Here is a 54,065-nt window from a genome sequence, read left to right as displayed (position 1 = left end):
GGCGCCCGAGGAGGCGGGGGCCAACTCGGCCGCCCTCCAGATCTCGGACGGGCTGTCCAACGTGGTGCTGCTGGCCGTGGGGGGAGCGGCGTTCGCCGCGCTCGGCGGGGGAGCGGTGGGGGCCGCCCACGGAGCGGTTTCCTCCGGCGGAGGGTCGCATCCGGCGGCCTTCGTCGCGGTGTTCCTGCCGATGGCGGCGGTGGCCCTGGCGGGGGCCTGGGTGGCTACGCGCGTGAGGTCGTCCACGTCCCGGGCGCAGGCCCGCTGAAACCGGGCGGGCGCCCGGCCGTACGCACTCCGTGTGGGACCTGTACGCACTCCGTGCGGGACCCGTACGCGCTCCGTGAGGCCGACATATGACCGACTGTGAAACGGGTCGCATCACGGGCCGCCCCGGCGCCGTTCCCCCGCTGACCCGACCACCCCACCGGTAGGGTGGCCCGGTTGTCGTACGTACCCCCGAGCGTCGAAGTACGTACCCCCAGCGTCCGAAGCCCGCGTCAGAAGTCAGCGTCAGAAGCCCGCGCCAGCGCCCCGCAGCCTGCGTCAGTACGTCGCAGCCGCACCCCGCGCCCGTACCTGCGTCAAAACCGGAGACCGTGACTACCACCGCCGCCGCCACCACCTCTTCCGCCTCCTCCCACCACCTCTCACCCGCCTTCCCCGGCCGCGCCCCCTGGGGCACCGCGGGGAAGCTGCGTGCCTGGCAGCAAGGGGCCATGGAGAGGTACCTCCAGGAGCAGCCGCGAGACTTTCTCGCCGTCGCCACCCCGGGCGCCGGCAAGACGACGTTCGCGCTCACCCTCGCGTCCTGGCTGCTGCACCACCATGTCGTGCAGCAGGTGACCGTGGTCGCGCCGACCGAGCACCTGAAGAAGCAGTGGGCGGAAGCGGCGGCGCGCATAGGGATCAAGCTGGACCCGGAGTACAGCGCGGGTCCGCTCAACAAGGAGTACCAGGGCGTCGCCGTCACGTACGCGGGTGTGGGCGTGCGGCCGATGCTGCACCGCAACCGCTCCGAGCAGCGCAAGACCCTCGTCATCCTCGACGAGATCCACCACGCCGGTGACAGCAAGTCGTGGGGCGAGGCGTGCCTGGAGGCCTTCGAGCCGGCCACCCGCCGCCTCGCCCTCACCGGTACGCCCTTCCGGTCCGACACCAACCCGATCCCCTTCGTCCAGTACGAGGAGGGCAGGGACGGCATCCGGCGCTCCTCGGCCGACTACACGTACGGCTACGGCAGCGCGCTCGGCGACGGCGTCGTGCGGCCCGTCATCTTCCTCTCCTACAGCGGCAACATGCGCTGGCGCACCAAGGCGGGTGACGAGATCGCGGCGCGCCTCGGCGAGCCGATGACCAAGGACGCCATCAGCCAGGCCTGGCGTACGGCTCTCGATCCGCGCGGCGAGTGGATGCCGAGCGTGCTGCGCGCCGCCGACCAGCGGCTCACCGAGGTCCGCAAGGGCATCCCGGACGCCGGCGGTCTCGTCATCGCCGCCGACCAGGACTCCGCCCGCGCCTACGCGAAGCTGATCCGGGAGATCACCGGCACGAAGCCCACCACCGTCCTCTCCGACGACACCGGCGCGTCGAGCCGGATCGACGACTTCTCGGCGAGCAACGACCGCTGGATGGTCGCCGTCCGCATGGTGTCCGAGGGCGTCGACGTGCCCCGGCTCGCCGTGGGGGTCTACGCGACGACCATCTCGACCCCGCTCTTCTTCGCGCAGGCCGTCGGCCGTTTCGTGCGTTCGCGGCGGCGCGGCGAGACCGCCTCCGTCTTCCTGCCCACCGTCCCCGACCTGCTCGGCTTCGCCAACGAGATGGAGGTCGAGCGCGACCACGTGCTCGACAAGCCGAAGAAGGACGGGGAGGAGGACCCCTACGCCGAGTCCGAGAAGGAGATGGACGAGGCGAACAAGCAGGAGGACGAGGACACGGGGGAGCAGGAGCAGTTCTCCTTCGAGGCGCTCGAGTCCGAGGCCACGTTCGACCGGGTCCTCTACGACGGTGCCGAGTTCGGCATGCAGGCCCACCCGGGGAGCGAGGAGGAGCAGGACTACCTCGGCATTCCCGGGCTCCTCGAACCCGACCAGGTGCAGATGCTGCTCCAGAAGCGGCAGGCGCGGCAGATCGCGCACAGCAAGAAGAAGCCCGACAGTGAGGCCGACCTGCTGGAGATGCCGGCCGAGCGGCGGCCCGTCGTCTCCCACAAGGAGCTCCTCGAACTCCGCAAGTCGCTGAACACCATGGTCGGCGCCTACGTACACCAGAGCGGCAAGCCGCACGGCGTCATCCACACCGAGCTGCGGCGGGTGTGCGGGGGGCCGCCGAGCGCCGAGGCCACGGCAGGGCAGCTGCGGCAGCGCATCGCGAAGGTCCAGGAGTGGGCCACCCGGATGAAGTGACGGGGCTTCACGGGAATTGACGGGAAGTGACGGGCGCGCGGCGTGCTTGTGCGCGCCGTGTGCGGCCCGTGGGTGACCCGTGCGTGGCCCGTGTGGGTCTCATCCCGGCCGTATTCGGCGCGCCGGGAATCGTGTGCGCTACGTGCAGAGGTGGTGCACGCTCCGTTGATCCTGGCCCCCGTAACGGGGCAATCGGTACAGGTCGGGATAGTTACTGCCCGGATTCTGGACGGAGTCTTCCGCTGAGCGGGACGACCTCGCTACATTCCCGGCAACGCACACGCCCCGTGGCAGAGCCGCCGCGGAGCGAAGCCGGTGCGCCATGCGCCTCCGCCCGGGACCATCCGAAGCCCGGGTCGATTGCCGACCGGCGGCCTCTGACGCGCGTCGCCCACGGGACCGGCGTCGCAACCGCCGCGGAGGGGGCCGCCGCCTTCACCACTAAGGAGTGGGCGTCGTGACCGCGGAGACCTCCCAGACGCTCGACCGAGGACTGCGAGTCCTCAAGCTGCTCGCCGACACCGACCACGGGCTGACGGTCACCGAGCTGTCCAACAAGCTCGGCGTGAACCGCACCGTCGTGTACCGCCTGCTCGCCACGCTCGAACAGCACGCCCTGGTCCGCCGCGACCTCGGCGGCCGGGCGCGGGTGGGGCTCGGCGTGCTGCGCCTGGGCCGCCAGGTGCATCCGCTGGTGCGGGAGGCCGCGCTGCCGGCGCTGCGATCTCTTGCCGAGGACATCGGGGCCACCGCGCACCTGACGTTGGTCGACGGCTCGGAAGCGCTCGCCGTGGCCGTCGTCGAGCCGACCTGGACGGACTATCACGTGGCGTACCGGGCCGGGTTCCGGCATCCGCTCGACCGGGGGGCCGCGGGCCGCGCGATACTCGCGGCGCGGCAGGGGCTGGTGCCCGAGCCTGGTTACACGCTGACCCACGGGGAGCTCGAGGCCGGTGCGTGTGGCGCTGCGGCGCCCTTGGTCGGGGTGACCGGGCTCGAAGGGAGTGTGGGGGTGGTGATGCTTTCGGACTCCGTGCCTGAGCGGGTGGGGCCGCGGGTTCTTGATGCGGCTCGGGAAGTGGCCGATGCGTTGCGCTAGCGCGCTGCCGGCTGGTTGTTTGTGCGGGGTATCAGTGCCGGGCGTTTTGCGCAGTTCCCCGCGCCCCTGAATGCCGCGGTCCGTTGTCGGGTGCGGGTTCGTTGTGGCTGGGTGCGCAGTTCCCCGCGCCCCCGAAGGGCGCCCCTGCCCCCGCCACAGTTGGGTCGTGTGGCCCTCGCGTTAGATTGGGCTCGTGCTTCTCTCTCGGATTTCTCGGCCCAAGGCCCTTGCCGTTTGTGCTTTGCCTGTGGTGGCTCTGCTTGCCGTAGCGGGGTTTACGCCGTTGCCGTTCGCCATCGCGCAGCCGGGGCCGACCACCGATGTGCTCGGGGACTCGAAGGGGAAGCCCGTCATCGAGATCTCCGGGGCGCCCACCCGGGACACCACGGGGAAGCTGCGCATGGTGACGATCGTCGCTACGGGGCCCGATGCGGAGGTGGGTCTGGGTGACGTCGTCGACAGCTGGTTCCGTACGGACCGTGCGGTCATGCCCCGCGACTCCGTATATCCCTCGGGCGATTCCACCAAGGAGATCGAGCAGCACAACCTCGGTGAGATGAAGAAGTCGCAGGACTCCGCGACCGAGGCCGCGCTCGGCTTTCTGGGCAAGTCCCCGAACGAGGTGAAGGTGGACCTTCAGCTCGCTGACGTCGGCGGGCCGAGCGCGGGGCTCTTCTTCTCCCTGGGCATCGTCGACAAGCTGGACGGCAACGGCAGCGGGGGCGATCTCACGGGCGGCCGTTCCATCGCCGGTACGGGCACCATCACCTCCGGCGGGAAGGTCGGCGCGGTCGGCGGGGTGTCGCTCAAGACGCAGGCGGCCTGGCGCGACGGCGCGAAGGTGTTCCTGGTGCCGAGGGCGGAGTGCGGCGACGCCAAGGCCGAGGTGCCCAAGGGCATGCGGCTGATCCCCGTGACGACTCTGCAGGGCGCGGTGTCCGCGCTGACGGCCCTGGACAAGGGCGAGGCGAGCAAGATCCCCAGCTGTTAGCCCCAGGCCCCCCTCACCCCGTCGACACCCGTCGTCACTCCGTCACGAAGCCCTCCTTCACCAGCCAGTCCTTCGCCACGTCGTGCGGGTCCTGGCCGTCGACGTCCACCTTCGCGTTCAGCTCCTGCGCGACCGTGTTGTTGAGCTTCTTCGTGATCGGCTCGATGACCTTCGCCATCGCCGGATACTTCTTCAGGGACTTGGTGTTCATCTCCGGGGCCGCGTTGTAGTTCGGGAAGAAGTGCTTGTCGTCCGCCATCACCCTGAGCTTCATCGCCCTGATGCGGCCGTCGGTCGTGAAGACCTCGCCGAACGTGCACGTGCCCTTCGCGGCCTGCGTGTAGATGATCCCGGTGTCCATCTGCGTGACGTTCCCGGTGGGGATCTTCATGCCGTACGCCTTCTCCATGCCCGGCAGCCCGTCCGCGCGGTTGGCGAACTCGCTCTCCACGCACAGCGTGACGGCCTTGGGGTTCTTCCTGGAGAGCGCGGCCACATCCGAGAGCGTCTTCGTGCCGTACTTCTTGAAGTTGGCCTCGTTCATGGCCAGCGCGTACGTGTTGTTGAGCGCGGACGGCGGCAGCCAGGTGATGCCGTTCTTGAGATCGGCGTCGTGGACTGCCTGCCACTGGGCCTGCGGGTCGGGGATGGGGTGGGAGTGGCCGAGGTACGTGATCCAGGCCGTGCCCGTGTACTCGTACATCCCGTCCGCGTCACCGCTCTTGATGGCCTCACGGGCGCCGATGGAGCCCTGGATGCCGGTGCGGTCGAGGACGTCGGCGCCGGCCGCCTTGAAGGCGATGCCCATCATCGCGCCGAGGATCAGCTGTTCGGTGAACTCCTTGGACGTGACGGTGATGCTGGCGCCCTCGAGCGGCTTGCCCTTCCCGACCGAGCCCGGCTTCACGTCGTCGACCATCGGGCTGCCGCTGGTGAGTCCGCAGCCGGCGAGCAGGGACGCGACCAGGCCCGCTGCCGCCGCCGCACGGTACGTACGCCTCATGACCGCACCTCCAGCCCGCGCGGACGCAGGAGGAGTTCGGCGAGCGAGGCCAGCCAGTCCACCAGGAGGGCCAGCGCGACCGTCAGGATCGAGCCGAGCACCAGGACCGGCATGCGCTGGTTGGTGATGCCGGTGGTGATCAGTACGCCGAGGCCGCCACCGCCGCCGAACGTGGCGAGGGTCGCCGTGCCGACGTTCAGGACGAGCGCGGTGCGCACGCCCGCGAGGATCAGTGGCACGGCCAGCGGCAGTTCGACCTTGGTGAGGACGCCGAGCGGTGACATGCCGATGCCGCGCGCCGATTCGAGGAGCGTGGGGTCGTTGGCCTTCAGCCCGGCGATGGTGTTGGAGAGCACGGGCAGGATCGCGTAGATGATGATGCCGATCAGGGCCGACCGCCGGCCGATGCCCAGCCAGATCACCAGCAGGGCGAGCAGGCCGATCGCGGGAGTCGCCTGGCCCATGTTGGCGAAGGCGAGGGCGACCGGGGTCGCTTTGCGGAAGGCCTTGCGGGTCAGCAGGATGCCGAGCGGGATCGCGATGATCAGCACGAAGAACGTGGAGACCACCGTGAGGTAGATGTGCTGCTTGACGAGCTTCCACACCTGACCGCCCGAGATCGCGTTCTCGGAGATCGTGTCCAGTTCGGCCTGCTGGAACCAGAGCCAGGTGGCCAGCAGCACGGCCACGACCACGGCAGGCAGGAACGTGAGCTTCTGCCAGGAGATCCGGCGCTTCTCGCGGACCTGCGGCGGCGGTGGCGCCTCCTGCTCGGCCTCGCCCTCGTCACGGAAGGCGACGCCCTTGACCTCGTGCTCGCCCTCGGGACGCTCGTCCAGGGGCGGCTTGGGGGTGTTCACGCCTTCGGTCCCCCCTCGCCTTCCTGCTCCTGGTGGGTCTGCGCGGCGCGCAGGTCCTCCAGCTCGTGCTGGTGCTCCACGGCCTCGAGCCGGTCGGCGTCCAGGAGTTCGTGTACGGAGTTCATCAGCGTCTCCATGTCGACGACGCCCTCGTACTCGCCGCGCCGCCCGGTGACCGCGACACGTCCCGCGTTGTCGGTCAGGACCGCTTCGAGCGCGTCGCGCAGGGTCGCGTCCCGGGTCACCGTGTCGTGCACGAGGGTGCCCGCGCGGGCCAGTGACCCCTTGGCGCGCATCAGGTCGCCGCGCCGCAGCCACTTGTAGGGGCGGCGCCGCTTGTCGAGCAGGAGCAGTTCGTTGGTGCCCGCGTCGCGCAGCTTGTCGAAGATGGTCTGGAGGGGGTCGTCGACCTGCACGGTCGGGTAGTCGGTGACCTCCACGTCCCGTACGCGGGTGAGGTTGAGGCGCTTGAGAGCGGCGCCCGCGCCGACGAAGCCGGACACGAAGTCGTCGACGGGGTTGGTGAGGATCGCCTCAGGGGTGTCGAACTGGGCGATGTGCGAGCGCTCGCGCAGGACCACGATGCGGTCGCCGATCTTGATCGCCTCGTCGAAGTCGTGGGTGACGAAGACGATCGTCTTGTGCAGCTCGCGCTGGAGCCGGATCAGCTCGTCCTGGAGGTGGTCGCGGGTGATCGGGTCGACGGCGCCGAACGGCTCGTCCATCAGGAGTACCGGCGGGTCGGCCGCCAACGCCCTTGCCACGCCCACGCGTTGCTGCTGGCCGCCGGAGAGCTGGCGCGGATAGCGGCCGCGGAACTCTGCCGGGTCGAGGCCGACCAGGTCCAGCATCTCCTCGACGCGTGCCTTGATCTTCGACTTGGACCAGCCGATCATCTTCGGCACGAGGGCGATGTTCTGGGCGACCGTCATGTGCGGGAAGAGCCCGGAGGACTGGATCGCGTAGCCGATCTTGCGGCGCAGCTTCACCGGGTCCATGTCCGTGACGTCCTCGCCGCCGATCCTGATGCGACCGCTGGTCGGTTCGATGAGCCGGTTGATCATCTTGAGGAGGGTGGTCTTGCCGCCGCCCGAGGGTCCTACGAAGATGACGGTCTCGCCCGCCTTGATCTCCAGGCTGACGTTGTCGACGGCCGGGGCGGTGGACCCCGGGTAGCGCTTGGTGAGGTTCTCCAGCTCGATCGTCGCCCCGGTCGTGGAGCCGGGCTGCCCCGTGCCGGGGTCGGCGGTGGCGGTCCCCGTGGCGGCGGCCGTGTGGCTCTCGGGCACGGAATCAGACACGGATCCCCCTCGGGATGGTCAGGCGGCCGATGAGGACGTACGCGGCGTCGAAGAGGAGCGCGAGGATGATGATGCCGACCGTGCCCGCGAGCACCTGGTTCAGCGCGTTCTTGCTGCCGAGCGACGCGATGCCGCGGAAGATCTCGTTACCGAGACCGGGGCCCGACGCGTAGGCGGCGATCGCGGCGATGCCCATCAGCATCTGGGTGGAGACCCGGATCCCGGTGAGGATCGGCGGCCAGGCCAGCGGCAGCTCCACCTTGGCGAGCCGGGCGATGCGGGACATGCCGATACCCTGCGCCGCGTCGATGAGGGAGGGGTCCACGCCCCGCAGGCCCACGATCGAGTTCCGCACGATGGGCAGCAGCCCGTACAGGGTCAGCGAGATGACGGTCGGCGGGACACCGAGGCCGACGATCGGGATCAGCAGACCGATCATGGCGAGCGAGGGGATCGTCAGGATGGTCGAGGTCGCCAAGGTGGCGAAGTTGCCCGCCCACTCGCTGCGGTAGGTGAGGACGCCGATGAGGACGCCGACGAGGGTCGCGACGACCATGCACTGGAAGACGAGGCTGGCCTGCTGGTAGGCATCCGCCAGCAGCTGCTGATGGCGGGTGACGATGTACTCCCAGAAGTTCACGGGCCTCACCTCCTCGCGCCGGGCTGTCGTCCGGACGGCTTCAGCCGGTGGTCCGGGGTTGTCCCCGGAAAGACGCAGCGCCGGCACTCACCTCGTCCGGGCCGGCTCCGTGAGCGTCGGGAACGTGCGCGTCAGGTATCAGGAACGTGCGCGTCAGGTGTCTGAAGAGGCCTGCTCCACGAGCGGGATGATCCGCAGCGGAACGGGGTTCTCCATGACGATCGCGGTGGAAGCCCGGACGATGCCATCAAAACCCACGACCCGGTCGATCACCCGCTGGAGATCGGCGTTCGAGCGGGCCACGAGGCGGCACAGCATGTCGCCGCTGCCGGTCGTCGTGTGGAGTTCGAGGACTTCAGGGACGGTCGTCAAGTGCGCCCTGACGTCGGGGCCTTGGCCCTGCCGGATCTGCAGCGTGGCGAACGCCGTGACCGGATAGCCGAGGGCCGCCGGGTCGACCTGAGGCCCGAAGCCGCGGATGACTCCGTTCGACTGAAGCCGGTCGAGGCGCGCCTGCACGGTGCCGCGCGCGACCCCCAGGCGCCGGGACGCCTCAAGGACCCCGATGCGGGGCTCGCGCGCGAGCAGCAGGATCAGCCGCCCGTCCAGATGATCGATCGCCATGCGGGCCTCCGAGATGGTCATCCTGTACAGATCGCCCGTCCATCTTGGCGATCCGCTGAGCAGATTGACCACTGGAATCACAAACTATTGCGCACCTTGTGGTTCGGAGGGAGCCTCAGGCCATGGCAGCTACTTCTGCGAACATCCACCCCACCCCCGACACCGCGCGCGAGGCCGACCCCTTCCCGGTGAAGGGAATGGACGCGGTCGTCTTCGCCGTGGGCAACGCCAAACAGGCCGCCCACTACTACTCGACCGCCTTCGGCATGAAGCTCGTGGCCTACTCGGGCCCGGAGAACGGCAGCCGCGAGACGGCCTCCTACGTGCTCACGAACGGCTCCGCCCGCTTCGTGCTCACCTCCGTCATCAAGGCCTCCACCGACTGGGGCCACTTCCTCGCCGACCATGTGGCCGAGCACGGCGACGGCGTCGTCGACCTCGCCATCGAGGTCCCGGACGCACGGGCGGCGTACGCGTACGCCGTCGAGCACGGCGCCCGCGGCATCACCGAGCCGTACGAGTCCAAGGACGAGCACGGCGTCGTCGTGCGCGCCGCGATCGCCACGTACGGCAAGACCCGCCACACGCTCGTGGAGCGCACCGGGTACGACGGCCCGTACCTGCCCGGCTTCGCGGCCGCCGACCCGATCGTCGCGCCCCCCGCCAAGCGCACCTTCCAGGCCATCGACCACTGTGTCGGCAACGTCGAGCTCGGCCGGATGAACGAGTGGGTGGCGTTCTACAACAAGGTCATGGGCTTCACGAACATGAAGGAGTTCGTGGGCGACGACATCGCGACCGAGTATTCGGCGCTGATGTCGAAGGTCGTCGCCGACGGCACGCTCAAGGTCAAGTTCCCGATCAACGAGCCCGCCATCGCGAAGAAGAAGTCCCAGATCGACGAGTACCTGGAGTTCTACGGCGGCGCGGGCGTCCAGCACATCGCACTCGCCACGAACGACATCGTCGCGTCCGTACGCACCATGCGCGCCGCGGGCGTCCAGTTCCTCGACACCCCCGACTCGTACTACGACACCCTCGGCGAGTGGGCCGGCGAGACGCGCGTGCCCGTCGAGACCCTGCGCGAGCTGAAGATCCTCGTCGACCGCGACGAGGACGGCTACCTGCTGCAGATCTTCACCAAGCCGGTCCAGGACAAGCCGACCGTCTTCTTCGAGATGATCGAGCGGCACGGCTCGATGGGCTTCGGGAAGGGCAACTTCAAGGCGCTCTTCGAGGCGATCGAGCGCGAGCAGGACAAGCGCGGAAACCTCTAGGGGCACTCCGTAGGCACACGTCCTAGGCTGGTCACATGGCCAGGATCAATGACGTGGGCGGCATGACAGGGTTCGGCGCCATCGACACCTCCGACGACGCCGAGCCCTTTCACGCGGACTGGGAGGCGCGCGTCTTCGCCCTCCAGCGCGCGCTCCTCGTCAAGGGGGTCTTCAACCTCGACGAGTTCAGGGACGCCATCGAGACGATGCCGCCGGGCGAGTACCTCGCGGCCTCGTACTACGAGCGGTGGTTCCACGCGATCCGCACGCTCCTCGAACGCAAGGGCGTCATCGAGGAAGGGGCGCTGCGCGATGACTGACCGGTTCGCGGCCGGCGCCCACGTCCGCACCTACCCGCACGACCCGCCGCACCACACGCGCCTGCCGCGGTACGCCCGGGGCAAGCTCGGCGTCGTGGTCGAGCCGGAGGGCCGGGCGCCGCTCGCCGACGTGCGCGCGCAGGGGCGGGACGACGCCCCCGTCGAGATGATCTACGCGGTCCGGTTCGCGGCGCGCGAGTTGTGGGGCGAGGGTGACCACCACGTCGTACTCGACCTGTCGGAGAGCTATCTGAGGGAGGCCGAGTAATGTCCGGTACGCACGAGGACGCGGTGATCTCCCGTCAAGTACGGCACCTGGAAAGCCTGTTGGAGGCACAGGGCATTGTCGGGGGCGACACCGTCGACGAGGTCATCGACGGGTTCCTGGCGGGCGCCTCGCCCGTGAACGGCGCGAAGGTCGTGGCCCGCGCGTGGACCGACCCGGCCTACCGCGAGCGCCTCCTCGCCGACGGCACCGCGGCGGTGGGTGAACTGGGCTTTGCCGCCGGGGGAGTTCAGAAGCAGCGGCTGCGCGTCGTCGAGAACACCGCCGACACCCACAACGTCGTCGTCTGCACGCTGTGCTCCTGCTACCCCCTGCGCCTGCTCGGACCCTCGCCCGGCTGGTACAAGAGCGAGGCGTACCGCTCCCGCGTCGTACGGGACCCGCGCGGCGTCCTGGCCGAGTTCGGCGTGACGCTCCCGGAGTCCGTGGACATCACGGTCTGGGACTCCAGCGCGGAGACGCGGTACATGGTCCTGCCCAGGCGCCCCGCGGGAACGGACCGCCTGAGCGAGGCGGAACTGGCGTCCTTGATCACACGGAACGGGCTCATCGGGACGGGTGCGATTTAGCCGGGTGTGCTTCAGCGGGGTGTGCCTGAGGGGGCCGGGGTTACGCGCCCGGGGACTTGGGTGCCTGAGGAGCCGGCCGGGACGACGGCTTGGCCGGGGCCGGGGCTGCCGGAGGCTTGGCCGGCGGGGCCGCGGACCTGGGTGGCGCGATGGGGGCGGCCGGGCGCGTCGCGGGGCTTTTGCTCGCCGGGCGCCGGGATGCGGGGCGCTCGGGGGCTGGGCTCCGGGGCGCCGCGTGGGGGCGCGGAGCCGGTGCCGTGTTCGCCTCCGGCCGCACCTTCTCGGGTCCGCCGGCCCGCGGCTCGCCCAGCGCGGCCAGCGCCTTCTTCGCGACCGGGGCCAGGACCGGCGAGAACACCGGGTTGATGCGCAGGGCCTCGCCGATGTGCCGGCGGGCGGCCCCGTCCAGCTTCAACCCCCGTTCCACCTCCCCCCGGTGGTAGGTGAACAGCGCACTGACGCCGCCACCCCCGTGCTCCGGGTCCGTCGCCCGCTTCGCGTACACCATCGCCTCCTTGTCGGCGCCCGACCGGTGCAGCGCCCAGCCGAGCGCGTCCGCGGTCTGCACGCTCGGCGCCCGCTTCCACTCGGCCCGCAGCCGGGTCACGGCCGCCCGCGGGTCCCCGTGGTCCGCCTCGAACCGGCCGAGGACGAGCGCGTCGTCGACCCCGTTCGCCCCGTCCGCTTCCACCCGCTTCCGCAGCTGGCCGTACTGTGCCTTCGCCGCGTCGTCGAACCTGATCGACTCGTACAGCTCGCCCAGTTCCAAGACGTATTCGGGCCGCGGCTGCTTGGTGAGCACGCTCCGGTATGCCTGGACCGCCTCCGTCGTACGGCCCAGCGACGTCAGGGCACGGCCCTTCCCGGCGAGCGACGCGTAGTGGTCGGGGTCGGCCGCGAGGGCCTGGGTGAAGTAGTTCAGGGCCTGTGCGGCCTCACCCCGCTCCCACGCCAGCTCACCCAGCTGGTGCAGACACGCGGCCTGCTCGGACGGCGTCGAGGGGAGCGCCGCCGCGTCGGACAGCGACGCGCTCGCGTCCTCACGCCAGCCGCGGTCCAGGTAGACCTGCCCCTCCTGCGCCAGCACGGCCGCCCCCGACCGCAGCCCGGTCAGCGTCTCCAGGGCCCGGCCCACGCCCTTGTAGTCACCGAGCCGGCCGTACGTGTCGATGAGGAGCGGATACGTCGTCCACCGCTTCGGCGCCAGCTTCACGGCCGCCTCGCCCCACTTCTTGGCGGCGCGGTAGTCGTGCCGCGCGTTGGCGAGCGCGGCGAGCCCGTTCAGGGCGTCCACGTTCCCGGCCGGCCGCGTCTTCAGCGAGGTCAGCAGGGCGCCCTCCGCCTTCGGGTAGTCCGCCGAGTCGGCCGTCCGCAGCCCCCGCTCCACGTAGGCGGCCCCGAGCACCGCCCACGACAGGTCGTCACGCGGATGGTCCCGAAGATACGACTCGCTTTCCCCGATGAGCACCTTCAGATCGGGCAGCGACGCGGCGGCGCCCACGGCCGCGGCGTTCGTCGGGTGCCCTTCGGGCCCCGGGGCGGGCGGCGCGGGGCGCTCCGGCGAGGAGGGCAGCACCAGCAGGGCGCCGCTGAGCACCACGGACCCCGCGACGGCGTTGATCAGCACGCGCTTCACCAGTGGGGACAGCCGGCGCCCCGGCTCGGGGTCAGTGGCCGAAGCCTGCCATTCCGCTTCGATCTCCTCGCTCTTCATGGCGTAACTGTGCGCCCATATGAAGAGCACATCACGGCAACATCCCGGCAGGTGAAGGCCGCCGCAGACGGGTTCACACCGATGGCCCCGAGTGTCACGCTGTGATCATGAGCCGCACACTCGTCGAACGACTTCAGGAAGGCCTGCCGGCCGGGACGGTCCTCACCGACCCGGACGTCACGGCCTCGTACGCCAACGACATGGCCAGCTTCTGCGACGCGGGCGCGCCCGCCGTCGTGGTGCTGCCCCGCACCGTCGAGCAGGTCCAGCACGTGATGCGCACGGCCACGGAGCTACGCGTTCCGGTCGTCCCGCAGGGCGCCCGGACGGGCCTGTCCGGCGCGGCTAACGCGTCCGAGGGCTGCGTCGTGCTGTCCCTGGTCAAGATGGACCGCATCCTGGAGATCAACACCGTCGACAGGATCGCGGTCGTCGAGCCGGGCGTCATCAACGCCACGCTCTCCCGCGCCGTCAACGAAAAGGGCCTCTACTACCCGCCGGACCCGTCCAGTTGGGAAATGTGCACCATCGGCGGGAACATCGGCACGGCATCGGGCGGCCTGTGCTGCGTGAAGTACGGGGTGACGGCGGAGTACGTCCTCGGGCTCGACGTCGTCCTCGCCGACGGCCGGCTCCTGTCCACGGGACGCCGCACGGCCAAGGGCGTCGCGGGCTACGACCTCACACGGCTCTTCGTCGGCTCCGAGGGGAGCCTCGGCATCGTCGTACGGGCCACCCTCGCGCTCAGGCCCGAGCCGCCGCAGCAGCTGGTCCTGGCCGCCGAATTCGCCTCCACGGACGCCGCCTGCGACGCGGTCTGCAAGATCATGGAGGGCGGTCACGTCCCGTCGCTGCTCGAACTCATGGACCGTACGACGGTGAAGGCCGTCAACGCGATGGCGAACATGGGGCTCCCCGAGACCACGGAGACGCTGCTCCTCGCGGCCTTCGACACCCTGGACCCGGCCGCCGACCTCGCCGCCGTCGGCGCCCTGTGCGAGGCGGCGGGCGCGACCCAGGTCGTCCCCGCCGAGGACGCGGCCGAGTCCGAACTCCTGCTCCAGGCCCGGCGCCTCTCGCTCACCGCGCTCGAAGCCGTCAAGGGCACGACGATGATCGACGACGTGTGCGTGCCGCGCTCCCGGCTCGCCGAGATGCTGGACGGCGTCGACCGCATCGCCGAGAAGTACGGCCTCACGATCGGCGTCTGCTGCCACGCGGGCGACGGCAACACGCACCCCACCGTCTGCTTCGACGCCCAGGACGCGGACGAGGGCCGGCGGGCCCGCGAGTCCTTCGACGAGATCATGGCGCTCGGCCTCGAACTCGGCGGGACCATCACCGGCGAACACGGCGTCGGCGTCCTCAAGAAGGAGTGGCTGGCGCGCGAACTCGGCCCGGTCGGCGTCGAGATGCAGCGCGCCGTCAAGGCGGCCTTCGACCCGCTCGGCCTGCTCAACCCGGGCAAGCTCTTCTGACGCCCGCCGTCGCCCGTACTTCTGTGTCTGTTCCTCGCATCCACCCCCGTGGGACGCCGGTTCACTCACCGTCCTTGGACTCGTCCGAGGGCCACGGGTCGCGCAGCCACAGTTCGTCGGCGCGGCCGGGGGTGGGGGCGAGCAGCTCGGCGAGGCCGTCGTCGATGCCGAGCCGCTCGGACTCAGAGCCCGGAGGAACCACCCGCAGCGTCCGCTCCAGCCATGCGGACACTGCGGCGGCGGGCGCCTCCAGGAGCGCGTCGCCGTCCGGCGAACTCAGCGCCATGAGGACGACGCTGCGGCCGTCGGCCTTCGTCGGCCACACGCGCACGTCGCCGTGCCCGCACGGCCGGAACACCCCCTCCACCAGCAGCTCGCGTGCGAACGTCCAGTTGACCGGGTGCTCGGAGCTGATGTGAAAGGCGATGTGGACGGCGTACGGGTCCTCGGTCCGGTAGGTGAGCCGGGCAGGGACGGGGATGCTGCGCTCGGGCGACAGGACGAGCCCCAGCTCGAGTTCGCGTTCCACCACGGTGTGCATGTCGTGTGTTTCCTCTCCTCGTACGGGTCGTGCGCGAGCCCGTGAGAGCGGGCCCGTGCAAGGAGAGAGGGCGAAGGGCACGGAGCATTACGCGAGTTCCGGAAAGTTTTTCCGGCGTCCCCGGAAAGTGGTCCGTACGGACGGACCCGCCCGGTGGCGGGCGGTGGTCTGATAGATGTGGACCCCCAACAAAATCCCCGAGCAGATACGGGACGACGGACATGAGCGCCCCAACTCCGGCCCCCGGCGACGACAGGCCCCGCGACGGGTACTACCCCGACCCGTCCATTCCCGGATATGTCCGGTACTGGAACGGTGCCGCGTGGGTGCCCGGCACGAGCCGCCCGGCCCCGTCCGACGGCGAACCCCTCGCCGCCCCCGCCGGGGTGACCCCGGCCCCCGCCCCCGAGCCCGCCCCCTTGCCCGCGCCCGCACCCGTGGAGGAGACCGGCCCGGTCTTTCTCGACGAGGAGCCGGAGCGGTACTCGGACGAGCCCGCGGCACCCGAACCCGCCACGGCCTGGCAGGCGGACGCGTCCCGCCAGACCGGCTTCGGCGGCGAGCAGGACCGCCGCGTGTCCTGGGGCGCCGACCCGCGCGTGCCCGCTCCGCAGCAGGAGGAGCGCCCGGACGGCGCGGTCACGGGCCGCCCCGCACAGCCGGAGCCCGCGATGCCGCCCAGGGACGGGACCGTAACGTTCCGCCGCCCGACCCCGCCCCCGGACCGCCCCGAGGGCACGATGACGATGCGAGCGTTGTCCGCTCCGCAGGTACCGGGGCAGCAGGGACCGGTGCAGCAAGGGCCCGTGACGCAGGGCCCGGCGCAGGGTCAGGGTCAGCATGCGCAGGGAGGTCAGCAGGCTCAGGCCCAGCACCCGCAGGCGGCCCGGCAGCCCGCGCCCCAACAGGCCGACCCCCAGCCCCGGACCGGCTCCCAGCCTCAGCCCCAGCCCCAAGAGGGCTTCGCCCCCCAGGGGCCGGCCCACCAGCCCGCGCCCCACCAGGCGCACGCCCCGCAAGCCGCCCCCCTTCAGCCCCACGCACCCCAGCCCCACGCACCCCAGCCCCCCACTCCCGCACAGCAGCCCGCACCCGGCCGACCGGGCGCGGTCCCGCCGCAGGCCGCTGCCGCCACCCCTATGACCACCGGCCCCGGCGGCGGTTCGCCGTCCTGGGCGCAGCAGGTGCACCAGCTCGCCCAACCCGGTCAGGTCGGACAGCCCGGCCAGTCCGCTCAGCCCGCCGCAGGCGAACCCGCGCAGCCCGAAGGCCCCGTCACGCCGTGGAAGCCCGTGGCCAGCGACCCGTTCCTGGCGGCAGCCCAGGCGCAGGCGTCGGCGCGGCCCGCCGGGCTCGGCAAGCGTCTCGTCGCCCGGCTCATCGACTCGGTGGTGCTCGGCGCGGTCACCGCTGTGGTGGCCGTCCCGCTCGGCACCAAGGCCGTCGACCACATCGACGGGAAGATCGACGCGGCGAAGGCGTCGGGCCGGCAGGCCACGGTCTGGCTGCTGGACGGCACGACCGGCGCCTACCTCGGCATCGTCCTCGCCGTACTCCTCGTCGCCGGTGTCCTCTACGAGGCCCTGCCGACCGCCAAGTGGGGCCGCACCCTGGGCAAGAAGGTGTGCGGGCTCCAGGTGCGGGACATCGAGGAGCACGAGGCGCCGATGTTCGGCGCGGCGCTGCGGCGCTGGCTGGTGTACAGCGTGACCGGCCTGCTGGCCATCGGGGTCATCGGCGTGCTGTGGTGCCTGTTCGACCGGCCGTGGCGCCAGTGCTGGCACGACAAGGCGGCCCGTACGTTCGTCGCGGGCTGACCCCGGCCGTCCGGCTCGGCCGTCACATCGGCGAGCCGCCGTACTCCGGACGGCGGCTCGCCGGATGCGGGATCGGGGGGTTCGCGGTCGACTCGGGCCATGAGCACCGAACCGCCGCCCCCCGGCTCAGGCCAGCCCCCGGAAGACGACCCGTTCAGGAAGCCGCCGCCGTCCCAGGGCGGCGGTGGCTCACCGCACGACGGCCCGCAGCAGGACCCGTACGGGACTCCGCGGAACCCCCAGGACCCGCAGAACCCGCAGGACCCGCAGAACCCCCCGGGTTCGGGGAACCCGTACGACTCCGCGCCGCCCCCGCCCGGCGGCCCGCCGCCGCCCCCGTACGGCGGTGGCGGCGGAGGTGACCCCTACGGGGGTGACCCTTACGGCGGTGGCCCCTACGGAGATGACCCGCTGGCCGGGATGCCGCCCCTGGCGGACAGCGGCAAGCGCGTGCTCGCGCGGATCATCGACATCATCCTGGTCAGCATCGTCGTGGGCCTGCTGTCCTGGGCGTTCGGGGTCGCCGAGTACCAGACGAACCCCGACAAGATCCAGTACGGCAGGCAGTTCGGCCAGTCCGTCCTCGCCGCCGTCCTCTACATCGGGTACGACACCTTCATGACCGCGAAGACCGGCCAGACCCTGGGCAAGCGGCTGCTCAAGCTGCGCGTGGCGAACCTGAACGACGGGGCCACGCCCAGTGTCCAGACCAACCTGGTGCGCGCCGCGGTCCTGTGGCTGCCGGCGGTGTTCTGCTGCGCCTGCATCTGGACCGCGATCTGCGGCGGCTGGAGCTTCTTCGACAAGCCCTACAAGCAGGGCCTGCACGACAAGGCCGCGAAGACGGTGGTGGTCAGCACCGGCTGAGCGGGCGCGGGGCGGTGTGTGCGGCGGGTCCGTGGGTCACGGGCCCGCCGTTCCGCGTGTGCCGGACGGCGCGACCTCGTACACGGACTCGGGGGTCGCCTGCGGGGCTGCCGGCGAGGCGACGATCGCGCGCTGCACCGGCACCCGCTGCTCCTCCCCGGGAGCGCCGGCGGCAGAGTCGGCGGCGTCGGGGGCGGGCGCCGGCGACGCGGTGGCCGGCCGCAGCCTCGGCAGGGGAACCGTCAGCGCCACGAGGAGACCGAGGCCGAGTGCGGCCAGGGCGATGACCGCGACGCCGAGGCCCGAACTCGTCTGCGACAACAGCAGCATGGCGAGTGTCGAGAAGATCACGGTCGCGGAACCGTAGGCGAGCTGTGCGGCAGTCGGACGCGGCATGGCGTTATCCGTCCTCGGGACAGCGGATGCTTGCTTCACTGGCGTATAGCAGGAGCCTTTGGCAGCTGCATATGTAAAGGGTGCGGAGCCGGGTCGACTTGGCCGTAGCGCGCCGTCAAATGACTCTAATCCGACGCATGCCCGAGAGGAACGGGCGGTAAGCGTGACCTAACCCACGGTGCCGGTGCACGGGGGGCGCACGGAGTCACCGAGTCCACGAAGTGGACGGTTCGGCGCGCCCGTTGGGGGGAAGTCCGTGTCCGGATACCGGTGTCGCGCCTCTGCATAGTGCACTTCGGTTGTCCCAGTCAAGGTCTGTTATTTCTCCTTCACCTCCGGTCAAATAGCGTCACTTGTGATACGTGGCTGAATCGCCACGGAGGAGGGGAACCATCAAGTGACCACCAAGAGACGGGCGTTGAGATCCGCCGCCGTGCTCGTGACGCTGGCCGCGACCGCGGCTGCCGGATCGGTCCTCGCGACGGGCGCCCAGGCCGACACCCCGGCCGTAGGAAGCTCCACGTCGCACGGCAAGACGTACGGGGGCAAGGGGCACGTCATCAGCGGCCCCTTCAGCCAGCAGATGGAGCAGCAGCGCAAGACCGCGCTGGAGCAGGTGCTCTCCGGGAAGTCGAAGGTCGTCAAGCGTGACGGCTCGCAGGTCGTGCAGCTCGGCAAGGGCAAGTACGTCGAGCTGGGCCGGGAGCGGACCGACAAGATCTTCACGATCCTGACGGAGTTCGGCGACAAGGTCGACAACACGACGCTGGTCGACCGCGCCGACGACGACACCCCTGACCTGAAGCCCAAGTACGGCGGCACGCCGGGCCCGCTGCACAACCGGATAGCGGAGCCGGACCGTGCCAAGAACAACAGCACGGCCTGGCAGAAGGACTACAGCAGCAAGCACTTCCAGGACCTGTACTTCGGTACGGGCAAGGGAGTCGACTCGCTGAAGACCTACTACGAGAAGACGTCGTCGGGCCGCTACTCGGTCGACGGCGAGGTCTCGGACTGGGTCAAGGTTCCCTACAACGAAGCCCGTTACGGCTCCAACTACTGCGGCGCCGACAACTGCCCGAACGTCGAGGACCTGGTCCGCGACGGCGTGACCGCCTGGGTCGAGCAGCAGAAGGCGGCCGGCAAGTCCGACGCCGACATCAAGACGGACCTCGCCCAGTACGACCAGTGGGACCGTACGGACCACGACAACGACGGCAACTTCAACGAGCCCGACGGCTACATCGACCACTTCCAGATCGTCCACGCGGGCGAGGACGGGTCGGCCGGCGGCGGCGCGCAGGGCGGCGACTCCCTGTGGGCGCACCGCGGTTACGCCTATGGCCGTGACGACGGCGACACGGGCCCGACGGGCTTCAAGGCGGGCGGCACCCCGGTCGGCGACACCGGCATCTGGGTCGGCGACTACACGATGCAGCCGGAGAACGGCGGCCTCGGCGTCTTCGCCCACGAGTACGGCCACGACCTGGGCCTGCCCGACCTGTACGACACCACGTACAGCGGCGAGAACTCGGTCGGCTTCTGGTCCCTGATGTCGGCCGGCTCCTGGCTCGGCACCGGCAAGGACTCCATCGGCGACATGCCGGGCGACATGACCGCCTGGGACAAGCTGCAGCTGGGCTGGCTCAACTACGACAAGGCCAAGGCGGCGACCAAGTCGACGCACACGCTGGGTGTTTCGGAGTACAACACCAAGCGCAAGCAGGCCCTCGTCGTCGAGTTGCCCGAGAAGAAGAACGTCACCACCGAGATCGTGAAGCCCACCGAGGGCGCGAAGCAGTGGTGGTCGGACTACGGCGACGACCTCTCCAACACCCTTACGCGCCCGGTCGATCTGACCGGCAAGTCGAAGGCGGCCCTCGAACTCGACGGCTGGTACGACATCGAGAAGGACTACGACTACCTGTACACGCAGGTGTCCACGGACGACGGCGCCAGCTGGAAGACGATCGACGGCACCGCCGACGGCGTCACCATCCCGCGCGACGGCGGCGACAAGCCGGCCCTGACCGGCGTCTCCGGCAAGTTCCAGCACCTGGTGTTCCCGCTGGACGCCTACGCGGGCCAGAAGATCAGCGTCCGCTTCCGCTACAAGACGGACGGCGGCGCCGGCGGCATGGGCTTCACCGCCGACAACCTCACGGTCAAGGCGGACGGCCAGGCGCTGTTCACCGACAACGCCGAGGGCGACGACAACGGCTGGACGGCGCGCGGCTTCTCGCGCGTCGGCGCCTCTGTGACGGGCGACTTCCCGCAGTTCTACCTCGCGGAGAACCGCCAGTACGTCTCCTACGACAAGACCCTCAAGGTCGGTCCGTACAACTTCGGTTGGCGCGACGGCGGTGCGAAGAACGACTGGGTCGAGCACCTCGCGTACCGCCCCGGCCTGATGATCTGGCAGTGGGACACCTCGCAGCGCAACAACAACGTCGGCCAGCACCCCGGCAAGGGCCTGATCCTTCCGGTCGACTCCCACGCCAAGCCGCTCAAGTGGGCCGACGGCAAATACATCACCAACAAGCTCCAGCCGTACGACGCCCCGTTCAGCTGGTTCCCGAACAAGGGCTTCTCGCTGCACAAGCTCGGCGTCGAGACCAAGATCCCGGCACAGCTGGGCGTCCCGGTCTTCGACGACCACAAGGGCACGTACTGGTACAAGGAGAACCCGACCGGCAGTGTCCAGACAACTGACACCAACACCCGGATCTCGATCGTCGGGCAGCCGCTCGACGGCTCGTCGATCACGGTGAAGGTGGGCCCCTCGGCGAAGTAGCCCACATCGCCGCAGGTCAGAGCATGATCGGCCGTCGCCCTCTAGCGGGCGGCGGCCGATCGTGTTTAGGTGCGTCCTGTGGGTTCCTTATTGACACTACGTCTCACGGGGGTGTGACAGTCATGTCCGCAGGAGGGTTCTGCAAGCTGCCGAACGGCAGCGTGGTGGTGGCGCTGACCGTGCCCAGCCCGTCGCCGGACGACGGCGCGGTACGGGTCCTGGTGCACGCGGCGAACCGCGCCCGCGCCCTGACCCGGCTGCGCAACCTGGGCCTGCGGGCGATCTACCTGAGGGGCAACGCGGAGCCCCCGACACCCGACGAGATCACGGCGGTCCTGCACCATCCGGACGGCCTGCTCTGGCGCGGCGCGCCACGCTGCGCGGCGGGCGAACTGTGGCACCCGATCAGAGCCCTCCTGAGACCGAGACAGGCCGGCCCGGCCGGCTACTCCAGCTCGGCCTCCAGCCCCTCCGGCGTTTGAGGAGCGGGGGTGGGCCGGGGGAGAGAAAACCTCAGACGACAGGCTTACCGCTGAGCTCGACCCCGGCGCCCCGCATCTCGTCCAGCGCCGCCGCGGTGGTCCCCGCAGCCACGCCGGCCGTCAGATCGAGCAGCACCTGAGCCCGGAACCCCTCCCGCACCGCGTCCAGCGCGGTAGCGCGAACGCAGTGGTCCGTGGCGATTCCGACGATATCCACATCGGTGATCCCCCGCGCACGGAGCCAGTCCGCCAAGGACACCCCGTTCTCGTCGAGCCCTTCGAACCCGCTGTACGCGGCCGCGTACTCCCCCTTGTCGAAGACCGCGTCGATCGCGCCGGACGCGACGACGGGCGCGAAGTTCGGATGGAACCCGATCCCCTCCGTGCCCGCCACGCAGTGCTCGGGCCAGGAGTGGACGTAGTCCGGGGACTCGGAGAAGTGGTCACCGGGCGCGATGTGGTGATCGCGGGTGGCCACGACGTGCCGGTACCCCGCGGGCGCCTGCCCGATCAGCTCGGTGACGGCCGCGGCCACGTCGGCCCCGCCCGCCACCGCGAGGCTGCCGCCCTCACAGAAGTCGTTCTGCACATCTACGACGATCAAGGCGCGGCGCATAGCAGGTGTCCTTCGGCTGGGAGACTTCGAGCGTAGAGACTTGAAGTGCGTTGCGGGAGGGGGCGTTTGAGTGTCAGGCGGGCGCGTCCACCAGATACTCCGTAGGGATCACGGCTTCTCCGCGTGACAGCTGGGTCGCGGACAGCGGCAGCCCGCCGAGCGCCTCGATGTGCCGCTCGCGCACCGCGTCCAGCGGCTCGCGGGCGACGACCGTGCCGCCCTTGACCAGCTCGACCAGGAGCTGCCGGTCGACGAGGTCGGCCGGGACGGGGCCCGTGCCGATCACCTCGGCCTCGGCGACCCCCTGCTCGTCGCGGCGCCGCGCGGCCCACTTGCGGCCGCCCACGGACGACTTCGCGCCCATGGACTTCTTCGCCACGGCCTGTAGCGGCGCCTTCGGATCGGCGGACTCGGCGCGCGCGACGAGCTTGTAGACCATCGAGCACGTCGGGTGCCCCGAGCCGGTGACCAGCTGCGTTCCCACCCCGTACGCGTCGACGGGCGCGGCCGCGAGCGAGGCGATGGCGTACTCGTCGAGGTCGGAGGTGACGACGATCTTCGTCTCGGTGGCGCCGAGTTCGTCGAGCTGTCCGCGCACCCGGTGCGCGACGAGCAGCAGGTCCCCGGAGTCGATGCGCACGGCGCCGAGTCCGGGCCCGGCGATCTCCACGGCGAGGCGCACGGCCTCCGTCACGTCGTACGTGTCCACGAGCAGCGTCGTGCCCTCGCCGAGGGAGTCGACCTGGGCGCGGAACGCGTCGCGCTCGGTGTCGTGCAGCAGCGTGAAGGCGTGTGCGGAGGTGCCGACCGTCGGGATCCCGTACCGGAACCCGGCCGCGAGGTCCGACGTGGTCGCGAAGCCGCCCACGTACGCGGCGCGGGACGAGGCGACGGCGGCCAGCTCGTGCGTGCGGCGCGCGCCCATCTCGATCAGCGGCCGGCCGGCCGCGGCGGAGGCCATGCGGGAGGCGGCGGCGGCGATCGCCGAGTCGTGGTTGAGGATCGAGAGGATCACCGTCTCCAGCAGGACGCACTCGGCGAAGGAGCCCTCGACCCGCAGGATGGGGGACCCGGGGAAGTACACCTCGCCCTCGGGGTAGCCCCAGATGTCGCCGCTGAAGCGGCAGTCGGCCAGCCATTCGAGGGTCGGCTCGTCGACGATGCCGCGCTCGCGCAGGAAGCGCAGTTCGCCGGCGTCGAACCGGAAGTTCTCGACGGCGTCGAGCACCCGGCCGGTGCCCGCCACGACGCCGTAGCGGCGGCCCTCGGGCAGCCTGCGTGTGAAGACCTCGAAGACCGAGCGCCGGTCGGCCGTGCCCGCCTTGAGTGCGGCCTGGAGCATTGTGAGCTCGTAGTGATCGGTGAAGAGCGCTGTCGACGGAACATCCACCGGCAGGCCAAGGTCCGCTGTGTTCATATGCGGGATGCTACCCCCAATTAGCGTCAGTGTGACGATTTCCGTGGCCCATTTGTGCGGTCGCCGCCCCCTAGTGGCAGCATGGGCTGTGTGACGGCTCCTGCACCCCTTGAGATCGAACGCACCGAGTCGGCGGAGGAGACCTTCGCCGTACCCGAGCCGGACGTCCCCTGGATCACGCTCGTACACAACGACCCGGTCAACCTCATGAGTTACGTGACGTATGTCTTCCAGTCGTATTTCGGGTACTCGAAGGACAAGGCCACCAAGCTGATGCTCGACGTGCACCAGAAGGGCCGCGCGGTCGTCTCCAGCGGATCCCGCGAGGAGATGGAGCGCGACGTACAGGCCATGCACGGCTACGGTCTGTGGGCCACCCTTCAGCAGGACCGCAAGTAGCGCACGCAAGCAGCGACGGAGTAGCGACGCACCTGATGCCAGGACATTTCGAACCGATTCCCGGCGGCGGCGCTGCCGTCGCGCTCGACGAGGTCGAGATCTCGATCATCCGCTCCCTGGCGGTCCAGCTCCTGGAGCTGATCGGCCCCGGACCCGGCGGGGACGCGTCCGACGACCCGCTCGCCGAACTCTTCGCGGAGGGTCCGAGCGAGCCGCCGTCCGACCCGGTCCTGCAGCGCCTCTTCCCCGACGCCTATGGCGGGCCGGGCAACGAGGAGGCGACGGTGGACAAGGCGGACGAACAGCGCGCGCACTCCGCCGAGTTCAGGCGCTTCACCGAGAACGACCTGCGGGCCGGCAAGCGCGAGGACGCGCTCGCGGTGATCCGCTCGCTCGACGCGCTGACGTCCGGCGGCGAAGGGGGAGCGGTCCTCAAGCTCCCGCCCGAGGAGTCCGTGCGCTGGATGCGCGCGCTCAACGATCTGCGCCTCGCGATCGGCACTCGCCTCGACATCACCGACGAGGAGGACACGGACCTCCTCTACCGGCTCCCGGACGAGGACCCGCGCAAGCCGATGGTGATGGCGTACCTGTGGCTGGGCGGGCTCCAGGAGACGCTGGTCGAAACCCTTATGCCCTGACTTGTCGGGACATGTCGACCGGACGTCGAGCGTCCGTATGTAAGCGCGTTCGCTCAACGGACGCTCAATTCCGGATAACGATCCCGTCACCCGAGCGGCCTCGTATGCCGCGCGAGGTGCTTTTTGTCCGGTTTTTCTAGTGGTGTGTGCCACACATGCCCATCTCGATCACTGTTGCCGCCGTGATAAATCTTCACGACCGCCCGACGGACGCCACCCCTGTCCGCCGGGTGCGCCCCGACCGGCTGACCGCCGGTAGGCACAGCTCCATCCATCCAGGGGCCCAGACCCCGAGGATCGTCACAGTCGATCCGAGCCGCAGCGGCACGGATCGGCATGGAGAAAGGCGCAACACCATGACCTCAGTGCAGGTCGGCAAACAACACGACGGCAATGAGGCCGTGCAGGCCCCCGGTGAGTCCGGTGAGGGCGAGGGTTACCAGCGCGGACTCGGGGCCCGGCAGATCCAGATGATCGCCATCGGCGGCGCCATCGGAACCGGTCTCTTCCTCGGCGCGGGCAAGGGCATCTCGAAGGCGGGCCCCAGCCTGATCCTCGCGTACGCCATCGCGGGCCTCGTCATCTTCTTCATCATGCGGGCGCTCGGCGAGCTCCTCATGTACCGCCCCGTCTCGGGCTCCTTCTCGGAGTACGCGCGCGAGTTCATCGGCCCCTTCGCGGGCTTCGTGACCGGCTGGACGTACTGGCTCTTCTGGGTCGTCACCGGCATCACCGAGGTCACCGCGGCCGCTCAGTACATGAAGTACTGGACCCACGACAGCGTCCCGCAATGGCTCACCGCGCTCGTCTTCACGCTCATCCTCTACGCCGTGAACCTGATCTCCGTGAAGCTCTTCGGCGAGCTGGAGTTCTGGTTCTCGATGGTGAAGGTCACCGCGATCGTCGGCATGATCCTCATCTGCGCCGGCATCCTCACGATCGGCTTCTCCGACGCGGGCGACACCGCCTCCGTCACGCACCTGTGGTCCGACGGCGGCTTCTTCCCGCACGGCATCGGCTCCACCCTCATGACCCTCCAGATGGTCATGTTCGCCTTCCTCGCCGTCGAGCTCGTCGGCGTCACCGCGGGCGAGTCCAAGGACCCGAAGACCGTCCTGCCCAAGGCCATCAACACCGTGCCGTGGCGCATCGCCGTCTTCTACGTCGGCGCGCTGATCATGATCCTCTCGGTCGTGCCGTGGACGAGCTTCCAGCCGGGCGTCTCCCCGTTCGTCGCCGCCTTCGAGAAGATGGGCCTCGGCGTCGGCGCCGCGATCGTCAACTTCGTCGTCCTGACCGCGGCCCTGTCGTCCTGCAACTCCGGCATGTACTCCACCGGCCGCATGCTGCGTGACCTCGCGCTCAACGGCCAGGGCCCGAAGTTGTTCACCAAGCTCACCAAGTCCGGCACGCCCCTCGTCGGCACGACGGTCTCCGCCGCGATGATGCTGGTCGGCGTCTGGATCAACTACCAGTGGCCCGGTGAGGCGTTCAACTACGTCGTCTCCTTCGCCACCATCTCCGGCATGTGGGCCTGGATCGTCATCCTGATCTGCCAGATCCGCTACCGCATCAAGGCCGACCGAGGCGAGCTGCCCCAGTCCTCCTTCAAGGCCCCCGGCGGCATCACCCCCAGCATCCTGGCGCTCGCCTTCATCGCCATGGTGATCGTGTTCATGGGCATCGACAAGGACGCCCGCGTCTCGCTCTACTGCGCGCCGCTGTGGGCCGTCATCCTCGGCATCTCGTACGTCGTCCTGCGCAGCCGCAACCCGCAGAGCGCGGCGTTCGCGAAGCGCAAGCCGACCGACCGGTCGATGCAGTCCAAGTAGTCCAAGTGGTCCACGCGGGCCCAGCAGTCCCAGCAGTTCCGGGGCAACCCCCCACGTCTCAGCATCCGGGCCCTCCCGTACCGCACTCCGGTACGGGAGGGCCCGTCTGTCTATCCTGAGCCCCATGCTGACCCTGACCCAGGCCCTCTACGACCAGATCGTCGCCCACGCGCGCGCCGACCACCCCGACGAGGCGTGCGGCGTCGTCGCGGGACCGGTGGGCACCGGCAGGCCCGAGCGCTTCATCCCGATGCTCAACGCCGCCCGCTCGCCCACGTTCTACGAGTTCGACTCGGGTGACCTGCTGAAGCTGTACCGCGAGATGGACGACCGGGACGAGGAGCCCGTGATCATCTACCACTCGCACACCGCGACCGAGGCCCACCCCTCCCGCACCGACATCACGTACGCGAACGAGCCGGGCGCCCACTACGTCCTCGTCTCCACCGCAGACACCGACGACGCGGGCCCCTTCCAGTTCCGCTCGTTCCGGATCGTCGAGGGCGTCGTGACCGAGGAAGAGGTCGAGGTCACGCCGTAGCCGGGCCTCCACCAGCCCGCCACTCCAAGGGGCGTCCCATACTTCGGACGGATATCGACCACATGGTGAGATCACACTCCGGGGTCCCGGGCGGGAATCGATACGATGACCGCATGGTTCTTCACGACGTGAGTGACAAGACGCCGGGCATGCTGCTCGTGGCGCGGCTTCACGTCGACCTGTGCCGCCTCGCCAGCGCCATCTGTCCGCGCTGAACCGATTCGCCGTACGGCCGTGAGCCGCGGCGCCGCATCCGCGTACGACCACGTACCCCCCCCAGGCAACGCCCCGCGCCGCCGCGCGCCGCGCCCACCACTGACTTCTTCCGACAGGAGCCTTCAGCCATGGCCATCGAGGTCCGCATCCCGACCATCCTCCGCACCTACACCGACGGCGAGAAGGCCGTACAGGGCAACGGGGACACGCTCGCCGAGCTCTTCGCCGACCTCGAGTCCCGTCACACGGGCATCCAGGCCCGCATCGTGGACGGCGACAAGCTGCGCCGCTTCGTGAACGTCTACCTGAACGACGAGGACGTCCGCTTCCTGGACGGCATCACCACCAAGCTCGCCGACGGCGACAACGTCACGATCCTGCCGGCCGTGGCCGGCGGCATGGCCTGATCGGGATGCGGTACGACTCCCCGCTCGCCGCGGTCGGCAACACCCCCCTGGTGCGGCTGCCGCGGCTCTCGCCCTCCGAGGACGTACGGATCTGGGCGAAGCTCGAGGACCGCAACCCGACCGGCTCGGTCAAGGACCGCCCCGCGCTCCACATGATCGAGCAGGCCGAGAAGGACGGCCGGCTCACCCCCGGCTGCACCATCCTCGAGCCGACCTCGGGCAACACCGGCATCTCGCTGGCCATGGCGGCCCGCCTCAAGGGCTACCGCATGGTGTGCGTCATGCCGGAGAACACCTCGCAGGAGCGCAGGGACCTGCTCGCCATGTGGGGCGCCGAGATCATCCCGTCGCCCGCGGCGGGCGGCTCCAACACGGCCGTCCGCATGGCCAAGGAACTGAGCGCGCAGCACCCGGCCTGGGTGATGCTCTACCAGTACGGGAACCCGGACAACGCCGGCGCCCACTACGCGACGACCGGTCCCGAGATCCTCGCCGACCTGCCCTCCGTCACGCACTTCGTGGCGGGCCTCGGCACGACGGGCACCCTCATGGGCGTCGGGCGCTACCTGCGCGAACAGAAGCCGGACGTCAAGATCGTCGCCGCGGAGCCGCGCTACGACGACCTGGTCTACGGCCTGCGCAACCTCGACGAGGGCTTCGTCCCCGAGCTGTACGACGCCTCCGTCCTGACCACCCGCTTCTCGGTCGGCTCCGCGGACGCGGTGACCCGCACCCGTGAACTCCTCCAGCAGGAGGGCATCTTCGCGGGCGTCTCCACCGGAGCGGCCCTGCACGCGGCGATCGGCGTCGGCCGCAAGGCGGTCGCGGCGGGGGAGTCCGCCGACATCGTCTTCGTGGTCGCCGACGGCGGCTGGAAGTACCTGTCGACGGGCGTCTACACGGCGGCCACGACGGAAGAAGCGATCGAGACGCTGCACGGCCAGCTCTGGGCGTAGCCACGAATCGTAGAAGCGGGGGCCGGGCCGGCAGCAACGCGGCCCGGCCCCCGCTCTCACGTCGGCCCGCGTTCCCGTCAGCCGGACGCCGTCGGCCCGCGTTCCCGTCAGCCGGACGCCGTCGGCCCGCGTTCCCGTCAGCTCGCGTTCCCGTCAGCCGGACGCCGTCGGCCCGCGTTCCCGTCAGCCAGACGCAGTCAGCCCGCGTTCACGTCAGCCGGCCGCCGCGCCGTCACCCCGCCAGGTACCGGACCTGATCCCACACCACCGGATCCAGCACCCCGGCCCTGCGCCGGAAGTCCCCCACGGGAACCTCACGCAGCTCGTCCGTCTCCAGGAAGCTCGGCCTGCCCTGCGCGTCCCCGACCGTCCCGGGCGGCAGCGCGATCACCCCGGCCCGCTCGTCGTGGTACTTGCTGGTGATCTTCGCTACGCGCACCCGCCGCCGGCGCACCGTAAGAACGAGGCACGGCCTGTCTTTGCCGCCCGGCCCGTCCTCGTACGGCACCTGCGCCCACCAGATCTCGCCCGGCTGCGGCCGCGCACCGCGAGCGCGCGGTCCCCGCGGCGGGCGGGTCCGGCCGCCGGGCCGACGACGGTGCCCGCGCCCCCATCCGTCGACGAGCGTCGCGACGAGCGCGAGCAGCAGCACGGCAGCGAGCGCGAGCCACCATGACGTGTCCATACGGACGACGGTACCGGTGGCACCCGCGCGACGCCGCAACTGACGCACGCCCCCCGAACCGGTGACAGCACAGGTGAGTTCTCCCACAACGGCCCACGACGGAGGAGCGACCGGCCCTTTTGCGCTTTACGCTCGACGGACCGCTCGACCACCCCTCTTCCTTCTGCTCCCATCCCGCTCTCTGACTGCCAGCGCGGAGGTTCCGGCTCTTATGAAGCTCACCGTCGTCGGCTGCTCGGGGTCGTTCCCGTCCGCGGATTCGGCCTGTTCGAGCTACCTCGTCGAGGCCGACGGCTTCCGGCTGCTACTCGACATGGGCAACGGCGCCCTGGGCGAGCTGCAGCGCCACTGCGGTCTCTACGACCTCGACGCGATTTTCCTCAGCCATCTGCACGCCGACCACTGCATCGACATGTGCGGCTACTTCGTGGCGCGCTACTACCGCCACGACGGCGGCCGCGCCGCCCCGATCCCGGTCTACGGCCCCGAAGGCACGGAACAGCGCCTGACCACGGCCTACGCGGACACGCCCTCCGCCTCCTCGATGAGCGAGGTCTTCGACTTCCACACCGTGAAGCCGGGCCGGCACGAGATCGGCCCGTTCACGGTGCGCACGGAGAAGGTGTGCCACCCCGTCGAGGCGTACGGCATCCGCGTCGAGCACGGCGGCAGGTCGCTCACGTACTCCGGGGACACCGGCGCGTGCGCCGCGCTCGACGAACTCGCCGCGGACAGCGACCTGTTCCTGTGCGAGGCGGCGTTCACGCACGGCAAGGAGAACATCCCCGACCTCCACCTCAACGGCCGCGAGGCGGGCGAGTCCGCGACCCGGGCCGGGGCCCGCCGCCTGGTCCTGACCCACATCCCGCCGTGGACGGACCCCCAGGCCAACCTCGCGGACGCCCGCGCCGCGTACGACGGCCCGGCCGAACTGGCCGCGCCCGGACGGGTGTACGAGATCTGAGCCCCGCACGACGAAGGCCCCCGGAACCGAATCGGTTCCGGGGGCCTTCGTCGTGCGGGGCCGGGGCCTACTTGCTCTCGGCCTTGAGGAGCTCGGCCAGTTCCTCGTCGGACTCACGGCCCGGCGTAGGAATGTTGAACTTGGTGATCGCGAACCGGAAGATCACGTAGTAGACCACCGCGAAGCAGAGGCCGACCAGCGCGAGACCCCACGGGTTGGTCGCGATGCCGAGGTTGAGGAAGTAGTCGACCGCGCCGGCGGAGAAGCCGAAGCCGTCCTTCATACCGAGCCCCCAGGTCAGCGCCATCGAGACACCGGTGAGGACCGCGTGGATCGCGTACAGGGCCGGGGCGATGAACATGAACGTGAACTCGATCGGCTCCGTCACACCGGTGACGAACGCGGTGGCCGCGAGCGAGAACATCATGCCGCCGACGACCTTGCGGCGCTCGGGACGGGCGCAGTGGACGATCGCGAGGCAGGCCGCCGGAAGGGCGAACATCATGATCGGGAAGAAGCCGGTCATGAACTGGCCGGCGCTCGGGTCGCCCTGGAGGAAGCGGGCGATGTCGCCGCTCTTGCCCTCGTACGTACCGGCCTGGAACCACGGGAACGAGTTGAGCAGGTGGTGCATGCCGATCGGGATCAGCGCACGGTTGGCGACACCGAAGATGCCGGCGCCGACCGCGCCCGAGCCCACCAGCCACTCACCGAAGTTGTGCAGACCGGCGCCGAGCACGGGCCAGATGAGACCGAAGACGATGCCGATGACCAGGCCCGCGAAGGCGGAGAGGATCGGGACGAGGCGGCGGCCGCCGAAGAAGCCCGCCCAGTCGGGCAGCTTGGTCCGGTAGAACTTCTGGTAGAGCAGGGCCACGACGACGCCCATGACCACACCGCCGAGCACACCGGCGTTGACCGGCGCCTCGTTCATGACGATCTTGCCGTCGACGACGGCGGCGACCTTCGGCAGGTTGCCGTCGGTGAAGGTGGCGAGCACCTTCTGGAAGACCAGGTAGCCGGTGACGGCCGCGAGCGCGGTGGAGCCGTCGGACTTCTTGGCGAAGCCGATGGCGATGCCGACGCAGAACAGCAGCGGCATGTTGTCGAGCAGCGCGCCGCCGCCCGCCGACATGTAGGACGCCAGCTTGGTGATGAAGGTCGGGAACGATTCCTTGCCGAGCATGTCGGGCTGGCCGAACCGGACCAGGAGCGCGGCGGCGGGCAGCACCGCGACCGGCAGCATGAGGCTGCGGCCGATGCGCTGCATGACAGCCATCGCGCCCGCGCCCTTCTTCTTGGCGGCCGCGGGGGCGGCACTGGCCGTGGTCACAACTTCCTCCAGTAGGCAAGGCGCCGCCCGGGGGACAGGTGGGGACGGCGGCGTCTCGGGAACGCGGCCCTGCGGCCGCGTGGTCTACACCACTCAGTGGTGTAGACCTGTTGTAGCACGGTGAAGGTCGTATAAGGAACCTGCGATTTCCCGGGATCCTTGTGCGCTCGGTCATATGCGACAGCGCGAAACAAAACCCCCGGACCGAGGAGGTCCAGGGGTCTTGGGAGGTGTCGAGGGGGCGAAGGGGTGGCGAGGGGGTGCTGGGGGCGTGCTGAAGCTTGGGGGAGCGGGAGGGTCAGGCCTTCGTGACGTCCTCGACCTCGTCCGCCGGCTCCCGTCCCGGCGTCTTCAGGTCGAACTTGGTGATCGCGAACCGGAAGATCGCGTAGTACACCACCGCGAAGACCAGCCCGATCGGGATGATCAGCCATGGCTTGGTCGCCAGGCTCCAGTTGATGACGTAGTCGATCAGGCCTGCCGAGAAACTGAAGCCGTCGTGCACTCCGAGCGCCCACGTCACCGCCATCGATACGCCGGTGAGGACCGCGTGGATCGCGTACAGCACCGGTGCCACGAAGAGGAACGAGTACTCGATCGGCTCGGTGATGCCGGTGATGGTCGAGGTCAGGGCGACCGAGAGCATCAGGCCGCCGACCACCTTGCGGCGCTCCGGGCGCGCGCAGTGCGTGATCGCCAGGCACGCGGCCGGCAGCGCGAACATCATGATCGGGAAGAAGCCCGAGGTGAACTGGCCCGCGTTCGGGTCGCCCGCCAGGAACATGTTGATGTCACCGTGGACCTGCGTCCCGTCCGGCTTCGTGTACGTGCCGAACTGGAACCAGATGGGCACGTTCAGGAACTGGTGCAGGCCGATCACCAGCAGCGCGCGGTTGGCGATGCCGAAGATCCCGGAGCCGATCCAGTCAAGACCGACGAGCCAGTCGCTGAAGCTCTCCAGGGCGTCACCGATCGGCGGCCAGATCCACAGGCAGATCGCGGCGACGGCGATGGCGACGAAGGCCATGATGATCGGGACGAGTCGCCGGCCGTTGAAGAAGCCGAGCCAGTCGACCAGCTTCGTACGGTGGAAGCGCCGCCAGAAGAACGCCGCGAGCAGGCCCATCACGATGCCGCCGAAGACGCCCGGGTTCTGGTAGCCGAACGGCACCACCGCGCCGTCCGGCCCCGCGCAGCCCGTGACGACCGCCTTCGCGCCGGGGCCGCAGTCCACGGGGAACTGGTGCAGCACGTTGTAGTAGACGAGGAAGCCGACGACCGCCGCCAGCGCCGTCGAACCGTCCGCCTTCTTGGCCATGCCGATCGCCACACCGACACAGAAGAGAAGGGGGAGGCCGAGCGCGCCGTCCAGCAGGGCGGAACCGGCACCGACCATCACCTTGGAGACATCGGTCCACCCCAGGCCGTCGTCACCGAAGACGTCCGGCTGGCCGAGCCGGTTGAGGATACCGGCCGCGGGCAGCACGGCGATGGGGAGCTGGAGGCTGCGACCCATCTTCTGCAGACCCTGGAAGAGGTTGTTCCACGGACTGGGTCTGTAGACGGCCGCGCTGTCGGCGCTCATGGGCGTCCTCCCGGAACAAGCCACTGTGGCGGTACGGTTGGCGGTCGTGGGAAACTGGTGTAGACCAGTTGCGGGACGGGTCGGCGGGCGCCGGCCCGGGAGGGCATGACGCCGTGATCGCCATCATTCGTCACGGGCCGAATGACCGCTCGTGAAGATGGGCCAACCGTGGGTTACCGTGACAAAGCGGGCCCATGGCGGGCCGAGAGAAAAGCCAGGGAGAACCACATGGCCACCAAGGCTGAGAAGATCGTCGCCGGGCTCGGCGGGCTCGACAACATCGAAGAGGTCGAGGGCTGCATCACCCGCCTGCGCACCGAGGTCGTCAACCCCGACCTCGTCAACGAGGCCGCCCTGAAGGCCGCCGGCGCCCACGGCGTCGTCAAGATGGGCACCGCCATCCAGGTCGTCATCGGCACCGACGCCGACCCCATCGCCGGCGAGATCGAAGACATGATGTGAGCCCCCGGCAACCCGCCTAGGTGTCACGACGAAGGCCCCGCACCGGACACCCGGACCGGGGCCTTCGCCGTTTTCGCTAGGCTCCCTCCCATGTCTCGCATCGACGGCCGCACCCCCGAACAGCTCCGCCCCATCACCATCGAACGCGGGTGGAGCAAGCACGCAGAAGGCTCCGTCCTCGTCTCCTTCGGCGACACCAAAGTCTTCTGCACCGCCTCCGTCACCGAAGGCGTCCCCCGCTGGCGCAAGGGCAGCGGCGAAGGCTGGGTCACCGCCGAGTATTCGATGCTCCCGCGCGCCACCAACACCCGCGGCGACCGCGAATCCGTACGCGGCAAGATCGGCGGCCGCACCCACGAGATCTCCCGCCTCATCGGGCGCTCGCTGCGCGCCGTCATCGACTACAAGGCCCTCGGCGAGAACACCATCGTCCTCGACTGCGACGTCCTCCAGGCCGACGGCGGCACCCGCACCGCCGCCATCACCGGCGCCTACGTCGCCCTCGCCGACGCCATCACCTGGGCCCAGGGCAAGAAGCTCATCAAGGCCGGCCGTCAGCCCCTCACCGGCACCGTCGCCGCCGTCTCCGTCGGCATCGTCGGCGGCATCCCCCTCCTCGACCTCTGCTACGAGGAAGACGTCCGCGCCGACACCGACATGAACGTCGTCTGCACCGGCGACGGCCGCTTCGTCGAGGTCCAAGGCACCGCCGAGGCCGAGCCGTTCGACCGCGACGAACTCAACTCCCTTCTCGACCTTGCCGTTTCCGGCTGCACCGACCTCGCCACCGCCCAGCGCGCGGCACTCGAGGCCACCCTCCAAAGGTAAAGAGCACGCCAAGTAGGGTGGCAACCCGAAAGACGTCAACTGCGTCTCCACGGATGGGCGTACGGCATCTCGCCGTACGCCCATCCGCACACAAGGGGAGGACCGTTCCATGGCCGCGCGCCCACGCCACCGTCGCCGTACCGCCGTCATAGCCGTCACCGCGGCACTCATCGCCGTACCGGCGGCCGCCGGCTGCGGCGCGCTCGACAAGGCGCTCGACTGCGTCCAGACCGCCGACTCCATCGCCGGCAGCGTCTCCGACCTCAAGCAGGCCGTCGAGAGCGCGACGAACGACCCCACGCAGGCCGACAAGGCGCTCGACTCCATCGACAAGAACCTCGACAAGATCGGCGACAAGACCGACAACGCCGACGTCTCCAAGGCCGTCGACGACCTCAACACCGCGGTGGGCAACGTCCGTACGGCCATCAAGAACGGCGACGAAACCCCCGACATCACCCCCGTCACGGACGCCGCCGGCGAACTGACCAAGGTCTGCACGCCGTAACACCGGCGCGATACTGGTCCCCATGACCCGCCTCATCCTCGCCACCCGCAACGCCGGCAAGATCACCGAACTCCGGGCGATCCTCGCCGACGCAGGCCTGCCCCACGACCTCGTCGGCGCGGACGCCTACCCCGACATCCCTGACGTCAGGGAGACCGGCGTCACCTTCGCCGAGAACGCACTCCTCAAGGCCCACGCCCTCGCCAAGGCCACCGGCCTCCCCGCCGTCGCCGACGACTCGGGCCTCTGCGTCGACGTACTCGGCGGAGCTCCCGGCATCTTCTCCGCCCGCTGGGCCGGCCGCCACGGCGACGACAAGGCCAACCTCGACCTCCTCCTCGCCCAGCTCGGCGACATCGACGACGACATCCACCGGGGCGCCCACTTCGCGTGCGCCGCGGCGCTCGCCCTGCCGGACGGCACCGAGCGAGTGGTCGAGGGCCAGCTGCGGGGGGTGCTGCGGCACGCCCCAGCGGGTTCGGGCGGCTTCGGCTACGACCCGATCCTGCAGCCGGACGGCGAGACGCGGACGTGCGCGGAGCTGACCGCGGCCGAGAAGAACGCGATCTCGCATCGGGGGGAGGCGTTTCGGGCGCTGGTGCCGGTGGTGCGGGAGCTGTTGGGCTGAACGCAAGCAGGCCCCGCACCTACGAATCAAAGGTGCGGGGCCTGCTTTTCCTGTGCGCCCGGTCGGATTCGAACCGACAAACACGACCACCTAAAGATCGCCGCTCAGCCCTTGGCGTACGGGCGCTCATGTCGCGGCCTACTTTACTGGGCCGAGCCGCCGGTCGGTACGGAGCTCTCTATTGCGAAGCTCGCCGTCGGCCGCCTCTGCACCAGGTGCTGGTGATTGCATGGCAGTTGGGGCAGAGCAACCGCAGGTTCTCTCGCCGGTCGTCGCTCCAGTCGCCGCTGATGTGGTCGATCTCCAGCGTCATGGGCTTGCCGAGCCACTCAGCCCCGACCCCGCACTCGGTGCACTCCTCGGGTACGCCGATTTCGCGGAGCGCCCGACGGAGCAGCAAGGTTCGGGCTCGGCGCTTGCCCTCATGGCGGACCAACACATCCTCCGCTCGCTTGAAGGGGGTCGGTCCTGGCTTCCCGCGCTGATGACCTTGGCCCAGGAAGTGTGAGGTATCGATGCCGTACTCGCCGGTCAGCTGAGGGAACAGCGCGCAGGCGCGTGTTGTCCGGGCGTTGCAGCAGTCGAAGAGTTCCAGCGACCGAAGTGGACTGAGCGACGGCCAGTCGTAACTCGTTTTCGCTGGGTAGGCCTCCATGCCGGCGGCCTGCTTGAGGGAAGTGCGAGACGTCGATGCCGAAGAGCTCGAAGCGCTTGTACAAGTGGCGCTTGAGATTGGCGTACGGCTGAGTGCCGAAGAAGGTGATGACCTCGTCGATGCTTGAGCACTGCTCGGCCGCTTGAGCCAGCCGCTCGCGGGTGTACTGCACGCCAGTGCTCATGACGCGTCGCTTCTGACGCGTCCCTTGCCGCGTCCCCGGTAGGTGTCCGTCGTCGAATGGCAGTTGGGGCAGAGGAATCGAAGGTTCTCAAGCCGGTTGTTGCGCCAGTTGCCGTCGACGTGATCGACCTCCGGAGGGAGCGGATGGCCTCGCCACGCGGGCGGCGTACCGCAGAGCGCGCATTCCTCGGGTACTCCCGACTCCGTCATCGCCTTTCTGAGCCGATCGCTCGGGATGCGCCGTGCCTGACTGGCCGACTGCTCGACGAGTAGACCCTCCGGCGTTCGAGGGCGCCACGGCTTCCCGCGCCGGGTCGGTACCCGGAAGTGCGAGGTGTCAATGTCGTACGCCTTGATCCGGCGGCTGATGTGCGTGTGGTGACCGCCGACCACCTCAAGTCCGAGATGACGCAGTACCTCGCACATGTTCGTTGAGGACGAGACCGCTGCCTGGAGGATCTCTCGCGTCCACCGAACCCCCTCGCGCTCGAAGTGCGAGATGTCCACGCCGAGCTTCTTCATCCGCTTGAGGACATACCTTCGCGCCGAACTCCTCGGGTCCGCCCCCAGCCTCTCCAGCGCCTCCGACAGTGTCCGTGCCCCCTGGGCCGCCACTTCCAGGCGTTCCTTCGTGTACACACTGGTCCCCACCGGACCCCTCCGCTCTGGTCACGCGTTCGTGACCTCGCACGGACTAACGATCCGAAAATCGGACTGTCACGCACGGAATGCGGAACAATCCGGTCCGGTGCGCGGGGAAGGGGCAGCGGAGCAGGCCGTCCGGAGGGGCAGATCAGGGGATCAGAACTTCGGTGTCCGGGCCTGGGACTCCACCAGTTCCGCCGCCTCCTCCGGTGTCTCCACCGACGGCGGGGAGCCCGCCAGGGGTTGCTGGGCCGTTTCCTTCATGCAGGCCACCGCGATGATGCCGACCAGGGCCGCCGCCATGGCGTAGTACGCGGGCATCATGTCCGTGCCCGTGACGCTGATCAGGGCCGTGATGACCAGCGGGGTCGTGCCGCCGAAGAGGGAAGCCGAGAGGTTGTAGCCCACGGAGAGCGAGCCGTAGCGGACCTGGGTGGGGAAGAGGGCCGGGAGCGCCGCCGACATCGTGCCGAGCATGCAGACCAGGGACAGGCCCAGGAGCAGCATGCCGAGCGAGACCGCCCACAGGGCGCCGTTCTTGACCAGCAGGAACGAGGGGATGGACAGGAAGAAGAAGCCCAGCATCCCTGCCATGAGGAGCGGCTTGCGGCCGAAGCGGTCGGAGAGTTTGCCGACCTGGCTGATGATCAGCATGAGGACGATCATCGTGGCGATGAGGATGAGCAGTCCGTGGGACTCCTTGTAGCCCATCTCGTCGGACAGGTACGTCGGCATGTACGACAGGAGCATGTAGTCGGTGATGTTGTAGGCGCCGACCAGGCAGATGCACAGGATGAGGGTGGGCCAGTAGTCGCGGAAGATCTTCGCGAGGTCGCCCTTCGCGGTGGTCTCGACGTTCGACGCGGCGTCCGAGGCCCGGTGCGAGGACTCGTCCTCCAGTTTCTGGAAGGCGGGTGTCTCGTCGAGGCGCAGTCGCAGGTAGAGGCCGACGAGGCCGATCGGGCCGGCGACCAGGAACGGGACGCGCCAGCCCCAGGACTCCATGCCTGCGCTGCCGAGGAGGGTGGTCAGGATGGTGACCAGGCCCGCCGCGCCGACGTAGCCGGCGAGGGTGCCGAACTCCAGGAAGCTGCCGAAGTAGCCGCGGCGCTTGTCGGGTGCGTACTCGGCGATGAAGGTGGAGGCGCCGCCGTACTCGCCACCCGTGGAGAAGCCCTGGACGAGGCGGAAGAAGATCAGCAGGACGGGTGCCCAGAAGCCGATGACGGCGTACGACGGGATCAGTCCGATGGCGAAGGTGCCGATGGCCATCAGGATCATCGTCGTCGCGAGGACCTTCTTGCGGCCGATCTTGTCACCCATGGGGCCGAAGACCATGCCGCCGATGGGGCGTACCAGGAAGGAGACGGCGAAGGTCGCGAAGGAGGAGATCAGCTGGACCGTGGCGTTCCCGGAGGGGAAGAAGACGTGGCCGATGGTGACGGCGAGGTAGCTGTAGATGCCGAAGTCGAACCATTCCATGGCATTGCCGAGCGAGGCGGCCTTCACGGCCCGCTGTACCGCCGCCTCGTCGGTGACGGTGATGTCCGTGCGGCGCAGAGGCGGATTCTTCCGGCGTTTCACGGCGCGGAAGAGGGCCCGGTGGCGCTTGACCGCCTCGGGGTCGGCGGCGGACCCGGTCTGCTCTGGGTCGATGACGCCCGACATGGAGTGATCCCTTCTGTGGACACGGAGTTCCAGGGAATCACTTGCTCCGGGGTGGCGATCGCAAACGGAAGTCCCCTGTGAAAGGGACTTCCGTCACGTTCGCGCGTACCCGGAAGGGGCTGCGGTGATCCGCGGCCGACGGGTCAGATGCCGAGACAGGTCAGATGCCGAGATCCTTGATGATTTTCGCGACGTGGCCGGTGGCCTTCACGTTGTAGAGGGCGCGTTCGACCTTGCCGTCCTCGTCCACGACGATCGTGGAGCGGATCACGCCCGTCACCGTTTTGCCGTAGAGCTTCTTCTCGCCGTACGCGCCGTACGCCTCCAGGGTCTCCTTCGAGGGGTCGCCGACCAGCGTGACCTTGAGGTTCTCCTTCTCGCGGAACTTCGCGAGCTTCTCCGGCTTGTCGGGCGAAATGCCGATCACGTCGTAGCCCGCGCCCGCGAGGACGTCGAGGTTGTCCGTGAAGTCGCAGGCCTGCTTCGTGCAGCCGGGGGTGAGGGCGGCCGGGTAGAAGTAGACGATCGTCTTGCGGCCCTTGTGGTCGGCGAGGGAGACCTCGTTGCCGTCCGCGTCGGGCAGCGTGAAGGCGGGGGCGGTGTCGCCGGTCGTCAGTCGCTCGCTCATGGTGGGACTCCTCGTACGGGATACGGGTACGGGACCCGAGCGTAATGGGGGTGCCGTGGGGTGCGAGGGCCGCCGAGCTGACAGACTGTCCACGATCAGTGCCATAACAGCGACCACGGAGGCAGCGCGGTGTCGGACACGTCGAGAACGTCGGATGCGCGGACCCCGGCGCAGATCGAGGCGGACATAAAGCGCCGTCGCGAGGCGCTGGCGGAGACGCTCGACGAGATCGGGGTGCGGGTGCACCCGAAGACGATCGTCGGTGACGCGAAGGCCAAGTTCGTCGCCGGTGTCGACCACTCGCTCGGGCGGGCCTACGTGGGTGCGAACCGGGTGGTGTCGGAGGTGAAGGCCCAGTTCGTCTCCGAGGAGGGTGCGCCGCGTATGGAGCGCATCGTTCCGGTGGCCGTTGCCGTGGTCGGTCTCGTGGGGCTGCTCGCCGTGACCGCGCGACGCCGCAAGCACTGACCCTTCCTGCCGATGGGCGTGGCCGCGGCAGGTAGGTTTCGGGGCGTGAGCGCCAACAGCGAGAAGCACAGCAGCGAGAAGAACAGCACCCAGCACGACAAGCTGCCCATCCGCATGCTGCACGACCGTGTGCTCGTGCGGCAGGACACTGCCGAGGGCGAGCGGCGCAGCGGTGGCGGCATCCTGATTCCGGCGACCGCGGCGGTCGGGCGGCGCCTGGCCTGGGCCGTGGTGGTGGCCGTCGGGCAGAACGTGCGGACGGTGGAGCCGGGCGACCGGGTGCTGTACGACCCGGAGGATCTGGCCGAGGTCGAGGTGCGGGGTGTCGCGTACGTGCTGATGCGTGAGCGCGATCTGCACGCGGTGGCCGCCGACCGGTTCGAGGGTTCCCAGGATTCGACGGGCCTGTACCTGTAGAGGGGTACGGCTCGCAGTGGCTTCGCAAAAGGGCTGGTGACCGTTGTCACCAGCCCTTTTGCACGTTCTTTGCTACCTTTGAGGGACCCCGACGAGACGCGCCGTACCGGGTATCGCAAAGACGACGCACCCCTGTTGATCCAAGTGACGGAGGTGCCTGTCATGGCCTGGGTTCTTATCGTGATCGCCGGATTTCTCGAGGTCGGCTGGTCGATCGGCATGAAGTTCACGGACGGGTTCACCCGGCTGTGGCCGAGTGTGTTCACCGGCGCGGGCATCGTCGCCAGCATGGTGCTGCTCTCCTACGCCGCCAAGAGTCTGCCGATCGGTACGGCCTACGGCGTGTGGGTGGGCATCGGTGCGGCCGGTGCGGCCGTCGTCGGCATGCTGGCGCTCGGGGAGCCGGCGACGGCGGCGCGGATCTTCTTCATCGTGCTGCTGCTCGTGGCGATCGTGGGTCTCAAGGCAACGTCGGGTCACTAGGCCTGGTAGTCGTCAGCCGGTCACTCCCCGGGATAGGAGTCGGCGTCGGAGTCGCGGGCGGGGTCCGAGTCGCCGAACAGTTCGTTCACCGGCCCTGACGGTGGGTTCGGTTCTTCCTGTGACGGAGTCGCGAGCGTGGGCTCCGCCGGTGTGGACGGTGCGGTCGGGGGGCCGGACGACTCCGGTTCGGACGGCGGTTCGCCGGAGGGCTCGCCGGAGGACGGTTCGGTGGACGGTTCGTCGGGTGCGGCCGAGGGGATCTCGGGCTGTTCGGCGCCCGCCTCCAGTTCCAGGTCGAAGTCCTTGGCCGGGCTGCCCATGAGCGCCGCCTTGGTGAACTGGGCCCAGATCTGCGCGGGGAAGCCGCCGCCGTTGATCCGCGGCAGGCCGAGCGCCCCGTACAGCGGGGTGTGGGCGCCGGTGTCGGGGTTCTGGCCCATGACGGCGACGACGGTGGCGAGATCGGGTGTGTAGCCCGCGAACCAGGCCGCCGTGTCCTCCTCGGCGGTGCCGGTCTTGCCGGCGGCGGGCCGGTCCGCGGCGAGGGCGGCGGTGCCGGTGCCGCCCTCGACGACGCTCTGCAGGACGGACGTCGTCGTGTCGGCGGACTCGCGCGTGACGGCGCGCCTGGTGGTCTGCTCGGGCAGGTCGACGCTCTCGCCGTCCTTGGTGACCTCGGCGACGAGCGTGTACGTGGCGCGCCTGCCGTGGTTGGCGAGGGTGGCGTAGGCCTCGGTCATGTCGAGGACGCTGGCCGTGGCCGGGCCGAGCGCGATCGAGGGGGACTCGGTCAGGTCGGGGGTGTCCTTGGGGAGACCGAGGGCGATCGCGGTCTGCTTGACCTTGTCGGAGCCGACGTCGACGGCCATCTGCGCGTAGACCGCGTTGACGGACTTGTCGGTGGCGGCGCGGACGGTGATGGGGCCGTAGTCGACCTTGTCCTCGTTCTCGGGGGCGTAGTAGCCGCCGCTCCAGCCCTGTACGGGGCGGGCGTTGGTGCCGTCGTAGAGGGTGTTCGGGGTGATCGTGCGGCCGTCCTGGGTGGTGGAGGCGTTCTCCACGGCCGAGGTGAGGACGAACGGCTTGAACGTGGAGCCGACCTGGTAGTCGCGGCGCGTGGCGTTGTTGACGTACTGCTTGGTGTAGTCGATGCCGCCGTACATCGCGAGGACCTTGCCGGTCGCGGGGTCGATGGCGGCGCCGCCGGCGCGGACGTTGCGGTCGGCCGGGCGGTTCTCCTTGTCGACCTGGGACATCAGCCGGTCGTCGACGGCCTTGACGAAGGCGTCCTGTTTCTTCTTCTGGAGCGTGGTGGTGATGCGGTAGCCGCCGACGGCCAGGGTGTCCTCGTCGATGACGCCGTTGTCCGTGAGGTAGTCCTTGACGGCCTGGACGAGGTAGCCGCGCTGGCCGGACATCCCGGCGGGGCCCTTGGCGTCGTCGGGCATGGGGAACGTCATCTTCCGGCGGTCGGCCGGGCTGAGCCACTGCTCCTTGACCATGCCGTCGAGGACGTAGTTCCAGCGGGCGACGGCCTGCGACTTGTTCTCCGGGTGGGCGATGACGTCGTACGAGCTGGGGGCGTTGAGGAGGGCGGCGAGGTAGGCGCCCTGAGCGGTGGTCAGGTCCTCGATGTCGACGCCGTAGTAGGCCTGGGCGGCGGCCTGGATGCCGTAGGCGTTGCGGCCGAAGTAGCTGGTGTTGAGGTAGCCCTCGAGGATGTGGTCCTTGCTCTCCTCGCGGTCCAGCTTGATCGAGATGAAGAACTCCTTCACCTTGCGGGTGATGGTCTGTTCCTGGCCCAGGTAGTAGTTCTTCACGTACTGCTGGGTGATCGTCGAGCCGGACTGCTTGCCCTTGCCGGTGACGGTGTTCCAGGCGGCGCGGATCATCGCCTTGGGGTCGATGGCGGACTCGTTGTAGAAGTCGCGGTCCTCGGCGGCGAGTACGGCGTGCTGGACGGTCCCGGGGATCTGGGAGAGGGAGACGTTCTCGCGGTTGATCTCGCCGTCGCGGGCGAGCTGGCTGCCGTCGGCGTACAGGTAGACGTTGCTCTGTGCGGTGGCGGTGGCGTTGGCGGGCGGGATCTTGACGAGGACGTAGCCGAGGGCGAACAGGCCGATGCACAGGAGCAGGAAGCCGAGGATCGTGCCGAGGACCATGCGCCAGGTGGGGATCAGGCGGCGCCAGCCCGTGCGCGGGGGGCGTCTGCGTTTCGCGGGATCCCCGGCCTCTCCGGCGTTCCCGGACTGTGCGGCCTTCGGCTGCTGCGGCTCGTCGCTCATGCCCTGTGGAACTCCTGTTTCCCTCCGTACGTCACGTACGCCTCGTACGGCACTTTTCGCCCTGCCGGACACTCTGACATCGATGGGTGGTGCGGCCGGGGTGTGGCACGCGTCGAGGGGGCCGAAAATGCGTGGCACGGTACACCCCGCTCCCGCTAGGCTCCTGCGCTTTGGTCCGGAACGGAAGACGGGAGGGGGCGCTTGTCCGTGGGAACTTTCCGGCTGTACGCGGCCGTCGCCGCCGGAGGGTTCCGGCGCTTCGCGACGTACCGGTCGGCCACCGCGGCGGGCGTGTTCACGAACACCGTCTTCGGGTTCATCGTGGCGTACACGTACATGGCGCTGTGGGACGAGAGGCCGGGGCTCGGCGGGTACGACCAGGCGCAGGCGCTGACGTACGTGTGGATCGGGCAGGCGCTCGCGCAGGCCCTGTCGATGTTCAACACGGGCTTCGCCGTCGACATGGTGGCGCGAATCCGGGGCGGCGACATCGCCGTGGACCTGTACCGGCCCGTCGACCTCCAACTGTGGTGGCTGGCGGGGGACTTGGGGCGGGCCGTGTTCCAGCTGGCCAGCCGGGGCGTGGTGCCGCTGACGGTGGGCGCGCTCGCCTTTCCGCTCGCGCTGCCGGGCGATCCGGTGGTGTGGCTGGAGTTCCTGGTGGCGGTGGCGCTGGCCGTGGTGGTGAGTTTCGCGATCCGCTATCTGCTCGCGCTGAGCGCGTTCTGGCTGCTCGACGGGTCGGGCGTGCTGCAGTTCGGGGGTCTGGTGGGAATGTTCTTCACGGGGCTGCTGCTGCCGCTGAACGCGATGCCGGGCGCCCTCGGTGACATCGCGCGGGTGCTGCCGTGGGCGTCGCTCCTCCAGATGCCGGCCGACATCCTCCTCGGCGCCCGCTCCGGTGCGGCCGAAGTCCTCTCCGCGTACGCCTTCCAGGCCGGGTGGGCGGTCGTCCTGCTCGCCGCGGGCCGCCTTCTCCAGTCCTCCGCGACACGCAAGGTGGTGCTTCAAGGTGGCTGACACCGGCGGCATGGGGAGCGTACGGGTCTACGGGCTGATCGCCGCGATGTGGATCCGCTCCACCCTGGTCTACCGCACGTCGTTCGCGGCCGCGCTCCTCACCAACTTCCTGGTCACGGCGCTCGATTTCGTCGTGATCTGGATGATGTTCTCGCAGGCGACCTCGATCGGCGGTTACAGCTTCGCGGAGACCGCCTTCCTGTACGGGACCGCGTCCGTCTCCTTCGGGATCACGGCCCTCCTGTTCGGCAGCGTCGACGATCTCGGGCTGCGGGTGCGCGACGGGTCCCTCGACGCGTTCCTGGTGCGCCCCGCCCCCGTGCTCGTCCAGGTCGCCGCGGACCGCTTCGGCCTGCGCCGCCTCGGCCGGTTCCTCCAGGGCGCCCTGGTCCTCGGCTGGTCCCTGGCGGGCCTCGACATCGACTGGACGGCCGCGAAGCTGCTTCTGCTGCCGGTGATGCTGCTGAGCGGGGCGGCGATCTTCGGCGCGGTGTACGTGGCCGGGGCGGCGTTCCAGTTCTGGGCGCAGGACGCGGCCGAGGCGCAGAGCGCGTTCACGTTCGGCGGGCTGACGCTGCTCCAGTACCCGCCGACGGTGTTCGCCAGGGACTTCGTGATCGGCGTGACGTTCGTCGTGCCGCTGGCCTTCGTCAACTGGCTGCCCGCGCTGTACGTGCTCGGCCGCCCCTACCCCCTCGGCCTGCCCTGGTGGCTCGCCTTCACGCCGCCGCTGGTGGCCGCCGCGAGCTGCGCGCTCGCGGGTCTGGCCTGGCGCGCGGGTGTCCGTTCGTACCGCAGCACCGGGAGCTGAAGACGTATGGCTGAGGACTTCATCGAGGTCGACGGCGTGGAGAAGGTCTTCGACGTGCGCAGGAAGACGGGCCTGCTGCGGCGCGAGCGCCATCAGGTGCGGGCCGTCGACTCGCTCACCTTCAGCGTGCCGCGCGGCGAGATGGTCGGCTACATCGGGCCGAACGGCGCGGGCAAGTCCACCACGATCAAGATGCTGACCGGCATCCTCACGCCCAGCGCGGGCCGGCTGCGGGTCGCGGGCATCGAGCCGTCCCGGGAACGGACGCGGCTCGCGCGGCGGATCGGTGTCGTGTTCGGGCAGCGCACAACCCTGTGGTGGGACCTGCCGCTGATCGACTCGTACCGGCTGATGCACCGCATGTACCGCATCCCGGACGCCCGCTACCGGGAGAACCTCGACCGGTGCGTGGAACTCCTCGAACTGGGCGCCCTGTTGGACACTCCGGTGCGGCAGCTCTCCCTCGGTCAGCGCATGCGCGGCGACATCGCGGCGGCTCTGCTGCACGACCCCGAGGTGCTCTACCTCGACGAGCCGACCATCGGGCTCGACGTCGTCTCCAAGGTCAAAGTGCGCGGATTCCTGCGGGAGTTGAACGAGGAGCGCGGCACGACGGTGCTGCTGACCACGCACGACCTGACCGACATCGAGCAGCTCTGCAAGCGCGTCATGGTCATCGACCACGGGCGCCTGATGTACGACGGACAGCTCGACGGCCTGCACCAGGTGGGGGAGAGCGAGCGGACCCTCGTCGTCGACCTGGAACGTGAACTGCCGCCGCTGGACGTGCAGTTCGCCCGGGTGGTGAAGGTGGACGGGCCGCGCCAGTGGCTGGCTTTCCCGGCCGCGCAGTCGGCGGCGCCGCTGGTCGCGCAGATCGCGGCTCAGTATCCGCTGGCTGATCTGTCGGTGCGGGAGCCGGACATCGAGTCCGTGATCGCGCGGATGTACGCCCGGGAGGAACCATCCCTGGGAGGAACGGCCGCACCCTCGTAGGCTGGCCCCATGACGGACGAACGCCCTGAGCGCCCCGAGCCGAACGCCCAGCCCGAGCTGCGGGCCTCCGACGCCGACCGGGACCGGGTCGCGGAGGTCCTGCGCGACGCCCTCGCCGAGGGTCGCCTGGACATGGAGGAGTTCGACGAGCGGCTCGAGGCCGCGTACAAGGCGCGTACGTACGGCGAGTTGGCGCCGCTCACGCGCGATCTGCCGGGGGCGGGCGCGGCGGCGCCGGCGACACCGGTGAGCTTCGTGAAGGAGCCGCGGCCCGAGGGCGCCGTCGACTGGCCGGCCCGGATCGGCGGGGAGGCCTCGTCCACATGGGCGGCCGCGCTCTTCGGCGGGTTCGGCCGCAAGGGGCGCTGGACGGTGGGCGAGAAGTTCACCGCGTTCGCGATGTTCGGCGGCGGCGACATCGATCTGCGGGAGGCGCGGTTCGCGTCCCGCGACGTGGTCATCAACTGCTTCACGATCATGGGCGGGATCCAGGTCAAGGTGCCGCCGGAGCTGGATGTCACGGTCAAGGGCTTCGGCTTCATGGGCGGCGTCGACGACCGGGCTTCGGGCGGGGGCACGCCGGGTTCCCCGCGGGTGATCATCCGGGGGTTCGCCCTGATGGGCGGCGTCGGCGTGGACCGCAAGGTGACGCGTGAGGAACGCCTTCGCCTCAAGGAGGAGCGCCGGCAGGACAAGCTGGAGCGCAGGACCGCGCACCATGAGGCGCTGGAGGGGCACCACGACCGGCACGCCGATCGCCATGAGCTGCGGCACGCGCGGCACGAGGAGCGGCGCGAGCGCCAGTGGGAGCGGGCGGAGGAGCGCCGCGAGAGGCGTGAGCGGTAGCCCGCAGCCGGGGCCCCAGCCGTAGACCGCAGCCGGGGCCCCGGGCCGTAGCCCCCGGCCGTAGCCGCGGGCCGGGCGCTACAGCTCGGCCGGCGTCGACCCCTTCAGCGTCGTCAGGTTGAACGTGTCCGCCATCCTGCGGAAGCCGGAGTCGCTCGGGTGCAGATGGTCGCCGGAGTCGTACCCGGGCTGGAGCTTGCGCGGGTTGTACGGGTCGCGCAGCGCCTTGTCGAAGTCGACGAACTCGTCGAAGACCTTGCCGGACCGGATCTGCGCGTTCACGGACTGGCGCACGCCTTCGAGGCGGGGCTCGTAGCCGCGGTGGCCCTGGAACGGCATGAGCGTCGCGCCGACCACCCGCAGGCCGCGCGTGTGCGCCTGCCGGGTCAGCTCCCGCAGACCCTCGACGATCTTGGCGGGGTCGTTCTGGTGCGGGTTGCGGAGGATGTCGTTGATGCCGAGTGCGATCACGACGGCCTTGACGCCGGACCGGTCGAGGACGTCCCGGTCGAAGCGGGAGAGGCCGCTCGGGTTGTTCGCGGGGCGGCCGAGGCCGTCGGACAGGATGCGGTTTCCGCTGATTCCCTGGTTGACCACGCCGTAGCGGGCCGTGCCGTTCTCGTCGCGCAGCCGGTCGGCGAGGTCGTCCGTCCAGCGGCGGTTGGCGCCCACGGTCGAGGTGACGCCGTCGGTCAGGGAGTCGCCGATCACGACGACGGTGCCGTCCGACTCGTTGCTGAGTACGTCGAGCGCGGTGACGTAGCGCCAGTAGGGGGTCTGCTGGGTGAACGGAGCGCCGGTCACGTCCTCCGCGCGGTCGCCCTGGGCGACGTACGACGTCTGGCGGGCCTGCGGGTGGTAGGTGACCGGGCCCGACGGGGTGGGCGAGTAGCTCGTGACGAGCATGTCCGCGTCGTTCGGGACGTGCAGCCGCACGGCGTCGCTCATGGTCTGGGAGCCGGCCGGGATGACGACCGAGGTGTTGCCGCCGAAGGTGAGGCGGCGCAGGGTGCCCGGCGTGGCGGCCGGGTTGTTGGGCGCGGCCGCGACGGCGACCGAGGCGTGCGTGATGCTGAGCGGCTGCTGCCCGTAGAGGTTGGAGAACGTGATGCGGGCGCTGGTGCCGCCGATGCTGGTGTGCACCACGTTGCGCACGGTGTGGCCCGCGAGGCCGTCGGTCTCCGTGCCGGGCTCGCCGCCCGCGGGGGAGGCCGACCAGCTGCCCGACCAGGTGCCGGTGGAGGCGGGGGCCGCCGAGTTCTGCGGGTGCCGGGGGCCCGCGCTGACGGTGCTGTTCGAGCCGTCGTAGGCGCCGGAGACACCCAGGTATATGGCGGCCGAAATCACGACGACCAGGGCCGCGACCGCGGCCAGCAGGGCATAACCGTGACGCTTGGTCATGCGGGGATGTCTCCTCGGGCAGCGGGAGCCCCGAGGCTCCGGTGTGATGATCCCATGATGCGTCATGGGTCGGGAGGAAGCCGACACTGCCCCCTCCGCCTTTTGAGACGCCGGGAACTTGTCGTCCGTTCCGGGAGTCGGTCAGGTAGGGACAATGTGTGAGAGGGATGACACGGGGGACTGCCGGGTGAGCGGACTTGTGACGGGCGGAGTGAGCTGAGTGGACGAAGTGGAGGACGCGAAGCGCGCGGCGGCCGCGCGCAGCAAGCGGGACTTGGAGGAAACGGGCGAAGCGGGCATGGGTGAGCATGCCCGCGCGGGCGGTTCCTCATTCGGTACGCGGCCGGCCCCCTTCAGCGGAGCGCCCGGCTCCTTCAGCCCCGCCGACATGGAGAAGCAGCGCGGCGTACGGCGGATGAAGACCACCGCCACCGGCCTGCTCCTCCTCGTCGCCGTCATCTACGTGCTCGCCAAATGGGGCCAGAACTCCGGCGCCGGCGCCTGGGCGGGCTATGTCGCCGCGGCCGCCGAAGCGGGCATGGTCGGCGCCCTGGCCGACTGGTTCGCCGTCACCGCCCTCTTCCGCCGCCCCCTCGGCCTGCCCATCCCGCACACCGCGATCATCCCCACCAAGAAGGACCAGCTGGGCGTCTCGCTCGGCGAGTTCGTCGGGGAGAACTTCCTCTCCTCCGACGTCGTACGGCAGCGGCTGCGCGCCGTCGGCATCGGCGGTCGGCTCGGCACCTGGCTGGCCGAACCGGAACACGCCGACCGAGTGACCGCCGAGCTCGCGACCGCCCTGCGCGGAGCCCTCACCGTGCTGCGCGACTCGGACGTCCAGGCCGTCGTCGGCGAGGCCATCACGCGCCGCGCGGACGCCCAGGAGGTCGCGCCCGGCATAGGCAAGATGCTGGAGAAGGTCGTCGCCGACGGCGGCCACAAGCGCGTCGTCGACCTGATCTGCGCACGCGCCCACGACTGGCTGGTGGAGCACGGGGACTCCGTGATGGACGCGGTGCAGGGCGGTGCCCCCGGCTGGACCCCGCGCTTCGTCGACAAGAAGATCGGCGACCGCGTCTACAAGGAGCTGCTGCGCTTCGTCACCGAGATGAGGGACATGCCGGAGCACCCGGCCCGCGGCGCCCTCGACCGCTTCCTCGGCGACTTCGCCGCCGACCTCCAGTCCGACACGGACACGCGGGCGCGCGTCGAGCGCCTGAAGTCCGAGGTCATCGCCCGGCCCGAGGTCCAGGACCTGATCGCCTCCGCCTGGTCCGCGGTGCGCTCCATGATCGTCGCGGCGGCGGAGGACGAGCGCAGCGAGTTGCGGCTGCGCGTACGGGCCTCGCTGCTCTCCCTCGGCGCCCGGATGGCGACCGACGCGCGCCTCCAGGACAAGGTCGACGGCTGGGTCGAGGGCGCGGCCACGTACGTCGTGACGACGTACCGCAAGGAGATCACCTCCCTCATCACGGACACCGTCGCGGGCTGGGACGCCGAGCACACCTCGAAGAAGATCGAGGCGCACATCGGCCGTGACCTGCAGTTCATCCGGATCAACGGCACGGTGGTGGGCTCGCTGGCAGGGCTCGCGATCTACGCGGTGTCGCGGGCGCTGGGCGCGTGACGCGCGGCTCTTGCGGCGTGACGGGCAGCCCTTGTGGCGTGACGCGCGGCCCTGGCGGCCTCCGCACGGTCAGCGTCAGGAGCGCCGCCCCCGCGCACAGCGCGCCCGCGCCCACCCACACCGGGTCGTACGAGCCGAACGCGTCCCGGGCCACCCCGCCCGCGAACGCCACGGCCCCCGCACCGACCTGGTGCGCGGCGCTCACCCAGCCGAACACGATCGGGGCGTCCGCGCCGTAGTGCGCGCGGCACAGCGCGATCGTCGGCGGCACGGTCGCCACGTCGAGCAGCCCGAAGACGACGGTGAACGCGACGAGCGGCGCGTCCACCGCCGACGTCAGGAGCAGCGGCAGCGCAAGGAGAGTGAGGCCGCGCAGGGCGTAGTACGTGGCGAGCAGGCGGCGCGGATCGGCACGGTCCGTCAGCCATCCGGACCCCACCGTCCCCGCCACGTTGAAGATCCCTATGAGGGACAGCAGCGACGCGGCGACGGTGACCGGCATCCCGTGGTCGTGGGCGGCGGGCGCGAAGTGCGTCCACATCACCCCGTTCGTCGAGGCGCCGCAGACGGCGAAGGTCCCGGCGAGCAGCCAGAACGGCCCGGTGCGGGCGGCGCGGACGAGGGTGCGCAGGGCGCGCCGGGCGGAGGCCTCGGTACGGCCGGTGGGGCGAGGGGTGTCTTCGGTACGGCCCAGGGCCTGCCCCTTCTGCGGCTCGCGCACCGCGGCCCACACCACGGGCAGTGCGCAGGCGGCGGCGCACGCGAGAGCGGTGGCGGCGGCCCGCCACGAGTACGCGTCGATCACCCACGACAGCACGGGCAGGAACACGAACTGCCCCACCACGCTCGCCGCCGTGAGCAGCCCGGTGACGAGCCCGCGCCGCGCGACGAACCACCGCTCGGTGACGGTCGCCGCGAAGGTCGTGGCGGTCGCCCCCGTCCCCAGGCCCACCAGCACCCCCCAGTACAGGACGAACTGCCAGGGCGCGGTCATCGTCGTCGCGAGCCCGGCCCCGGCCCCGACGAGGCACAGGGCGCCGACGGCGACGCGCCGCATCCCGAGCCGGTCCATGAGCGCCGCCGCGAAGGGGGCACTGGCCCCGTACACGACCATGTTCACGAGCGAGCCGAGCCCGACGGACGCCCGTGACCAGCCGAGATCCGCGTGCAGCGGCCCGACGAGCAGACCGGCGAGCGTGCTGAACGCCCCGGCCGTGACGATGGCGAGTGCGGCGCCGGCGGCGACGGTCCAGGGCGACCCGGGCTTCCGGGGATGCGGCCGGGGGCGGGAGTTCTTCATGACTTCACCCTGTGACGGAGGCACCCGTCGCCACGACTGGCCAGATGGCCATGAGGTGAAAGAATCTGGCCATGAATCCCGTAAGGCCCGCGACGCCGGCGCACAACGGTCGTCGGACCGTCGCCGTCCTCGTCCGGGACGGCGTCCTGCCCATGGAACTCGGCCTGGTCCACCAGCTGTTCGGCACGGCGAGATCGGCGTCGGGCGAGCGGCTCTACGACGTCGTCACCTGCGCGCCACGCCCCGGCAGGATCCGTACGGACGCGGACTTCCCGATCTACGCGGAGCACGGTCTGGCGACCGTGGCGGCCGCGGACACCGTGCTCGTACCAGCGTCGCACGAGACGGACGAGGCATTGCAACCCGGCGCGCTGGACGGCGGGTTGGACGGTGATCTGACGGCGGCTCTGCGCACGTCACCGGCCCGCATCGCCTCCATCTGCACCGGCTCCTTCGTCCTCGCCGCGGCGGGACTCCTGGACGGCCGGCGCGCGACGACGCACTGGATGTCGTCGGACCTCTTCGCGCGCACGTTCCCGGCGGTCAAGGTCGACGCGGATGTCCTCTACGTAGACGAGGGAAGGGTGTTGACCTCCGCCGGCGAGGCGGCCGGCATCGACCTGTGCCTCCACATGATCCGCCGCGACCACGGCGCGGCGGTCGCGGCGGAGGTGGCCCGCCGCACGGTGGTGCCGCCGCACCGGGAGGGCGGGCAGGCGCAGTACATCCAACGCCCTGTGGAATCAGAGGGGTTGACGTCCACGTCGGCGTCGCGCGCGTGGGCCCTGACCCGTCTCGCCGAGCCCCTCACCCTCGCCGAACTGGCCGCGCACGACGCGGTGTCCGTCCGCACCTACAGCCGCCGCTTCCGCGAGGAGACCGGCCTCACCCCGATCCAGTGGCTGACCCAGCGCCGGGTGGACCGCGCGCGCGAACTCCTGGAACAGACCGACCACACCGTCGACCGCATCGCGGCGGAGGCGGGCTTCGGCACTGGCGCGTCGCTCAGAGCGCACTTCCAGGCGGGGCTCGGGGTGTCGCCGGGGGCGTACAGGGTGACATTCAGAGGGAGGTGAGGGGGGGAAGATGGGAGGTGAGAGGGAGGAAGCGAGGGAGCCGTCCGGCGAGCGGGTACGGACATGAGTATGCGTACTCTGTCGCCCACCGCGGCCCGTCCCGGAACCTCGTATCCATGACAGCCGGAACCGCAGCAGCACGTCTCCTGAAGCCTCTGCCCCGCAGCTCGTGGCCGGAACGCTGGCTGACCCGTCTGCTCCTCGCGGGCCTGTCCGCGGCGGCGTACGTCCTGTGCATGCCGTGGGACCTGCGCAACCGCCCGCAGACCCCCGGCTCGATCAACGAGACCACCCCGGTGACGAACCTGGGCGTCACGATCCTCGCCGTCGCACTCCTGGCCCTCGGCGCGTACGCCGGGCGCCGCGACCGCCTCCCCCTCGCGGTCCTGCTGGTGGCGGCCCCGCCGATCGCGCTCCTCTACGCGTCCTTCGCGTCCCACCCCGACCAGGGAGGCATCTTCCCGTGGCAGCTGGTGTGGTGGTTCTTCTCGATCGTGATGGCGGGGGCGGTGCTCATCGCGGCGGCGGTGGGACGCACGTTCCGCGAGGATGACGACCGATAGTCCGCGTACCGCCCCGACGCACCGTCCCGACACGACCCCACCCCCGGGAGACCCGATGACCATCCGCAGGATCGTCCCGAACCTCACGACGAAGTCGCCGGAGTCGATGGCCGAGAACAGCGGCTTCTACGGCCTGCTCGGCTTCGAGGAGGTCATGAACATGGGCTGGGTGACAACCCTGGCGTCCCCGTCCAACCCGACGGCCCAGGTCAGTTTCCTCACCCACGACGCGACCGCGCCCGTAATCCCGGACCTCAGCGTGGAGGTCGAGGACGTGGACGCGGTCTACGAGCAGGTACGGGCATCCGGCGCGGAGATCGTCCACGACCTCCGCGACGAGGAGTGGGGGGTACGCCGCTTCTTCGTACGGGACCCGGAGGGGCGAGTGGTGAACGTGCTGGGGCACCGGGGCGCGTAGCCCCTTAGGGGTCCGGCCTACGCGGCGTGGCGGTCGGCGAGAGCCCAGGACGCGGCGGCGACGCCCCCGGCGACCGTGAACACGGCGGGCCAGGCGCCGAGCTTCTTGGCGAGCGGGTGCGACCCGGCGAAGGCGGCGACGTAGGCACCTCCGAGCACGGCGGCGACCCTGCCCCCGGCGGCCTGCCGCCACTGAGCCCCGGCCGCGACGCCGGCGGCGGCCAGCACGACGCCGCCGAGCTGCCGCTTCTTGGTGAACCGGGCCACGGCGTACCCGCCGACAATCCCGCTCGCGGCCACTGCTGCCGCCGGTACCTTCGCCATCACTGCCTCGCTTCTCGGTCATGTGCGGCCCGGGGTGGACGCGGACCGATTCGAGGCTAACGCGCGGGATTGCGGCGCTTGCGGGCAGGTGGGTCCAGGTGGTCCAGGTGGGTCCTCCTGGTGGGGAGGACGCGGACGAGAAGAACCGCCTCTACGCCATGGACCTGGCGATGCTAGGCCGCGGTCTCGTTGCAGGCGGGTTCGCCGTCTCCGTCGCCGAACTCGTCATCGTCCGCGGGCGGGTCGAGTATCTGCCAGGTCGCTACGACGAGCGGCAAGAGGACGTGGGTCACCAGCAGGGCGAAGAGGATGAGGAAGAGCGCGGCGCCCGGGATCTGCGAGTCCCGGCCGTCCCTGTCGGCGAACATGGTCACGGCCGCGACGAGGACCATCAGCACGGTCGTGCATCGGTGCGCGGTCGAGAACGCGCGGAGCCGGCCGGCCAGTTCCCGTTCGTCGAGTTCGTGCTCTCGCCTGGAGATCATTCCGCGGGTGGTCGCGATGAGCCGGCCGGCCAGCGGGAAGCCCGCCACCAGCATGACGCCGAGGATCACGAAGTTGACGATCATCGCTGTGTCGCTCGGGGCCAGGGTCCATGAAACGGCGGCGTCCACCCAGAGCAGCCCCAGGCAGGAGCCCCCCGCAACCGCCAATGCGCGGCGTGAGCGGCGGCTGGCGTAGCGGGCGGACACGCGCTCCAGTTCCGAGTCCAAGACACACTGGCGCTCTGCGCGCTTGAGCTGCGATTTCGCCCGCCGCTCGCTCCG

General features: G+C 70.0%; 57 protein-coding genes, 1 tRNA gene, 1 pseudogene and 1 riboswitch (2 of these 60 running past the window's edge). Of the genes and pseudogenes, 36 read left to right on the top strand and 23 right to left on the bottom strand.

Annotated features, from left to right (window positions below; genetic code table 11):
* From AC07EJ_RS25195 to AC07EJ_RS25180, 4 genes are all read left to right on the top strand, one after another.
* Positions 1 to 268 carry the end of an MFS transporter gene (locus AC07EJ_RS25195; RefSeq protein WP_478884966.1) on the top strand. Its footprint begins 1,256 nt before the window's first position, so 268 of the gene's 1,524 nt are visible here — the last part of the coding sequence; the start codon falls outside the window, past its left edge; its stop codon occupies positions 266 to 268.
* A gap of 331 nt (positions 269 to 599) precedes the next feature.
* Positions 600 to 2,408, top strand: a complete 1,809-nt coding sequence (locus AC07EJ_RS25190; RefSeq protein ID WP_389488125.1) for a DEAD/DEAH box helicase — start codon at positions 600 to 602, stop codon at positions 2,406 to 2,408.
* 457 nt (positions 2,409 to 2,865) lie between these two features.
* Positions 2,866 to 3,507 carry an IclR family transcriptional regulator gene (locus AC07EJ_RS25185; protein WP_266671017.1) on the top strand — a complete coding sequence of 214 codons (642 nt, stop codon included), beginning with the start codon at positions 2,866 to 2,868 and terminating at the stop codon, positions 3,505 to 3,507.
* A gap of 193 nt (positions 3,508 to 3,700) precedes the next feature.
* The gene (locus AC07EJ_RS25180; RefSeq protein ID WP_389488128.1) at positions 3,701 to 4,498 is read left to right on the top strand and encodes a S16 family serine protease; all 798 of its coding nucleotides are present in this window, start codon (positions 3,701 to 3,703) and stop codon (positions 4,496 to 4,498) included.
* Positions 4,499 to 4,532: 34 nt separating this feature from the next.
* Here the strand turns inward: AC07EJ_RS25180 and AC07EJ_RS25175 are convergent, their stop codons facing one another.
* The 5 genes from AC07EJ_RS25175 to AC07EJ_RS25155 form a co-directional block, all read right to left on the bottom strand.
* A complete protein-coding gene (locus tag AC07EJ_RS25175) occupies positions 4,533 to 5,501 on the bottom strand; it encodes a glycine betaine ABC transporter substrate-binding protein (RefSeq protein ID WP_389488130.1) in 969 nt (322 codons plus the stop codon).
* A complete protein-coding gene (locus tag AC07EJ_RS25170; protein ID WP_389488132.1) occupies positions 5,498 to 6,361 on the bottom strand; it encodes an ABC transporter permease in 864 nt (287 codons plus the stop codon). The genes AC07EJ_RS25175 and AC07EJ_RS25170 overlap by 4 nt, the downstream gene beginning before the upstream one ends.
* On the bottom strand, positions 6,358 to 7,662 hold the full coding sequence (locus AC07EJ_RS25165) for a betaine/proline/choline family ABC transporter ATP-binding protein (RefSeq protein WP_389488134.1): 1,305 nt from the start codon (positions 7,660 to 7,662) through the stop codon (positions 6,358 to 6,360). The genes AC07EJ_RS25170 and AC07EJ_RS25165 overlap by 4 nt, the downstream gene beginning before the upstream one ends.
* A complete protein-coding gene (locus AC07EJ_RS25160) occupies positions 7,655 to 8,302 on the bottom strand; it encodes an ABC transporter permease (RefSeq protein WP_389488136.1) in 648 nt (215 codons plus the stop codon). The genes AC07EJ_RS25165 and AC07EJ_RS25160 overlap by 8 nt, the downstream gene beginning before the upstream one ends.
* Positions 8,303 to 8,455: 153 nt before the next feature.
* Entirely contained in the window at positions 8,456 to 8,926 is a 471-nt protein-coding gene (locus tag AC07EJ_RS25155) for an Lrp/AsnC family transcriptional regulator (protein WP_362906246.1), read from the bottom strand.
* A gap of 122 nt (positions 8,927 to 9,048) precedes the next feature.
* On the opposite strand from AC07EJ_RS25155, the gene hppD reads away from it, so the two are divergent.
* Genes hppD through nthA form a run of 4 tightly spaced genes read left to right on the top strand, consistent with a single transcriptional unit; the run spans position 9,049 to position 11,378 of the window.
* Complete coding sequence (hppD, locus tag AC07EJ_RS25150; protein ID WP_389488139.1) at positions 9,049 to 10,203, top strand: 4-hydroxyphenylpyruvate dioxygenase; 1,155 nt, start codon at positions 9,049 to 9,051, stop codon at positions 10,201 to 10,203.
* Positions 10,204 to 10,238: 35 nt separating this feature from the next.
* Positions 10,239 to 10,523, top strand: coding sequence for an SH3-like domain-containing protein (locus AC07EJ_RS25145; RefSeq protein WP_100593958.1), 285 nt, complete (start codon positions 10,239 to 10,241; stop codon positions 10,521 to 10,523).
* Positions 10,516 to 10,791 (top strand): nitrile hydratase subunit beta, encoded by a 276-nt coding sequence (locus AC07EJ_RS25140; protein WP_264484678.1) that lies wholly within the window; start codon positions 10,516 to 10,518, stop codon positions 10,789 to 10,791. The genes AC07EJ_RS25145 and AC07EJ_RS25140 overlap by 8 nt, the downstream gene beginning before the upstream one ends.
* The gene (nthA, locus tag AC07EJ_RS25135) at positions 10,791 to 11,378 is read left to right on the top strand and encodes a nitrile hydratase subunit alpha (RefSeq protein WP_478884965.1); all 588 of its coding nucleotides are present in this window, start codon (positions 10,791 to 10,793) and stop codon (positions 11,376 to 11,378) included. The genes AC07EJ_RS25140 and nthA overlap by 1 nt, the downstream gene beginning before the upstream one ends.
* Positions 11,379 to 11,418: 40 nt before the next feature.
* Here nthA and AC07EJ_RS25130 read toward each other — a convergent pair whose 3' ends face one another.
* Complete coding sequence (locus AC07EJ_RS25130) at positions 11,419 to 13,092, bottom strand: tetratricopeptide repeat protein (RefSeq protein WP_478884964.1); 1,674 nt, start codon at positions 13,090 to 13,092, stop codon at positions 11,419 to 11,421.
* Between the two features lie 107 nt (positions 13,093 to 13,199).
* Here AC07EJ_RS25130 and AC07EJ_RS25125 point away from each other — a divergent pair, with 107 nt between their 5' ends.
* Entirely contained in the window at positions 13,200 to 14,570 is a 1,371-nt protein-coding gene (locus AC07EJ_RS25125) for an FAD-binding oxidoreductase (RefSeq protein WP_478884963.1), read from the top strand.
* 61 nt (positions 14,571 to 14,631) lie between these two features.
* Here the strand turns inward: AC07EJ_RS25125 and AC07EJ_RS25120 are convergent, their stop codons facing one another.
* Complete coding sequence (locus AC07EJ_RS25120; RefSeq protein ID WP_393582179.1) at positions 14,632 to 15,111, bottom strand: SsgA family sporulation/cell division regulator; 480 nt, start codon at positions 15,109 to 15,111, stop codon at positions 14,632 to 14,634.
* Between the two features lie 221 nt (positions 15,112 to 15,332).
* Between AC07EJ_RS25120 and AC07EJ_RS25115 the strand changes: the two genes are divergently transcribed.
* Entirely contained in the window at positions 15,333 to 16,928 is a 1,596-nt protein-coding gene (locus AC07EJ_RS25115; protein ID WP_478884962.1) for an RDD family protein, read from the top strand.
* Between the two features lie 99 nt (positions 16,929 to 17,027).
* A complete protein-coding gene (locus AC07EJ_RS25110; protein WP_389488152.1) occupies positions 17,028 to 17,795 on the top strand; it encodes an RDD family protein in 768 nt (255 codons plus the stop codon).
* 36 nt (positions 17,796 to 17,831) lie between these two features.
* On the opposite strand, the gene AC07EJ_RS25105 is transcribed toward AC07EJ_RS25110, so the two are convergent.
* Positions 17,832 to 18,191 carry a hypothetical protein gene (locus AC07EJ_RS25105; protein ID WP_389488154.1) on the bottom strand — a complete coding sequence of 120 codons (360 nt, stop codon included), beginning with the start codon at positions 18,189 to 18,191 and terminating at the stop codon, positions 17,832 to 17,834.
* 397 nt (positions 18,192 to 18,588) lie between these two features.
* Between AC07EJ_RS25105 and AC07EJ_RS25100 the strand changes: the two genes are divergently transcribed.
* Together AC07EJ_RS25100 and AC07EJ_RS25095 are read left to right on the top strand one after the other, a co-directional pair.
* Entirely contained in the window at positions 18,589 to 20,985 is a 2,397-nt protein-coding gene (locus AC07EJ_RS25100) for an immune inhibitor A domain-containing protein (RefSeq protein ID WP_389488156.1), read from the top strand.
* Positions 20,986 to 21,107: 122 nt separating this feature from the next.
* A complete protein-coding gene (locus AC07EJ_RS25095; RefSeq protein ID WP_389488158.1) occupies positions 21,108 to 21,467 on the top strand; it encodes a hypothetical protein in 360 nt (119 codons plus the stop codon).
* A 31-nt stretch (positions 21,468 to 21,498) separates the two neighbouring features.
* On the opposite strand, the gene AC07EJ_RS25090 is transcribed toward AC07EJ_RS25095, so the two are convergent.
* Positions 21,499 to 22,083, bottom strand: a complete 585-nt coding sequence (locus AC07EJ_RS25090; protein ID WP_478884961.1) for an isochorismatase family protein — start codon at positions 22,081 to 22,083, stop codon at positions 21,499 to 21,501.
* Between the two features lie 73 nt (positions 22,084 to 22,156).
* Positions 22,157 to 23,500 (bottom strand): nicotinate phosphoribosyltransferase, encoded by a 1,344-nt coding sequence (locus AC07EJ_RS25085; protein ID WP_393582174.1) that lies wholly within the window; start codon positions 23,498 to 23,500, stop codon positions 22,157 to 22,159.
* Positions 23,501 to 23,581: 81 nt separating this feature from the next.
* Between AC07EJ_RS25085 and clpS the strand changes: the two genes are divergently transcribed.
* The 7 genes from clpS (at position 23,582) to AC07EJ_RS25050 (ending at position 28,492) form a co-directional block, all read left to right on the top strand.
* Positions 23,582 to 23,899: an ATP-dependent Clp protease adapter ClpS gene (gene clpS / locus AC07EJ_RS25080; protein ID WP_362906222.1), complete on the top strand. Its 318-nt coding sequence runs from the start codon at positions 23,582 to 23,584 to the stop codon at positions 23,897 to 23,899.
* 35 nt (positions 23,900 to 23,934) lie between these two features.
* A complete protein-coding gene (locus AC07EJ_RS25075) occupies positions 23,935 to 24,540 on the top strand; it encodes a DUF2017 domain-containing protein (protein ID WP_389488165.1) in 606 nt (201 codons plus the stop codon).
* A gap of 356 nt (positions 24,541 to 24,896) precedes the next feature.
* Positions 24,897 to 26,372 (top strand): amino acid permease, encoded by a 1,476-nt coding sequence (locus AC07EJ_RS25070; RefSeq protein WP_389488167.1) that lies wholly within the window; start codon positions 24,897 to 24,899, stop codon positions 26,370 to 26,372.
* A gap of 124 nt (positions 26,373 to 26,496) precedes the next feature.
* The gene (locus AC07EJ_RS25065) at positions 26,497 to 26,913 is read left to right on the top strand and encodes a M67 family metallopeptidase (protein ID WP_227294987.1); all 417 of its coding nucleotides are present in this window, start codon (positions 26,497 to 26,499) and stop codon (positions 26,911 to 26,913) included.
* A gap of 113 nt (positions 26,914 to 27,026) precedes the next feature.
* Positions 27,027 to 27,128: a putative leader peptide gene (locus tag AC07EJ_RS25060; RefSeq protein ID WP_362906215.1), complete on the top strand. Its 102-nt coding sequence runs from the start codon at positions 27,027 to 27,029 to the stop codon at positions 27,126 to 27,128.
* A 129-nt stretch (positions 27,129 to 27,257) separates the two neighbouring features.
* Positions 27,258 to 27,536, top strand: coding sequence for a MoaD/ThiS family protein (locus tag AC07EJ_RS25055; RefSeq protein WP_389488170.1), 279 nt, complete (start codon positions 27,258 to 27,260; stop codon positions 27,534 to 27,536).
* 5 nt (positions 27,537 to 27,541) lie between these two features.
* Positions 27,542 to 28,492: a PLP-dependent cysteine synthase family protein gene (locus AC07EJ_RS25050; protein WP_266670975.1), complete on the top strand. Its 951-nt coding sequence runs from the start codon at positions 27,542 to 27,544 to the stop codon at positions 28,490 to 28,492.
* Positions 28,493 to 28,724: 232 nt separating this feature from the next.
* Here the strand turns inward: AC07EJ_RS25050 and AC07EJ_RS25045 are convergent, their stop codons facing one another.
* Entirely contained in the window at positions 28,725 to 29,177 is a 453-nt protein-coding gene (locus AC07EJ_RS25045; protein ID WP_389488172.1) for a type II toxin-antitoxin system PemK/MazF family toxin, read from the bottom strand.
* Between the two features lie 211 nt (positions 29,178 to 29,388).
* Here AC07EJ_RS25045 and AC07EJ_RS25040 point away from each other — a divergent pair, with 211 nt between their 5' ends.
* Positions 29,389 to 30,141: an MBL fold metallo-hydrolase gene (locus AC07EJ_RS25040; protein WP_389488174.1), complete on the top strand. Its 753-nt coding sequence runs from the start codon at positions 29,389 to 29,391 to the stop codon at positions 30,139 to 30,141.
* A gap of 67 nt (positions 30,142 to 30,208) precedes the next feature.
* Here AC07EJ_RS25040 and AC07EJ_RS25035 read toward each other — a convergent pair whose 3' ends face one another.
* A complete protein-coding gene (locus tag AC07EJ_RS25035; protein ID WP_389476970.1) occupies positions 30,209 to 31,474 on the bottom strand; it encodes a PTS transporter subunit EIIC in 1,266 nt (421 codons plus the stop codon).
* A 298-nt stretch (positions 31,475 to 31,772) separates the two neighbouring features.
* Positions 31,773 to 33,059, bottom strand: coding sequence for a PTS transporter subunit EIIC (locus AC07EJ_RS25030; RefSeq protein WP_389476972.1), 1,287 nt, complete (start codon positions 33,057 to 33,059; stop codon positions 31,773 to 31,775).
* A gap of 141 nt (positions 33,060 to 33,200) precedes the next feature.
* Between AC07EJ_RS25030 and AC07EJ_RS25025 the strand changes: the two genes are divergently transcribed.
* From AC07EJ_RS25025 to rdgB, 4 genes are all read left to right on the top strand, one after another.
* On the top strand, positions 33,201 to 33,521 hold the full coding sequence (locus AC07EJ_RS25025; protein ID WP_389476974.1) for a PTS sugar transporter subunit IIB: 321 nt from the start codon (positions 33,201 to 33,203) through the stop codon (positions 33,519 to 33,521).
* 90 nt (positions 33,522 to 33,611) lie between these two features.
* Positions 33,612 to 34,349: a ribonuclease PH gene (gene rph / locus AC07EJ_RS25020; RefSeq protein WP_389476976.1), complete on the top strand. Its 738-nt coding sequence runs from the start codon at positions 33,612 to 33,614 to the stop codon at positions 34,347 to 34,349.
* Between the two features lie 109 nt (positions 34,350 to 34,458).
* Entirely contained in the window at positions 34,459 to 34,857 is a 399-nt protein-coding gene (locus AC07EJ_RS25015; protein WP_389476978.1) for a hypothetical protein, read from the top strand.
* A 22-nt stretch (positions 34,858 to 34,879) separates the two neighbouring features.
* Entirely contained in the window at positions 34,880 to 35,485 is a 606-nt protein-coding gene (rdgB, locus tag AC07EJ_RS25010; RefSeq protein WP_389476980.1) for an RdgB/HAM1 family non-canonical purine NTP pyrophosphatase, read from the top strand.
* Positions 35,486 to 35,538: 53 nt separating this feature from the next.
* Here rdgB and AC07EJ_RS25005 read toward each other — a convergent pair.
* The 5 genes and pseudogenes from AC07EJ_RS25005 to bcp all read right to left on the bottom strand — a co-directional run bounded on the left by AC07EJ_RS25005 (position 35,539) and on the right by bcp (position 39,264).
* Positions 35,539 to 35,611: transfer RNA gene (locus tag AC07EJ_RS25005), tRNA-Leu, on the bottom strand.
* 52 nt (positions 35,612 to 35,663) lie between these two features.
* A pseudogene (locus tag AC07EJ_RS25000) lies at positions 35,664 to 36,324 on the bottom strand (HNH endonuclease).
* Positions 36,321 to 36,974 carry an HNH endonuclease signature motif containing protein gene (locus AC07EJ_RS24995; RefSeq protein ID WP_478884960.1) on the bottom strand — a complete coding sequence of 218 codons (654 nt, stop codon included), beginning with the start codon at positions 36,972 to 36,974 and terminating at the stop codon, positions 36,321 to 36,323. Before AC07EJ_RS24995 ends, AC07EJ_RS25000 begins: the two are co-directional and overlap by 4 nt.
* Before the next feature lie 150 nt (positions 36,975 to 37,124).
* Positions 37,125 to 38,636: a glycine betaine/L-proline transporter ProP gene (proP, locus tag AC07EJ_RS24990; RefSeq protein WP_389476986.1), complete on the bottom strand. Its 1,512-nt coding sequence runs from the start codon at positions 38,634 to 38,636 to the stop codon at positions 37,125 to 37,127.
* A gap of 160 nt (positions 38,637 to 38,796) precedes the next feature.
* Positions 38,797 to 39,264, bottom strand: coding sequence for a thioredoxin-dependent thiol peroxidase (gene bcp, locus AC07EJ_RS24985; RefSeq protein WP_393582171.1), 468 nt, complete (start codon positions 39,262 to 39,264; stop codon positions 38,797 to 38,799).
* Positions 39,265 to 39,393: 129 nt separating this feature from the next.
* Here bcp and AC07EJ_RS24980 point away from each other — a divergent pair, with 129 nt between their 5' ends.
* The 3 genes from AC07EJ_RS24980 (at position 39,394) to AC07EJ_RS24970 (ending at position 40,632) form a co-directional block, all read left to right on the top strand.
* Positions 39,394 to 39,732 (top strand): DUF3618 domain-containing protein, encoded by a 339-nt coding sequence (locus tag AC07EJ_RS24980; protein ID WP_389476990.1) that lies wholly within the window; start codon positions 39,394 to 39,396, stop codon positions 39,730 to 39,732.
* 114 nt (positions 39,733 to 39,846) lie between these two features.
* Positions 39,847 to 40,149 carry a GroES family chaperonin gene (locus AC07EJ_RS24975; RefSeq protein ID WP_199841797.1) on the top strand — a complete coding sequence of 101 codons (303 nt, stop codon included), beginning with the start codon at positions 39,847 to 39,849 and terminating at the stop codon, positions 40,147 to 40,149.
* Positions 40,150 to 40,219: 70 nt separating this feature from the next.
* A riboswitch (guanidine-III (ykkC-III) riboswitch) is annotated at positions 40,220 to 40,280 on the top strand.
* A 31-nt stretch (positions 40,281 to 40,311) separates the two neighbouring features.
* Positions 40,312 to 40,632, top strand: a complete 321-nt coding sequence (locus AC07EJ_RS24970) for a DMT family transporter (RefSeq protein ID WP_383885484.1) — start codon at positions 40,312 to 40,314, stop codon at positions 40,630 to 40,632.
* 20 nt (positions 40,633 to 40,652) lie between these two features.
* Here AC07EJ_RS24970 and AC07EJ_RS24965 read toward each other — a convergent pair whose 3' ends face one another.
* A complete protein-coding gene (locus AC07EJ_RS24965; RefSeq protein WP_389476992.1) occupies positions 40,653 to 42,917 on the bottom strand; it encodes a transglycosylase domain-containing protein in 2,265 nt (754 codons plus the stop codon).
* A gap of 207 nt (positions 42,918 to 43,124) precedes the next feature.
* On the opposite strand from AC07EJ_RS24965, the gene AC07EJ_RS24960 reads away from it, so the two are divergent.
* Genes AC07EJ_RS24960 through AC07EJ_RS24945 form a run of 4 tightly spaced genes read left to right on the top strand, consistent with a single transcriptional unit; the run spans position 43,125 to position 46,590 of the window.
* Positions 43,125 to 43,937 (top strand): ABC transporter permease, encoded by an 813-nt coding sequence (locus tag AC07EJ_RS24960; RefSeq protein WP_389477503.1) that lies wholly within the window; start codon positions 43,125 to 43,127, stop codon positions 43,935 to 43,937.
* Between the two features lie 10 nt (positions 43,938 to 43,947).
* Positions 43,948 to 44,748 (top strand): ABC transporter permease, encoded by an 801-nt coding sequence (locus AC07EJ_RS24955; RefSeq protein ID WP_389477506.1) that lies wholly within the window; start codon positions 43,948 to 43,950, stop codon positions 44,746 to 44,748.
* Between the two features lie 6 nt (positions 44,749 to 44,754).
* Positions 44,755 to 45,744, top strand: coding sequence for an ABC transporter ATP-binding protein (locus AC07EJ_RS24950; protein WP_393582169.1), 990 nt, complete (start codon positions 44,755 to 44,757; stop codon positions 45,742 to 45,744).
* Between the two features lie 9 nt (positions 45,745 to 45,753).
* Positions 45,754 to 46,590: a DUF1707 SHOCT-like domain-containing protein gene (locus tag AC07EJ_RS24945; RefSeq protein ID WP_478884959.1), complete on the top strand. Its 837-nt coding sequence runs from the start codon at positions 45,754 to 45,756 to the stop codon at positions 46,588 to 46,590.
* A gap of 78 nt (positions 46,591 to 46,668) precedes the next feature.
* Here AC07EJ_RS24945 and AC07EJ_RS24940 read toward each other — a convergent pair whose 3' ends face one another.
* Positions 46,669 to 47,991 carry an SGNH/GDSL hydrolase family protein gene (locus tag AC07EJ_RS24940; protein WP_478884958.1) on the bottom strand — a complete coding sequence of 441 codons (1,323 nt, stop codon included), beginning with the start codon at positions 47,989 to 47,991 and terminating at the stop codon, positions 46,669 to 46,671.
* Positions 47,992 to 48,289: 298 nt separating this feature from the next.
* Between AC07EJ_RS24940 and AC07EJ_RS24935 the strand changes: the two genes are divergently transcribed.
* Entirely contained in the window at positions 48,290 to 49,618 is a 1,329-nt protein-coding gene (locus AC07EJ_RS24935; RefSeq protein WP_393582253.1) for a DUF445 domain-containing protein, read from the top strand.
* Here AC07EJ_RS24935 and AC07EJ_RS24930 read toward each other — a convergent pair.
* Positions 49,548 to 50,918, bottom strand: coding sequence for an MFS transporter (locus tag AC07EJ_RS24930; protein ID WP_478884957.1), 1,371 nt, complete (start codon positions 50,916 to 50,918; stop codon positions 49,548 to 49,550). The two genes, AC07EJ_RS24935 and AC07EJ_RS24930, sit on opposite strands and share 71 nt — an antisense overlap.
* Before the next feature lie 71 nt (positions 50,919 to 50,989).
* Between AC07EJ_RS24930 and AC07EJ_RS24925 the strand changes: the two genes are divergently transcribed.
* The 3 genes from AC07EJ_RS24925 to AC07EJ_RS24915 all read left to right on the top strand — a co-directional run bounded on the left by AC07EJ_RS24925 (position 50,990) and on the right by AC07EJ_RS24915 (position 52,975).
* Positions 50,990 to 51,994, top strand: coding sequence for a GlxA family transcriptional regulator (locus AC07EJ_RS24925; protein WP_478884956.1), 1,005 nt, complete (start codon positions 50,990 to 50,992; stop codon positions 51,992 to 51,994).
* A gap of 116 nt (positions 51,995 to 52,110) precedes the next feature.
* Positions 52,111 to 52,557 (top strand): hypothetical protein, encoded by a 447-nt coding sequence (locus AC07EJ_RS24920; protein ID WP_393582164.1) that lies wholly within the window; start codon positions 52,111 to 52,113, stop codon positions 52,555 to 52,557.
* A gap of 55 nt (positions 52,558 to 52,612) precedes the next feature.
* A complete protein-coding gene (locus AC07EJ_RS24915) occupies positions 52,613 to 52,975 on the top strand; it encodes a VOC family protein (protein WP_393582163.1) in 363 nt (120 codons plus the stop codon).
* Between the two features lie 17 nt (positions 52,976 to 52,992).
* Here AC07EJ_RS24915 and AC07EJ_RS24910 read toward each other — a convergent pair whose 3' ends face one another.
* Positions 52,993 to 53,298, bottom strand: coding sequence for a hypothetical protein (locus AC07EJ_RS24910; protein ID WP_362906170.1), 306 nt, complete (start codon positions 53,296 to 53,298; stop codon positions 52,993 to 52,995).
* Between the two features lie 173 nt (positions 53,299 to 53,471).
* On the bottom strand, positions 53,472 to 54,065 hold the 3' portion of the coding sequence (locus AC07EJ_RS24905; protein ID WP_478884955.1) for a hypothetical protein. It continues 54 nt past the right edge of the window; the window shows 594 of its 648 coding nt (coding positions 55-648); the start codon falls outside the window, past its right edge — the gene reads right to left on this strand; it ends in the stop codon at positions 53,472 to 53,474.

Source organism: Streptomyces sp. NPDC045026 (assembly GCF_056432625.1).
The sequence above is the reverse complement of the archived record's forward strand: the minus strand, read 5'-3'. Positions and strand labels throughout refer to the sequence as shown.

What these genes read in the sequence shown, in the direction of transcription:
- AC07EJ_RS25060 (WP_362906215.1), top strand. Translation starts at nt 27,027, where the DNA reads ATGGTTCTTCACGACGTGAGTGACAAGACGCCGGGCATGCTGCTCGTG.
- AC07EJ_RS24915 (WP_393582163.1), top strand. Translation starts at nt 52,613, where the DNA reads ATGACCATCCGCAGGATCGTCCCGAACCTCACGACGAAGTCGCCGGAG.
- AC07EJ_RS25105 (WP_389488154.1), bottom strand. Translation starts at nt 18,191, where the DNA reads ATGCCGCGTCCGACTGCCGCACAGCTCGCCTACGGTTCCGCGACCGTG.
- nthA (WP_478884965.1), top strand. Translation starts at nt 10,791, where the DNA reads ATGTCCGGTACGCACGAGGACGCGGTGATCTCCCGTCAAGTACGGCAC.
- AC07EJ_RS25040 (WP_389488174.1), top strand. Translation starts at nt 29,389, where the DNA reads ATGAAGCTCACCGTCGTCGGCTGCTCGGGGTCGTTCCCGTCCGCGGAT.
- AC07EJ_RS25145 (WP_100593958.1), top strand. Translation starts at nt 10,239, where the DNA reads ATGGCCAGGATCAATGACGTGGGCGGCATGACAGGGTTCGGCGCCATC.
- AC07EJ_RS25125 (WP_478884963.1), top strand. Translation starts at nt 13,200, where the DNA reads ATGAGCCGCACACTCGTCGAACGACTTCAGGAAGGCCTGCCGGCCGGG.
- AC07EJ_RS25045 (WP_389488172.1), bottom strand. Translation starts at nt 29,177, where the DNA reads ATGGACACGTCATGGTGGCTCGCGCTCGCTGCCGTGCTGCTGCTCGCG.
- AC07EJ_RS25090 (WP_478884961.1), bottom strand. Translation starts at nt 22,083, where the DNA reads ATGCGCCGCGCCTTGATCGTCGTAGATGTGCAGAACGACTTCTGTGAG.
- AC07EJ_RS24910 (WP_362906170.1), bottom strand. Translation starts at nt 53,298, where the DNA reads ATGGCGAAGGTACCGGCGGCAGCAGTGGCCGCGAGCGGGATTGTCGGC.
- AC07EJ_RS24965 (WP_389476992.1), bottom strand. Translation starts at nt 42,917, where the DNA reads ATGAGCGACGAGCCGCAGCAGCCGAAGGCCGCACAGTCCGGGAACGCC.
- AC07EJ_RS25070 (WP_389488167.1), top strand. Translation starts at nt 24,897, where the DNA reads ATGACCTCAGTGCAGGTCGGCAAACAACACGACGGCAATGAGGCCGTG.
- AC07EJ_RS25115 (WP_478884962.1), top strand. Translation starts at nt 15,333, where the DNA reads ATGAGCGCCCCAACTCCGGCCCCCGGCGACGACAGGCCCCGCGACGGG.
- AC07EJ_RS24970 (WP_383885484.1), top strand. Translation starts at nt 40,312, where the DNA reads ATGGCCTGGGTTCTTATCGTGATCGCCGGATTTCTCGAGGTCGGCTGG.
- AC07EJ_RS25120 (WP_393582179.1), bottom strand. Translation starts at nt 15,111, where the DNA reads ATGCACACCGTGGTGGAACGCGAACTCGAGCTGGGGCTCGTCCTGTCG.
- AC07EJ_RS25175 (WP_389488130.1), bottom strand. Translation starts at nt 5,501, where the DNA reads ATGAGGCGTACGTACCGTGCGGCGGCGGCAGCGGGCCTGGTCGCGTCC.
- AC07EJ_RS24925 (WP_478884956.1), top strand. Translation starts at nt 50,990, where the DNA reads ATGAATCCCGTAAGGCCCGCGACGCCGGCGCACAACGGTCGTCGGACC.
- AC07EJ_RS25030 (WP_389476972.1), bottom strand. Translation starts at nt 33,059, where the DNA reads ATGAGCGCCGACAGCGCGGCCGTCTACAGACCCAGTCCGTGGAACAAC.
- AC07EJ_RS24975 (WP_199841797.1), top strand. Translation starts at nt 39,847, where the DNA reads ATGCTGCACGACCGTGTGCTCGTGCGGCAGGACACTGCCGAGGGCGAG.
- AC07EJ_RS25065 (WP_227294987.1), top strand. Translation starts at nt 26,497, where the DNA reads ATGCTGACCCTGACCCAGGCCCTCTACGACCAGATCGTCGCCCACGCG.
- rdgB (WP_389476980.1), top strand. Translation starts at nt 34,880, where the DNA reads ATGACCCGCCTCATCCTCGCCACCCGCAACGCCGGCAAGATCACCGAA.
- AC07EJ_RS25155 (WP_362906246.1), bottom strand. Translation starts at nt 8,926, where the DNA reads ATGGCGATCGATCATCTGGACGGGCGGCTGATCCTGCTGCTCGCGCGC.
- AC07EJ_RS25055 (WP_389488170.1), top strand. Translation starts at nt 27,258, where the DNA reads ATGGCCATCGAGGTCCGCATCCCGACCATCCTCCGCACCTACACCGAC.
- proP (WP_389476986.1), bottom strand. Translation starts at nt 38,636, where the DNA reads ATGTCGGGCGTCATCGACCCAGAGCAGACCGGGTCCGCCGCCGACCCC.
- bcp (WP_393582171.1), bottom strand. Translation starts at nt 39,264, where the DNA reads ATGAGCGAGCGACTGACGACCGGCGACACCGCCCCCGCCTTCACGCTG.
- AC07EJ_RS25015 (WP_389476978.1), top strand. Translation starts at nt 34,459, where the DNA reads ATGGCCGCGCGCCCACGCCACCGTCGCCGTACCGCCGTCATAGCCGTC.
- AC07EJ_RS25130 (WP_478884964.1), bottom strand. Translation starts at nt 13,092, where the DNA reads ATGAAGAGCGAGGAGATCGAAGCGGAATGGCAGGCTTCGGCCACTGAC.
- AC07EJ_RS25050 (WP_266670975.1), top strand. Translation starts at nt 27,542, where the DNA reads ATGCGGTACGACTCCCCGCTCGCCGCGGTCGGCAACACCCCCCTGGTG.
- AC07EJ_RS25140 (WP_264484678.1), top strand. Translation starts at nt 10,516, where the DNA reads ATGACTGACCGGTTCGCGGCCGGCGCCCACGTCCGCACCTACCCGCAC.
- AC07EJ_RS25085 (WP_393582174.1), bottom strand. Translation starts at nt 23,500, where the DNA reads ATGAACACAGCGGACCTTGGCCTGCCGGTGGATGTTCCGTCGACAGCG.
- AC07EJ_RS24955 (WP_389477506.1), top strand. Translation starts at nt 43,948, where the DNA reads ATGGGGAGCGTACGGGTCTACGGGCTGATCGCCGCGATGTGGATCCGC.
- AC07EJ_RS24935 (WP_393582253.1), top strand. Translation starts at nt 48,290, where the DNA reads ATGGGTGAGCATGCCCGCGCGGGCGGTTCCTCATTCGGTACGCGGCCG.
- rph (WP_389476976.1), top strand. Translation starts at nt 33,612, where the DNA reads ATGTCTCGCATCGACGGCCGCACCCCCGAACAGCTCCGCCCCATCACC.
- AC07EJ_RS25095 (WP_389488158.1), top strand. Translation starts at nt 21,108, where the DNA reads ATGTCCGCAGGAGGGTTCTGCAAGCTGCCGAACGGCAGCGTGGTGGTG.
- AC07EJ_RS25025 (WP_389476974.1), top strand. Translation starts at nt 33,201, where the DNA reads ATGACCGCTCGTGAAGATGGGCCAACCGTGGGTTACCGTGACAAAGCG.
- AC07EJ_RS24940 (WP_478884958.1), bottom strand. Translation starts at nt 47,991, where the DNA reads ATGACCAAGCGTCACGGTTATGCCCTGCTGGCCGCGGTCGCGGCCCTG.
- AC07EJ_RS25110 (WP_389488152.1), top strand. Translation starts at nt 17,028, where the DNA reads ATGAGCACCGAACCGCCGCCCCCCGGCTCAGGCCAGCCCCCGGAAGAC.
- AC07EJ_RS24945 (WP_478884959.1), top strand. Translation starts at nt 45,754, where the DNA reads ATGACGGACGAACGCCCTGAGCGCCCCGAGCCGAACGCCCAGCCCGAG.
- AC07EJ_RS24930 (WP_478884957.1), bottom strand. Translation starts at nt 50,918, where the DNA reads ATGAAGAACTCCCGCCCCCGGCCGCATCCCCGGAAGCCCGGGTCGCCC.
- hppD (WP_389488139.1), top strand. Translation starts at nt 9,049, where the DNA reads ATGGCAGCTACTTCTGCGAACATCCACCCCACCCCCGACACCGCGCGC.
- AC07EJ_RS24920 (WP_393582164.1), top strand. Translation starts at nt 52,111, where the DNA reads ATGACAGCCGGAACCGCAGCAGCACGTCTCCTGAAGCCTCTGCCCCGC.
- AC07EJ_RS25075 (WP_389488165.1), top strand. Translation starts at nt 23,935, where the DNA reads ATGCCAGGACATTTCGAACCGATTCCCGGCGGCGGCGCTGCCGTCGCG.
- AC07EJ_RS24950 (WP_393582169.1), top strand. Translation starts at nt 44,755, where the DNA reads ATGGCTGAGGACTTCATCGAGGTCGACGGCGTGGAGAAGGTCTTCGAC.
- clpS (WP_362906222.1), top strand. Translation starts at nt 23,582, where the DNA reads ATGGGCTGTGTGACGGCTCCTGCACCCCTTGAGATCGAACGCACCGAG.